Here is a 57671-nt window from a genome sequence, read left to right on the forward strand (position 1 = left end):
GTCGCCACCGAGTCCAACGGGACGGCAGCGGTGTCCGTGCTCACCCGCGCGCCGCCCAGCACGCGGGAGGAGACCGCCTCCTGGCTGCCCAGGGCGACGGTCGCCACGACGTCCTGCTGCGTCACCAGCGTCACCAGGTCGCCCGTCGTCGCGAACGTCCCGTCCGCGGGGACGGTCGAGACGAGGTCGGCGAACGAGGTCCCGTCCTCGGCCCGCAGGTTCCCGTGCGCGGCGACCAGTTGGGAGGTGGTCCGCCCCGCGGTGATGTCCGCGACGAGCTCGGGGTGGGTCGCGATCAGCCCGGCGAGCTGGGGTGCGCGGACCCCGTCGGGGTTGACCAGCGGATCGGGACCACCGGCGCCTGCGACCCAGGGCAGGGCGAGGACCCCCTGGTCGGTCTGCCACATCTGCACCTTCTGGCCGGCGATGACGGCCGAACCGCTGAACTTCGGGCCGAGGAGGTACTTGTCGATCCCCGACTGCTGGACCCCGCCGCCCGTGCGGGGCGAGAGGTCGGCGTCGATGCGGTTCAGCTCCAGTCGCACCTCCTCGAGCATCGTCACGACGGCCTGGCGCAGCGCGTTGAGGTTCGCGTACGTCGTCCTCGCCTGCTGGCCCAGGGCGTCGAGATCGGCCTCGATGCGGTGCAGTCGCGTGTTGAAACCGTCCTCCCCCACCGACTGACCGGCCTGCACGACGCTCTCGCCGTCGATCCAGTCGGCGTGCTGGAAGCTGCGCGCGAAGGTCGCCTGCCAGGTGGCGTCGGCGGCGGGCAGGGGGGCCGAGAACGCGAACGAACGACCCCCGGCCTGCACGCTGCCGAGCAGCCACTGGCCGACGAGGGAGACGGCGTCGCTCCGGCTCACCCCCGTGGCCGTGACCTTCGTGATGAGCGCGTCCGCCGACGTGGTGAACGGGTTCGAGTCGGTCATCGGAACCTCCGGTAGGAACGCGCGGCGTCAGGGGACAAGGGATCGGGGTGGAGGTCGCCGTCGAGGTCGAGGTGCCTGCGGCGCAACGCGTAGGTGTTCACTTCGATGCCGGCGGGCACGGCACGGGCGACGACGTTGAGGGCGAACTCGTACTGCTCGGGGGTGAGCACGGCGCCCGGCGGCATCCGCAGCAGCACCTCGTACGGATCGGCGTCGCCACCACGGCGGTAGGCGAGCACGACCAGTGCCGTGACCCCGTCGTCGGCCGCCGCCCAGGAGCTCGAGGCCCCCACCGGGGCGACGACGCCGGGGAGCCCCTGGACCGGCAACGCGTACCAGCGGAACCCCGCCGTCCGGCGGTCCGCCAGGTTCGGCGTGACCCCCGGCAGCCCGGTGACGGAGACGACGAGGAACGTTCCCGCCGTCGTCGTCAGCGTCACCGCGCACGCCAGCCCGTCGGCGGAGAGCACCTCCAGCAGGGCCGCGGCCTCGTCGTGGGCGGTCTGATCGCCGGCGGCCAGGACGGTGACCGTCGCCGGGTCCAGGTGCAGCGTCGCGAGGTACTGCAGGGGGAGCGCCCCGGCGGCCGCGGCGAACCCCGCGCCCGCGGGGACCGGCGGGATCCCCGCCGAGGTGAGTTCAGCGGCTGCGGGGCCGGCCTCGGTCACCGCCTCCCACACCGTCCGTTGGGCGTCGCGGTCGACGAGCACCGCCCACGCCGCACCGGCACGGGCGCCCCACGCGGTCGCGGCCGCGTCCAGCCCCTGGGCGAGCACGGCACTCGCGTCGGGCCCGAAGACGCCGTCGCCCCCGCGCAGCACAGCGGTCGTCACCGCGGTCGTGGCAGCGTGCCAGACCACACCGCCCGGGGTGGGCGGCGTCGCGTCGCGCCGGCGTCGGCCGGGGAACGGAGCGAGGCGTCCCTGCCGGCGTGGGGTCACGCACGAGACCCGTCCGCTCGCGCGGTCGTAGAGCAGCACCTGCCCGGCCACGGACGCCATCGCAGTCACGGTGCGGGGCGGGCAGGGGTCCGTCCCGGCCGGCACGGGGTTGCCCGTGGCGATCCCGGTCCAGCGCTGCAGGCCGCCGCGTTCGCGGTCGTGGGTCACGAGGACCGCCTCGTCGGCGGTCGTCGTCAGGTGCGTGTACCCGGGCCGCCACCCCGCGATCCGCCACGCCACGACGAAACCGTCCTCGACGGGCTCCAGGAGTTGCAGGTCCCCGGACCGGCGGTCGTAGCAGAGCAGCTGGCGCACCTCGGGTCCCGTCTCACGCGCGGGGTGGAAACGCCCGGGGAGCAGGTGGGTCCACCGTCCGCCGCCTCCCCCGCCGGGATCGCCGTCACCGGCGGGCCCGCCACGCCAGATCCCCTGCAGGTACTCGCTGCGGTACAGCGTCAAGGTTCCGGTCCGGTGGTTGCAGACGACCACGTCGGCCGGTGACCCCGGACCACGGAACCGCGCGGCGACCACGACCTCCGCGCCGGGTTCCCACCCGTTCGTCCGGATCTGCAGCTTCTGGGTCGCGCCCTCCGCGGCGGCGGCGCCGACGTACCAGCCGTAGGCCGCCAGGTTCCCGCTCACGGCGTCGTGGCCCACGACGAGCCACTCGCTCGCCGGGTCCGCACTCGGCAGGACCGCGAGGCTCGTCCACCCCGGTGTGGAGTCCGACGCGACGACGACGGTGGCCGTACCGTCGGCGGCGAGGGTGACCAGTTCGAGTCGACCGGTCGTGGCGGCGTAGCGGATCAACGCGGGGTCGCGCCACTGCCGCTGCGGCAGCGGCAGGAGGTGCGTCCAGCCGGGCAGGTCGGGGGTGTCGGCCACGGTGACGTCGAGGCCGAACACCGGCAGGTGGCTGACGTGGACGGCACCCGCCAGGGGTTGCACCGTCCGCAACCCGCACCCCTCGAGGAACCAGCGCAAGCCGGGGTCCTCTCCCGCGCCGGCCGCCACGCGGGCGGCCTGCAGCACCCCGCGGACGGGGGCCGTGACCGTGGCCGGGTCGACGGTGAGCGCTCTCTGCCGCAAGGTCTCCGCCGCGGCGGCGTCGGGCAGCACGAGGTCCGCGCCCGCACCGAGCTGGTACCGGTTCCCGCCGGTGGGGTCCTGGGCGCGCTGCACCTCCCAGTGGCTGCCGTCGCCCAGGGCCTCCCGCAACCGGAAGGCGAGGCCCAGGCAGCGCGCCAACCCCGGAGCGAAAGCGGGGTCGACGGAGGCCTGACCGGTGAACCGGTACCCCTGCAGCAGCGTGGCCCGCAGTTCGAGCAGGTCCTCCCACGACGGTGCGGACAGCAACCTGGCGGCGGTGTCGGCGTCCCCGCTGCCGGCGGGGCGCACCAGACGGTCCCGTCGCAGGTCGCTGAGGACCCCCTCGAGCGCGGCCGCTCCCCCGGGCCCCGCGGCCACGAACTGGACGGCGACGGCGAACTCGTCGGTCCGTTCGACGACCTCCACCGCGGAGGTCACGCCCAGCTCGGCCAGCGGGGCGCCGAGCGCCTCGCGCACCCCGGCGGGGGTCGGGATCCGGAACCGGCGCACGGCCTGGAGCCGACGCCGGTAGTCCTCGTCGGGTTCCCGTCCGTCGGGTTCGGTGCGCACCGCGGTGCTCACCTGCCCGGTCACGGCGTTGCCGACGAGGCGGTCGGTGAACCGGGCGACCCCGAGGTCGGCGCCGTGGCGGTCCAGGCTCGCGCGGCGTGCCGTCCCGGGGTTCCGCACCGCGGCCACCTCGCGGGCGGCCCGGCGAACCGCGGCCTTCTCGGCGGTCAGCACGTGGGCGAGGCGACCGGCCACCCCCTGCACGAGCACGAGGGTGACGACCTCGGCCGCGCTGCGTCCCGGAACCCGCACCTCCACGGCGACCTCCCCGGAACCACCGCCCGACTGCAGCGACGGCAGCGCCAGGCAGGAACCCCGTTCGGTGAACGACGCGAAACGCAGGTCGACGGTCGTCGGGGTTCCCGCGCCCCCCGCGGTCGAGGGGGTGAGGACCACCGTGGCGAGGAGTTCGGCGAGGTCGAGGTCCACGTCGATCCGCAGCAGCAGCAACGGTTCCCGTGCCCAGCCGACGAGGGCCCGGCCGTCCGCGGACAGCGGGTTCTCCTCCAGCACGGCGCCGGCGCGCAACGGTCCCGTGAGGTGGTCGGCGAGGGCCGCGACGGAACTGCCGCCGACGTCCTCCGGATCTCCCGCCGGGTGGCTCACCGGGTCACCAGCCGCAGCAGGTCGAGGCGTTGCACGTACCCGGGGATGCTCGACGCCCCGACGTCGTAGTTCTCCCCCACGCCCAGGCGGACGGCACGCACGAGGTCGTCCCCGGGCCCGACGAGTTCGGCGGGGACGTCGTCGTCGACGAGGACGGGAGCCCGCACCAGGGTCAGGTTGCGCACGTCCACGACACCCGGTTCGTCCATCAGCCCGTGCACGACCTCGGCCGCCCGGACGGGTTCACCGAAGGAGAGGCCGCCCACGTAGCGCCGGACCCGGTCCGAGAGGCGCTGCTTCAGGGTCGCCGCGGCGTCGGAGGCGTTCACCACGCGGTCTCCCCCACCGGGCAGCGGGACCCCCGCCACGAGCACGTCGGCCGCGAACGACACCGCGGCCGTCTCGCCCTGCACCACGGAGGGGAAGATGCCCAGCGGCCGCAGGTCCTCCACCGCCGCGCGCACCTGCGCCTGCAACCCCTCGGGACCGTCCCAGATCGCGGCCGGGGTGGGGGCGACGAGGATCGTGACGTAGTACGGGCTGGCCAGGTCGCGTTCGGCCGAGAACACGCGTTCCAGGAACGAGAAGTTCCCGAAGATCGACTGGTCGAGGTCCAGACCGCCCCAGGCGTCGCGGACGAGCACCTGCCGGACCCCCGGCACCAGCGACACCGCCACCTGCAGGGCGTCGGCGGTCCACAACGAGCGCGGGGCCCGCAGGAGCAGCGTCCGGTAGCGGTCGTCGGGCCACCTCGACGTCCCGCCCGTCAGCGGCCGGGTGTGCTGCACCTGCACCTGCACACCGCTGCCGGCGGCGAGGGCGGAGTAGTCGGCGAGACCGTCGTCCAGCATGTTCCACCGGTCGATGCGCTGCGGGTGGGCGCCGCCGGCGTCGACGACCGCGGGGTCGAGATCACCTTCGGGTCCGGGGAGGAACGCGACGACGGCCACGTCCCGGACGGGTTGGACCGGGTCGAGGACGACGTCCTCCGCGGTGGCCACGTCGTGACCGCCGGACGTGAGCAGCCGGGAACCCCAGGGGATCGAGACGTTCGCCGTCCCGGTCGGCAGGGTTCCGCTCAGCTGCAGCCGGACGCTCCCGGCGGCCTCCGAGAACGGGCGCGGCAGGCCCAGTTCGGCGCCGAGGCGGCTCAGCGCCTCACCCGTGGCCGAGGTGACGAACGCGTCGTCCCAGGCCGCCCCGACGGCCGCCCACGTGCGGGCGTCCTCGAGCGCACTGATCTCCAGGAGCTTGCGCACCACCGAGCCGGCCGTGAGGTCCACGTCGCTGCCGAACACCCCCTGCGCCAGCGCCAGCTTCTCGGCCAGCAACCGGGCGAACGACTTGGGCACGAAACCCGACGTGGTGACCCCGACGTCGTCGGTCCCGGTCGCGCGCAGCACCGCCGAGTCGACGGCGCCGACGTCACCCCAGGTGCGGGCGATCTGCGGTTCAGGCACGGTTCACCACCCCGTCCAGGGAGATCGACACGGGTTCCCCGCTCGTGGTCTCGACGGCGCAGACGACCTCGGCGGTTCCCGCCCGGGCCAGCCGGTGGTCGAGCACCTGCAGGTCGACGATGCGCCGCACCCGGGGGTCGCGGCGCACGGTGTCCAGGACCGCGACGCGCACCTGTTCCCGGGCCAGCCCCGGCGCGGTCGGTTCGGCCAGCACCCGGACGCCGTCGAACCCGAAACCCGAGTTGAAGACGTCGTCGCCCAGGCGTGTCGTGAGGGCCAGTTGCAGGCACTGGGCGAGGTTCTCGACGTCCGCCACCAGCGACAGGTCCCGTCCGCCCGGACCGTCGACGAGTTCGAGGTCGCGACCCAGGTCCGCGCCCGGCAGGATCTCGGTGCTGCGCAGGCCCCAGCCGAGGGCGCGCCGTCGCAGGGACCCGTCTCCGGTCACGTCACACCGCCTGGAGGGCGGAGGCGGAGGTGGCCTTGACGGAGACGGTGTGCCCGACGGTGACGTCGGATCCCGTCGAGAGCGCCGAGAGGTCCTCCAGCACGACGGGATCGCCGTCGACGAAGAGCCTGGTGGACCGTCCGGCGCTCACGCTGCCGACCCCGGTGCAGGGGGACGGTTTCGGCTCGGGCGTCTTCGCCTGACAGCTGGCGGGAACGGGTTCCCAGTCGCCGACGTTCCCGGCCGTCGGGACGGTTGTGCCGTTCACCTGCAACGCCGAGCGGGGTGGGGTCAGCACCACCTTCCCCTGGAACGTGCACGCGACGGTGGCGGCGGTGGTCAGGACGACGGTCACGAGGGGCCCTCCACGTTCATCCGGTTCTTCACTGTCACGTCGACGTCGTCGCCTTCGAGGGCGATCGAGGTTCCCTTGAGGGTGAGCTTCCCCTTGGCCACCAGCGTGACGTCCCCGTTCTTCGCGAACGTCAGCAGCGTCGTGCCGTCGGAGTGCTCGATCGCCAGCACGGGGTCCCCCGTGAGGGGTTCCGGACGTTTCCCGGCCGTGCCGGGGGCGTCGGGGCCGATGCGGATGCGCAGGTCGCCGACCTCGATGACCCGGTGACCGTCGGCGTCCACGAGGTCGTTGGTCACCGTGCCCCGGTGGGGTTCGGGAACCGCCGTGGGCGCCAGGCTCGTCCGTCGCTCGGCCGGGACGCCGACGGGCAGGGTGAGCCACCAGTCACCGGGTCTCGCGTCGGGACCCTCACCGTCCGGCCAGACCGCGCCGACGTCGACAGGTTCGGAGGGCAGACCGTGGCGGTGGACGGCGACGACACGGGTTCCCGGGTAGCGCGGCAGGACCAGACCGCACGGGCCCCAGGCGAAGGGGGTGAGGTAGGGGAGGTCGCCGACCTCGAGCGGGGCCGCGCGGTCGATGGGCAACCGGGCGGTCCCGTTGCCGTGGGCGTCCGCGGCGGGGTCCGTCCCGAGCCACACCGTCGTGCGTCGGCCCGTGACGCCGCGGACCTCACCGACCTCGGCCACCTCGGTCTGGGCCAGCCTGCCCGCGACGGTCCGTTCGAGTTCGGCGCGCAGGGCCACGACCGGGTCGGGGTGGTCGGCGGGCGCGCCCGTCGCCCCCCGCACGGCCTGGGCGCTCGGGGCGACGCTGCGGTGGTCCCAGCCGTCCTCCCCGCCCGTCAGCGCCACGACGGTGAGTTCGGTGAGCAACCCCGAGGTCCGGCTCAGCGTGTGGGTCAGGCCCGAGACGTACCCCCGGGTTCCGCCCTGCGTCGCCAGCAGCCCGGAGAAGGGTGCCGCGAACGCGCCGGCGAGGGCCGCCAGGACACCCGTCGGGGACGTCTCCTCCCCGACGGGCGGATCGAAGCTCACGACGTCGCCCGGGTGCAGGTCGGGGCGACCCCGCAGGGTGAGTTTCCACTGCCCGCGCGACACCGCGCCCGTTCCGCCGTCCTCGGCTTCCACGTCGGCGACGAGTGGGGGCAGCGCTTCCGCCCCCAGCAGTCCGCTCGCCCAGTCGAGCCTGACCGTGCTGCCCTGCAACGGGATCGGGCGTGGTCCGAGGTGCAGTCGATCACCACGGACCAGCAGCATGCCGCGGCCGTAGCGGCCCGAGGCGAGTTCGTAGAGGGCGCTCAGCCGCTGCAGGGCGTCGGCCACCCTCTCCCCGCGGGCGGCGCGGAACGGGGCGTCCACGGCGTCGACCGGGTAGGTGGTGACGGCGACGCCGGCGGCCCGGGCGAGGTCCTCCGCGGCGGTGTCGAGGCCCGTGACGGCGAGCGGTCGGGGAAGTCGGGTCGCGGTGCGCGCCGCGACCCGCAACCCACCGGTGACCACGGTCTCGTAGCGGCGGGCGCCACGCCGGCGGGTCACACCGGTCACCGCGATCTCGGCCACCCGGACGGCTTCCAGCGGGTCCCCCGCCGCCCCGGCCAGCCCCGCGAGCTTCCCGGTGAGCGCACCCAGTCCCAGGAGGTTGCCGAGGTACCCCGCGACGGAGGAGTTCGTGTCCCGCCAGAACAGGTGGACGCGCAGGGCGTCCAGGCGGTACCCGCCGGTGGGGAGCTTCGCGGCAAGGGTGGCGTGGTGGTCGTCGCTGAGCCCCACGAGCGTCACCGAGACGTTGCCACCGCGCAGGTCCGCGGTGACGGGCACGCTCACCTCGACCTCGTGGGCGTCGGTGTGGTGGACGACGGCGGGCGGGGTGTCGAGGGTCCCGTCGGCGCGGGTGGTGTGGAACGTCAGGACGGCACCGGGGTGGTTCCCGGTGAGGGTTCCGGCGCTCAGCGCGCCGGTGAGGACGCTCACCGCCAGTCCTGGGAGCTCGCGGGAGTGGTCCAGGCCAGCCGGAACCGGTTGCCCGTCGACGTCGCGCCGGCGACGCACCCGGCGGTCAGGTGCCAGTCCAGGGGACGCACGGTGATCCGTGCCGGGCGCGCGGGGTCGGCCGGCAGGGTCCGGGTCAGTCCCCGGGTCAACGGGACGGCGGCCACGAGTTCGTTCGCCTGCAGCAGGAGCAGTCTCGGCCCGGGGAGTTCCAGACCCGGGACGTTCGTGGAGGTGACGACGGTGCCCGGGTCCAGACGTTGCCAGGCACGGGCGACCCCCGTCGGCAGGATCAGGACGAGGGTGAGGTCCGGGGTCAGCGGGAACCGGGCCGGAACCCCGGCCGAGAGGTCGGCGTCGAGCAGGGTCCAGCCGTCGGGGACCGCGCCCGGGCCGGGAGCGGGGACGAGGGAGCGGAGCACGACGGCTGCGGTGAGGGGTGGCACGGGGGCTCCAGGTCAACGGTGCCCGGCCCAGTCGGAGAGTCCCCCGACGCCGAGGCTGGCGACGTCGAGGAGCTTGCCGAGCAGGGAGGGCAGTGGGAGGTGGGCGAGGGTGAGGGACACGTCCAGGACGTCACGGCGCGCGGCCGTGGCGGTGAAGGTCAGGCTCTGCACCTGGATGTCGGTGCGGATGGTCATGGCCGTGACGAGGATGAGCCCGCCGACGGTGCCGCGGGTGGCCGCGGCCAGGGCGGTCCCGCGTTTGCCCGCCTCGGCGAGCTGCTCCAGCCCGAGCTTCCAGGTGAAGCGTTCCGGGCCGACCAGCGTCCCGGACAACGACAGGGTGTCGTCGTGGACCTGCGCCACCGCGCGGTGACCGGTCGACCCGATGGCCGGCAACTGGTACGTCTCGGACAGCGAGAGGGAACTCACCGCCCACAAGGGGATGGTGAGGATCCCGTCGGAGAGCAACGCCGACGGCAGACCGTGGTCGTAGGCGATGAAACTCGTCTCGGAGGCCATCAGTCCACCCCCAGCTTGCGGGCCCAGCCGGTGTTCCCCAGCGCCGCGCGGGTCTGGACCTCGCGCACGAACTCGGGCGAGGCGGCCTCAGGAGGAGCACCTGCCGTCCGCCCCTCGCCGCGCAGGGTCTTGAACGCCCAGTCGTAGACCTCGCGCATCTCGGGCAGGGCGGTGCGGTAGCGCCAGCCCTCGCACCCGGGGAGGCTCTCCGCGAGGCGGGCCCGCACCTCCATGTCGGCCACCTCCGCCCGGGCACTGCGCGCGAAGAACCCCTTCCCCGGGACCCGCTCGTGCGACTTGAACTCCAGCAGGTCGAACGCCCGGGCGTCGCGGAACCGCAAGGCGTCGGGTTTGACCTGCACGCGATCGGTCGACCCGGGGACCTCCGACGTCACGTTGAAGAACATCTCGAACCCGAGTTCGCGGACGGGGTCGAAGACCCCGAGGTCGGTCCAGGCGGCCAGGTGGGGCCCGGTCATCGGCTGGTCCCCGACGGTCACCGACTTCCGGTCCAGACCGAGGTGGTCGGCCAGGATCTCCGCGGCCCGTTCGGCCACCGCGCGCCGGGGTGCGGCCGGCCGGCCTCCCCGCTCGCCCTTCGGCCGGTCGTCGAAGTCGTCGGAGAGCCGCCGCAGTTCACGCATGTAGGCGTTCTCGGCCTGCGCGTCCCCGCTGCGCCGGAAGCGACCCGCCGGGGGTTCGGCGGGTCCGGTGCCGTTCTCGCGGCCGGTGGACTCCTGGAGAGGAACCATCCGCTGGTTGAGCGCGTCCCCGGGGGCGGCGAGGTCGTCCATGTGCTGCGTCATCTCGGCGAACAGGGCGTGGAAGGCCTCGGGTTGCAGCTCGTGCGGGAGTTCGGCGATCCCGGGATTCTCACGCATCACCCTCAGCACCCGCCCGTAGCGGGTGCGCAGCTCGGTCCGCAGCCGCTCGACCGTCTGCAGGTGCCGGCCCATCTCCTTGCCGAGCCAGGCGGCGGAATCGACCAGCAGCACCCCGACGAGCACCTCGACCTGACGACCCGCGTTCTCCTCGCTCATGCCGGTCCGGACGAGGTACTTCCGGAAGTTCGTGACGCCGGCCTCCTCCAGCAGCGCCGGGGGGAGCTCGACCACGCGCCCGAACAGCGGGAGCTTCACGGTCGGCCTCCCTTCGCCGCGGCGATCTGGCGGGCCAGCACCGTCTGCATCGCGGCGTCGATGCCACCCACCGCGGCGGTCACCTCGAGTTCCCGCTGCAGGTGCTCCATGACCGGCGTCATGACGACCTCGACCAGCTTGTTGAGCAGTTCTCCCTTGACGAGCTCGGTGATGAACTGCTCGACGAGGTCGACCTCGACCTCGCGCAACCAGGCCGAGACCGCGGCGTCGGCGGCCTCGGCCGACACCGCCCGGGACGCGGCACCGGCCTCCTCGGCGGCTGCGGCCAACGGGCGCAACGCCTTGCCGAGTGCTCCGAGGGCCTTCCCGGCCGCCGGCAGCAGCGACACGATGAACCCGAACCAGGCACCGAACAGCTCCAGTTCGACCTCGGCGCGGCTCAGGACCTGCGTTGGTTCCCAGAGCGCGTCGTAGACGGACTGCTTCTCGTAGGCCTCGGCGAGGTGGTAGGCGGCGACCTCGATGCCCAGGACGATCCCGGCCGGCGGGCAGAGGACGGACAGGGCCACGATGCCGATGAACTCGATGGCCTGGGTCAGCCCCTTGCGACCCAGTTCGGTGTCCATGACGTCGTCGATCCCGATCGCGTAGTAGCGGCTGCCGCGGAAGAACTCGGCGAGCTGGGCGTGGGCGAGCTGGTGGATGCCGCCGAGGGCGTACTTCGACCCTGGCACCGTCGCCTGCGGGATGTTCTCCGAGATCCCGCTGGCGCGGAACCCGTACCAGACGTCGGCGGCCGCCTGGGCCATGATGTCGTCGCTGCTCTCCTGCATGCGGGCCAGGACGGCGATGAGTTCGCGCTTCACGTGGTCCGTGCCCCCCTGCATGCGCCCGACCGTGGCGGGCAGGTCGTCGAGGTGCGACACCAGGGGATCGGTGCTCTCGACCCCGCCGCGGCGCAGCGTGATGCTCTGCTCGAGCTCGTCGAGGGACAGCAGGCGTCCGGAGTGGTCGCGGACGCGGTAGGAACCGCCGGCGTGCACGACCTCGCCCGCGCGGCCCGTCCCGGCGGCGTCCGATCGCGCCGGGGCCGGGGCCGGGGCGAGACCGGTCGTGAAGGCACCGGCCGCGGCGGCCCACGCGTCGCGCTGGCTGGACCCGCCCTTCCTGGCCGCCGGCATCGGCACCTCGGGGGCGATCACGACCTCCTCGGGTTGGAACCCCTCGCCGGAGTTCGCGAACGAGGCGTTCAGCCGGGTGGACTTCAGGTCGTCGCGCCAGCGCAGCAGTTCGGCGATGTCGACGAGCTGCGGCAGGATGCGCTGCTCGAAGACCTTCGCCGTCCGGTCGACGTTGAACCGGGCGTCGTCCATGACGCGCCGTGAACCACGCAGCAGTTGCCCGAAGAGCACTCCGCAGGTCATCGCGAACAGTTCCCCGACGCCGCGGCTCAGGCTGTTCACGTACTCCGACCCGAACCGCAACTGCCAGCTGACGTACCGGTCGTGCCAGGTCCCCTCGATGAGGCCGGGCCGCTCCCGCAGGACGTCCTGGTAGGCCTGCGCGAGCTGGTCGATCAGGGGCACGGTCGCGGCCAGGTGGCGTTGCAGCTGCACGTGGACCGACGCGGCAGCGGTGAAGTGGACAGACCCGAGGTTGCCCTGGACGCCCGGCGGCGGCGCCTCGTTGCGCCCCGCCGTCTGCTCGGGGTCGCCGGCGACCTGCTGCGCGCGCACCCCCACGAAGCGCCCCGCCTCCACGACGAAGCTCCCGACGTACGCGCACGGCTGGATCTCGAGTGCCGTGCAGATCCGGTCCATGAGTTCCTTCAACGGCGCCGCGGCGGGCCCGAGGGCCTCGAGCTTCGGTTCCCCCTCGACGGCCGCGCAGACCTGGACCGTCCGTGAGGACCACGGGGAACCCAGGGGGAAGTTGCGCTTCCCCGCCGGCGCCGTCTGTTCGCCCGGGTCGGTGACGAAACCACCCGGCTCGGTGGACGTTCCGCCCGAGCCGCCCGCGGCCTCCTTCTTGGCAGCGGCCTGGCCGAGCCCCCGTCCAGGGGCGTGACCGGCGCCGTCGCCCGCACGGTCGCCCAACCGGGTGCTGCCGCTGGGACGCTCGCCCGGTTTCGTCAACGGCAGGACGACGAGGTCGAGACCCGCCACGACCCAGTCCGGGTAGGGCGGCGAGAGGTGCAGGAGCTGACCGAGGCCGTCGACGTCCAGGCGCAGGAAGCACCCCGCGGCGTCGGCCGCGCCCGCCATGCGGGTCAGTGCGGGTTCGACCCGGGCCTGCAGCGCGTCGGCGTACTCCGCGTCGCTCTGCAGCGGCAACTGCGCGATGACGGCCTTCGCGGCGGTCCGCAGCCGTGCCCCGTGGAAACGGCGGACGACCACCGGTCCGTCCGCGCCGCCCCCCTCCCAGCGCAACCGGTACGTGGCCTCGGGCGAGAGCGGGACGGGGCGCTGGGCGAACTCGCCGAGGTCGGTGACGTAGGTCTCGAGGATCGGGCCGAACGGGAAGGGGTCCCGCAGCGTTCCGTCGGGTTCCTGGGCCACGAGGTAGGTGCGGCCGTCCACGCCGAGGAAGACGAAACCCACCAGCCCGGTCGCCGGCAACCCTCCACCCGAGCGCGCCAGTGCGTCGTCGATGGCCGCGAGGATCGTGTCCCGTGCCAGCGGTGTCCAGAGCCGTTCGGCCGGGACCGACGTCACGGTGAAACCCGGACCGTCGTCCTCGAGGATCGGCACGCTGCGGTGCGGCGAGCCCCCGTAGGCGGGGACGACGTAGCGGCCCTGCCCCCGGCTGTAGCGGGAACGGTCGACCGGCTCCTCCACGTCGAGTCCCGTCGAGGACCCGCGGAACAGGACGCCGTCGCTCACCCCCGCGCGGCGCAGGGCGGTGGTGGAGGCGTCGGCGACGGCGGCGCTCACGAGGTCCTCGAGGCGGGAGCGGTCCTCGGCTCCCACCTGTCCCGCTGCGTCCCAGTCGAACCGCGGGGGAACCACGCGGATCCCGGTGCCGTCGGGCAGGGCGGTCAGGACGTGGTGACTGCTGCCCGCCAGGGCCCGGGTGAGGGCGGCGTCGAGCGCGGCGCGGAGGAGGTCGTCCTCGCCCAGGCGCGCCGCGTCGATCCTCAGGTGCAGCGGGTGCACCACGCGCACGCTCACGCCCGCAGACCTTCCACCACGCGCCGGACGGCCAGCGCGGCGACCGCGTCGACGTCGGGGGCGACCGACTCACGGACCTCGACGACGACCGGGAAGTGGTACTCCACGACGCTGGCGGGGTCGTCCGCGGCGGGCAGGAGCGTTGCCGCGCTGCCCGGAGCGGGTCGGATGCGCTCCCCGGCGTGGACGAGCGCGAGCCCGGTCTCGGAGACGACGGACTCCCCCGGCCGCCGCAGGTCCTGCTCCATCAGGGCGCCGTGACCGGCTGTGCCCCGCCCTTGGCCTCGACGCTGACGCCGAGGCTGAACCCGGAGAACGTGGCCGAGGGGGCGCCGGAGACGGTCGCGGCCGTCGGCGTCGCGGAGTTGATGATGCACTCGGACATCACGATCTTCGCGAACGACCAGTCGGTTCCGTCCCCGGACTCCTGCAGGACGATGTCGAACCGGCTCCCCGCCAGCGCGAGCGCGGTGAGTTGCGCGGCGGACTCGCCGATCGCCTTGACGCTCAACGAGAAGCTGAGTTGCTTCGGGGAGTAGACGACCCCGAGGTGGGTGTCGCCGATGCTGTCGAGCTGGGTGGCCCCGAGCGAGAAGCTCGGGGTGAAGGAGTCGACGGGGACGATCGCGTGGGTTCCTGTCCCGTCCTGCCAGGAGACGGCGAGACGTGACCTCCAGTCGGGCATGACGTTCCTCTCGGGTGGTGGGTCAGGCGGTGGGGATGACGGTGAGCTGGATCTGCTGGACGGCGGGGCCGAGCCGCACGGTGAGGAAGGCCTCGATCTGCCGGTTCAACCGCGCCGTCGTGACGATCGACTCGTCGGTGGGGCTCCACGACGTCCGAGGGACGGACAGGACGTCCAGCACGGGGATGCTGACCGAGAAGTCGTCGACGACCCCGTTGCGGACCAGTGGGCCCAGGATCCCCTCCACGCGGGCCTTGAGCAGGGTCAGGCCGCCCCGGGTGATCCGGGAGTCGCCGACCGAGCCGATGAGGCCGTAGCGCAGCATGGCGTCGAGCTGGTCCAGGAGGCGGACGGTGTCCACGAACAGCAACGAGTCGTCCGTCGTGAAGGTGCGGCCCTCGGCGAACCGCAACGCGCTGCCGCTCATCAGGTTCGACGTGATGAGGGGGATCACCCCGCCCTCGGACAACCGCCGGATCTCCGAGGGGGTGAACTGGGCCGCGACCGGGACGCTGAGCCCGCCGATCTGCTTCAGGACCAGCGAGACCTCCGGCGCGAGCCCCGCGATCGTGGCCGCCGCGGCCACCGCGACGTCGCCCGTGGCGCCGCGCGCGGCAACGACGATCATCCGGCTCACGCTGCTGCGCAACGGTTCCACCGCAGCCAGGACGTCGTCGACGTAGCTGGGGCCCTTCTCCCGGGTCGGGTCGACGGCGGCCACCCCGATCCGCTTCTGGCCCGCCGCGGTCATCGCCTCGACGTGGGCCTTGAGGGCGACCAGACCGGTCGCGGGGTCGTTGTCGTGGGCGGCGGCGCCCACGGTGCTCACCCCGGCGAGGGCGACGAGCGTGACGTCGTCGAGGGCCTCGAGTCCCGCCAGCGCGGAGGCGACCGCGTCCCCGGCGACCCGGACCCCGTACAGGGTGCTGGGCGGGATCGCCTGGTTCAGGGCCAGGACGAGGGCGTCGTGCAGGGGGTTGCCGGCGGGGACCCCGTTCGTCACCTTCGAGAACGACTGCGCCGCGTCGTCCGCCGTCGCGACGAGCACCGGGACCCCGACGGCGGCCGAACCGCCGTCCGCGCCGTCCGGTGTCGTGCCGACGACCGCGAGGACCCCCGGGGCGCGTTGCTTGACCGGTTGCAGCTGGGACGTGTCGATGCGGACCCGGACGAAGGGGAAGGCGGCGGCGACGGTCATGGGTTCCTCCGGGTCTTCGGCGGGTCAGCTGAGAGTGGCGGTGGTCAGGGCGACGCCCTGGAGAGCGAGCCAGTCGGCGGCAGCGCTGCGGCGGCCGGCCCGATCGGCCCCGGGCCAGCCGGGGTCGTCGAACGTTTCCGGAGGCAGCACCCAGGCGACGACGATGCCGACCCTGCGCCGGAAGCCCTGCGCCGCAGCAGGTTCGACGCCGACAGAGGTGAGCCGCTCACGGAGCACGGCCGTGTCGGCGAGGAGTGCTCCAGGGCTGGAACCTGCACTTCTCCGGGCCAGGACGGCGACCGTGACGGGCAACGGCCGGGCCGTGCTCGGCGTGGCGGCGGGGTCGGCGTACTGCAGCCGCAGGGTGTCGGTGGCCGTCGCGGCGGGGCCGCCCGGGCCCCACACCTGCGTGAGCGTGGTCACGCGGTCCTGCGCGGGGCGGGTACGGGCCACCACCGCACCGCGCCACAACCCGGTCAGTCGCGGGACGGCGGGGTCGGCCAGACCGGCGATCGAGGCGGTGACCTGGTGCCGGACGGCGTCGCCGAGCCGTTGCACCGCGCCGTCGAGGGTCACCGCCGGCGCCAGGTCGACACCGACGCGGACCTCGTCGAACACCGCCGAGTAGGGACCTTCGAGTTCCGGGTGGTCGTAGCCGACGGCGAGCACCCGGGCCAGCGCGTCCTGGTCGAACAGGTTCGCGCGGGCCGCCGGGTCGGCCAGCCGCACGAGGACCGCGTCGTCGAACTCCACCCGCTGAGAGCACCAGGGTCGCGTCACCGACGCGTCACGGCCACGGACGTCCGTGACGCCGAGGTGACGCCCGTGGCCGTGACTGGGCGGGTGATCGAGCGGATGGGTTTCGGAACACCCCAGGTCGTCCCGGAGACCACCCGCGTCCGGGTGCGCCCGGGGGGAGCGCTGACCCTGGGTCTGGGTGTCTCGGCGACCTGTCCCGCTGAACTCGACGGGGCGAGCGCGAGCGTGTGGTCCAACGTCGGGACCGCCGGCCCCGAGCAGTTCGCCGCGACACCCATGTCACCCGTGCAGGCCGACGACGGTTTCCAGCGCGCCTTCCAGGTGACGCTGTCCGCGGTGGGGGCCGGGACGCACGTGGTGACGGCGTTCGTCGACGTCCCCGGAGCCGGGCGGGCGTGGGCCGCGGAGCACTGCCCGCCCGCGCCGCACGGGCTCACGGGCCGGGTCGTGTTCCGCGCCGTCGACCCGGCCCTGGACCGGGTGGTCGTGCGTGAGGTGCCGCTGGACAAGGCGAACGCCCGGGACTCCAGCACCGACATCTCCACCATCGACGACCTGCTCGCGGGCGGTGCGCGCTGGTACCACCTCGCCGGCCTGGCGGCCGCCGGGGTGACCTGCGTGTGGGTCCAGGTGCCCTACCGCCAGGACCCGTGGGACGGGCGACCGGCCGTCGACGACGCCGGGAGCGACTACGCCAGCACCGACTGGTTCGCGATCGACCCCGAACTCTCGCTGCAGGCCCGCGCGGTCCCCAGCTGGGACCGGGACCGGCAGCGGGACCTCGCCAACGACGTCATGCGTCGCTTCGTCACCGAGGCGCACGGCCGGGGTCTGAAGGTCCTCTTCGAGATCGCCCCGAACCACGTCGGTCACGACTTCGAGTTCCGGGACGATCTCGGTGCGGACGGTGTGCGGCGCAGCGACTACGCGCGGGTCGCGACGTCGCCGCAGCAGCTCGACGAGATCACCGCGCGCAGGGTGGCGCTGCCCGTCGAGGTCGCGGACTTCATGGAGTACGCCGACCCGCGGATGTACGCCGCGCGTCACCCCGACGGGAGTTACGACGCCGACGGGGCGGCCGACGTCGGTGACACCTACTCCCCCGACTGGTACGGCACGTGGGCGGACGTGAAGCACCTGAACCACGGCGGGCACCCGCCCACGGGGATCTGGGTGGCGCGCACCGCGCAGAACTACGCGGTGATGGACTGGATCGGGCGGGCGATGCGGTGGGCGTGCCTGGACCTGGGCGCCGACGGTTTCCGCATCGACCACACCCTGGCCATGCCCTACCACTTCTTCGAACAGGTCCTGCCCCGCGTGGAGCAGCAGGTCGGGCGTTCGCTGGTGTGGGTCCTGGAGGACCACGACCGCAAGGACTACAGCGCCACGGTCGGCGACGTCGTCCAGTCCACGGGGTACCAGGGGCTGCTCGCGGCCCTGGCCCGTGGGGACGTCGACGGCGTCTGGGGCTGGTTCGGCGACCCGCGGCTGGCGGTGGAGTTCACGGGCACGGGAAACCACGACGAACGGCGGGGCAGCACGTTCTTCGACGCCGGCTCCGGAACCGACCTCGACGCCTACGGCTGCGCGGTGGTGGTGGTGCACCTGGCCGGCGGGGCCCTGCTGATGCTCGCCGGCGACGAGTTCGCGGAGTCCCAGCAGTTGCGGTTCAAGGCGATCGGCGGGATCCCGACGCTGTGGCAGCTCGGGCAGGGGACGCTGGGTTCGGCGAACCTCGCGCTGGCGGAGCGGATCTCGGTGGCGGCGAGGTTGCGCCGGGACGACGCTGCGTTCGCCGGGGCGGAGCGGGAGCGGCTCGACGGGGCACCGCCAGGGGTGCTGGCGATGGTGCGCGGCTCGGCGCAACGACCGTTGGTCGTGGTGGCGAACCTCGCCGCGTCGGGCTGGGTCAGCGGGGCCCTCGCCGTGGGTGACCTCCTCGGCCGCTGGCTGGACGTGCGCCCCGGGGCGGACCTGCAGGTGCGGGACCTGCTGGCCCCCGATCCGGGTCGGCTGCTGTGGAGCCGCTCCGGCACCGGGCGGGCCCTGCTCGAGGGTGGGCTGGGGTTCGGGCTGCAACCGCACCAGGTCCAGGTGCTGGAACTGGTCGTCCTCTGATGGCGCTGGGACAGGACGGCGTCGACGACGCGACGCCGATGGGCGCGACCGTCCACAGCGGTGGCGTCGTCTTCCGCACGTGGGCTCCACGGGCGAGCGCGGTGCACGTGTGCTGGGACGAGAACTGGGCCCCCGGTCCGGCGAACGCCCTCCAGCGTGGCCCGGCGGGCCACTGGACGGGTTTCGTACCCGGGGTCGGTGACGGCACCACCTACAAGTTCTGGGTCGTCGGCGCCGGCGGCGCCGGGTTCAAGCGCGACCCGTGGGCCCGCGAGCTCACCCCGGGATTCCCGCTGTCCTGCGTCGTGCGGGACCCCTCGGGATACCCCTGGCACGACGGCGGGTTCCGGGCCCCGGAGTTCAGCGACCTCACGCTGCTGCAGCTGCACGTCGGCACCTGGTCGATCACCGGCACGGAGGGGATCGGAACCTTCCTCGACGTGACGGCCCGGGTGGACCACCTGCTGGCGCTGGGGGTCGACGCCGTGCAACTGCTGCCCGTCGCGGAGTTCCAGACCCCGACCAGCCAGGGCTACAACGGGACCGACCTGCACTCCCCCGAACAGCGTTACGCCGTCCACGACCCGGTCGAACTCGAACGCTTCGGGGATGTCGTGGACGGCCTCCTGGCCCGCACGGGGCACCCCGCGCTGGAGCGCCGGTGGCTGCAGGGTTCCGTGAACCAGCTGAAGGTCCTCGTCGACGTGCTGCACCTGCACGGCATCGCCGTCCTGGTGGACCTCGTCCTGAACCACGCCGGGCCGGGTTTCGACGACGAGAGCCTCTACTTCTACGACCGCGCCGTCGCGGGGAACCCCGCCGACAGCCTGTTCTTCACCGGCCAGGGCTGGGCCGGCGGACTGGTCTTCGCCTACTGGAACGCCGACGTGCGGCAGTACCTCGTCGACGTCGCCGTCCGGCACCTCACCGAGCACCACGTCGACGGGTTCCGCTACGACGCGCTCAGCCTGGTCGTCCAGCAGAGCGGCGACGGCTGGCGGTTCTGCCAGGACCTCTCGGCCACGGTGCGCTTCGTGCGGCCGCGGGCGGTGCAGATCGCGGAGTACTGGCCGATGGACGGCTGGGTGGTGCGCCCGGCGGACGTGGGCGGCGCGGGCCTGGACGCCTCCTGGGACTCCACACTGCGCGACGCCGTCCGCGAGGTGGTGGCCGAGACCTCCTCCGGGGGGTCGGGACCCGTGGACCTGGGTCGGGTCGCGGGTGCGCTGGCGACACCCGCGGGGTACGACGCGGCCTGGAAAGCGGTGCGCTACGTCGAGAGCCACGACGAGGTGCTCGTGGGCCGGCACCCGCGGGTGCCGGTGTTGGCCGACGGGGCCGACGCCCGGTCCTGGTACGCCCGCAGCCGGTCCCGGGTGGCGAGCGGTCTGGTGCTGACCTCGGCGGGCATCCCCATGCTCTTCGCGGGTCAGGAACTGCTGGAGGCCGCGCCGTGGAGCGACGACGTCGGCCCGGACACCGGGCGGGCTCCGTGGCGCCGGCTGGACTCCGGGGACAGGGTGACGGGGGACCACCTGCGGTTCACCTCGGACCTGCTGAGGCTGCGACGGGACCTGGCCGTCCTGCGCCGGGGAGCGACCAACGTGCACCACGTCGACCTCGCCGGCCGGGTCCTGGCCGTGCACCGGTGGCTGGAGGGCGGGGGGCAGGACGTCGTCGTCGTCGCCTCGTTCAGCGACACGACGCACGAGGGCTACCGGGTCGGGATGCCGTGGGCCGGAACCTGGACGGAACGGTTCAACAGCGACGTCTACGACGACTGGGTGAACCCGTGGGTGACCGGGAACGGCGGCGGTGTCAGCGCCGGGAGCGAGGGCTACGACGGGATGCCCGCCTCGACCGTCCTCACCGTGCCGGCGAACTCGCTGCTCGTACTGGCCCCGGGTTGAACCCGGGGCGGGTCCGGTCCAGGAGCTCACGCATCGCGAGGGTGGGTTCGACGTCGAGCTCGGACAGGACCAGGTCTCGGAAGGTCTCGAACTCCCGCACCGCCTCGGCGACGTTGCCCTCGGCCAGGTGCGCGCGGACCAGCACGCGGTGGGCGCTCTCGCGCAACGGTTCCGCGCGGACGGCGGCGAACGCGGTCTCGATCGCCTCGCCGTAGCGGCCGGCCGTCAGGAGACGTTCCGCGAGCACCTCGACGGCGCGGGTCCGCAACAGCCGCAACCGTTCTCGTTCCAGCAGGACCCAGTCGTCGTACCAGCCGGGCAGGAGTTCCCCGTCGAGGGCCGGCAGCTGCGCCGCCATGCCGGCCGAGCCGGGGTCCAGGACCGAGGCGGTCCAGTCCAGGAACTCCTGCACGTCGACGGTCACGCCCGGGGCCAGGGCCAGGGAAGCGGTGCTCGCTTCCACGAGCCCGGGTTGCAGGCGCTGGAGGCGCCACAACGTCGACCGCAGGCGGGCGTGGGCGCGCTGCTCGTCGGTGTCGGGCCACAACCGACCCGCGAGGGCGTCGCGCGATCGGCGACCGTGCAGTCCGAGGTGGGCGACGAGACGCTGCACCCCGCGCGGGAACTCCTGCGCGTCCCCACCGGCCTGGATCGAGAAACCGTCCAGCAGCGACACGTGCACGGAACCGCGAGCATCCACGGACCCACCTCCCCGCCGGGGAATGTTCCTCGCCACCGAGCGTAGCTGTCAACCACGCTCCGCCGCGGTCAGGAACCGGTCCCGGAAACCTCCTCCACCCACCGTCCCAGCAGGCTCAGGAGTTCCTCCCGCGAGGCCGTCGCGGCTTCCCAGCGGGACGCGCTGGAGGTGTCCAGTGCACTGATCCGGGCCCGGAAGCAGCCACAGGGTTCCTCCCGCCAGACCCGGACGAGCGCGACGGAGGTGATCAGGCCGTCGGGCGGGGTGTCCGCGGTCACCGGAGCGTGACCCCGACCCGGGCCAGGCGGGTGAGGGTCGTGCGGGTACGGGCGGCCCCGAGTTCGTCCCCGCGGGCCAGGTACGCCTCGAGCAGGGTGCGGTGTGCGCTGCCGCGCAACGGGTCCGCGCGCAACGCCGCGGCGGCGGCCTGCACCGCGGCGGCGGTGCGCCCGGCGCTCAGGAGGGTGCGGGCCAGGGCGTCGAGTCCGTGCAGGTAGCGCTGGCGGAGCCGCCGACGTTCGAAGACGACCCACTCGTCGCTCCAGTCCGGCAGCAGGTCCACGGTGATCGTGCGCCAGATCCCCTCGGCGAGGTCCTCCTCCAGCGCGTGCCCGCCGATGAGGCGCACCGCCCACGCCGACTGCCTGGTCGTGTCCAGCAGGGTTCCCGGTTGCAACCTCAACCAGCCGGGCGTCGCCTCGACGAGGTCCAGTTCCGCCGCCCGCAACCGCCACAACGTCGAGCGCAGGTTCCCACCGGCCCGCAGGTCGTCGCCGTCGGGCCACAACGTCGCGGAGAGTTCGCGGCGGTCGACCCGGCCGCCGCGCAGCGCCAGCAGGACGACCAGGCGACGACCGGCCTCGGGCAGCGGGGCGCACCGCCCGTCGTCGACGACGTCGGGCCCGCCGAACAAGCGGAGTTCCACCCCGCGACGGTAGGCGCGCTCACGTCACCGCAGCGTCACCGTCCCACCCTTCCTGGGGCGTGCGGCAGTCCTCGCGGAAGACGAACTGCGACACCCGCCGCCGTTCGTGGCTGGACCAGTCGATCACCGGCCGGCGGGCCTGCTCGGGGAGGTAGCCGATCCGGTAGACGGCCATCAGCTCGAGGTCGTCGGGGACCTTCAGCAGGTCCACGAGCGTCTCCCAGGCCCCGGGGACCTCCATCGGGAAGCTCACGAACTGGATCCCGAGTCCGAGCTCCGTCGTCGAGAGCCAGACGTTCTCCATCGCCGCGCCCATCGAGAACAGCGAGTAGAAGCCGGACAACTCCCCCGGCCGGTACTCCGCGCGGTCCAGCATCACCCCCAGCAGCAGCGGGGACCCGGCGACCAGGTCCCGGTTCTGGCGGCCGAGCTTGCGCGGGATCCGCAGCAGGTTCACCACGAACTGCCCGCGTCGGGTGAAGACGCTGCGGGTGAAGGGGCGCAACGGCGCGGGGAGCTTGTCGAAGAGCATCCCGGAGCGACTGCTCTCCATCTCCTCGGCGCTGAAGCGGAAGTAGCGCTTGTAGCGCTCGAAGAACGTCCCGTTGCCCATGGCCGTCGTCATCGACGCGCCGCTGACCCGCGCGACCGCTTCGACGGTGGCGCGGGACTCCACCAGGACGAACCGCCAGGGCTGGCTGTTCAGCTGCGAGGGGGCCCGGGCGGCGACCTCCATGAGGATCCGCTGGTGCTCCGGGCTCACCGGGTCGGGCAGGAACGCCCCGTTGGTGGTCCGTCGGGCGGCGATCGCCGCGCGCAGTTCCACGGCCGGTCAGCTCGCCAGGGCGGCGGCGTAGGCGGGGGCGGCGCTGCCGGCGATGACGGGGTGCCAGCGCGTGCGGGCCGGGACCGCCGGGATCGCCAGCAGCGGGAGCGCCGCGGGGAGGAGGCGGAAGAAGGCCCGGTCGCGGCGCAGGGCGAGCTCGGCTCCGGCGGCGGCGGTGAGGACGGCGGTGGCGACGTAGACGGCGTGGTGCACCCAGCGGAACCCCGAGGTGTCCAGGACCCGGGTGGCGACGGCCGCGCCGAGGGCGCAGTTGGCGAGGTAGCTCGCGGCGGCGGCGGTCAGCAGCGGGGTGCGCACGGGCGCAAGTGCACCACGCAGCGCGGTGGCGGGCTCAGCGGACCTCGCGGATGGCGAGCAGCACCTGCCCGACGAGTTCGGCCGGGACGTCGCGCAGCCCGTGGTCGTGGCGGGCGTGGCCGGAGACCTCGTTGAGGATGGAGTCGCTGTCGTGGGCGGTGAAGGTGCGTGAGCACCCGGCGACGACGTCGCCGCAGGAGAACTGCTTCACGGTGGGAGGGCTCCATTCCTGACGCCGCTGGGCTCGACGGTCAGTCACTGTTGTCGGCGTACACCGACTCCGACCTGAGCCCGGCGTGAGGAACCCCGCCCGGACGGCCGAACGCCCGCCGACCCGGGAGGGGTGGACGGGCGTTCGGGGCGTTGCGGTTCAGTGCTTGTCGACCGGCTCCCCCGCGGGTTCGTCGGTGGACTCCGGGGTGGAGCCCTCGCCCACCGCGGCCGGTGCCGGGTGGCGCAGGCTGAGCACGATCGCCAACGTCAGCGAGACCACGATGACGCCGAGGCTGACCCAGGTGGGGATGTGCGGGATCGAGGGGCTGATGACCTCGTGCCCGGCCTGGAAGAACAGCTTCACGCCGATGAAGGCGAGGATGAAGGCCAGCGCCTTGCTGAGCAGGTGGAAGCGCTCGAGCAGACCGGAGAGCAGGAAGAACAGCGCCCGCAGCCCCAGGATGGCGAAGGCGTTGGAGGAGAAGACGATGAACGGTTCGCTGGAGACCGCGAGCACGGCCGGGACGCTGTCGACGGCGAAGATCAGGTCGGCGGCCTCGATGGCCGCGACGACGGCGAGCAGCGGGGTGCCGTAGCGCTTGCCGGCTTCCTTGATGAAGAACTTCGTGCCGTGGTACTCGTCCTTCAGCGGGATGACCCGCTTGAGCATCCGGACACCGATGTTGTTGCTCTGGTCGCTCTCCTCGCCGTCGTCGCCCTTGAGCATCTTCCAGGCCGACCACAGCAGGATGGCGCCGAAGGCGAAGAGGATGACGGTGAAGCGCTCGACGACCGCGACGCCGACGCCGAGGAAGATGGCGCGGAAGATCAGGGCGCCGAAGACCCCGAAGAAGAGGACCCGGTGCTGGTACTCACGGGGGACCTTGAAGTACCCGAAGATCAGCGCGAACACGAAGAGGTTGTCGACGGAGAGGCTCTTCTCCAGCAACCAGGCCGTCGTGTACTGGGTACCGGCGTCGACGCCGTAGGCCCAGAAGATGATGCCGCCGAAGGCCAGTGCGATCGCGACCCAGACGGTGCTCCAGATGGCCGCCTCGCGGAAGCCGATGACGTGGGCTCCACGGTGGGACAGCAGGTCGATCGCCAGCATGACGACGATGACCGCGCCGAGCGCCAGCCAGGCCCACAAGGGGACGTTCAACCCCAGGTCCACTGTGATCTCCCGGTGTGTGAGGGTTCGTGACGACGTTTGTCGCTTTCACCCATCATGACTGCCGGGAGGTGGCAAAGCGGAGTCGAGGATTGGACGAGTTGGCGGCTCTTCCTTGCCGATGTCCGGCAAGGTCGTCAGTCACCTTCCCCCGGCCAGCCCAGTGCCCGGGCGGCGAGCACCGCCGCCTGCAGCCCGAAGCGGTGCTCGGAGCGGGTCGCGTCGATCCCGGTGAGGTCGCGCACCCGGGCCAGGCGGTAGGTGACGGCCCGCACCGACAGGTGCAGGCGCCGCGCGGTCTCGGTCGCGTTGCCGCCGGAGTCCAGGTACGCCTCGAGGGTCGCCAGGACGGGTTCCGCTCCCCCACGCACCTGGCGCAGCGGGGCCAGCGTCGACTCGACGAGGTCCCGGGCGACGCCCGGGTCGCGCAGCAGGACCTCGTGGACGAGGAGGTCGGCCGCGTCGGCCACCGGGTCCCCCGTGCCGAGGCGGCGGCCGAGCTCCAGGGCGCGGCGGGCCTGCTCGAAGGAGCCGACGACACCCGCGGCCCCCGCGGCGGGGCGTCCGACGCCGGCGCGCCAGGCGGTGCGGTCGGGGGGACCGAGGACGTCGCGCAACCGCAGGACGACCTCGTCGACCGCGGCCCGGTCGGGGGCAGCGAAGACGACGACGAGGGCGCCGTCCTTGGTCGCCACGAGCGGGTCGGCGTCGGCGACGCTGCCCTGCAGGCGGCGTTCGACGACAGCCAGCTGGGGGCTGCCGTCGCGGAAGGGGGTCTGCGCGCGGACGACGGCGACGGCGTGCGGGCCGGTCAGTTCGAGGCCGAAGCGCGGGGCGCGGCGCAGCAGGCCGCTGACGTCGGCGGTGCCGGCCAGCAGGTCGTCGACGAACTCCCGGCGGTCGGACTCCTCTCGGCGCACGAGCTGGCGACGGGCGAGCTGGTAGCCCTCGGTGAGCGAGGCGACGGCGTCGTCGGTGGCCCGCAGGACGACCTCCCCGGCGGTCACGACCCCGTCCGGGTCCGCGTGCGCGGCGGCGACCGGCGGGAGGTGCCGCCACAGCCGCCACGCGGCGGAGAGGTAGAGGTCGAGCAGGGCGCGCAACGCCACGCCCGAGGTCGCGGCCCCTTCCCCGACGCTGCGGTAGCGGGCGGTGCGAGCGGTGGAGAGCCGGCGTCCTTCGACGACGGCACCCCAGACGGCGTCGAGGAAGTCGCCGAGCAAGGCGGGGTCGATGCCGCCCGCGTCGTCGGCCGCGGCGTGCGCCACGTCGTTCAGGACCACGGTGTCGGGGTGGGATTCGGGGCGGGGCGCTGGCACCGCCGGATGATGGCACCACGGGGTCTGGGACGATGCGGAACGTGACGAATGATCAGCCCTCCGGGTTGTGATGCTCGTCACGCCCGTTGTCCACACCTACGTGCCGGTCCTCGTGGTGCCGAGGTTGCGAGAGGTAGTCTCGCCCGCGGTCCTCACCGGACCTCCCCACCGACGCACAGACCGACGCTCCGGACCGACGCTCCGGACGAGCAGACGCAGCCACACCGGGCCAGCGCCCCCGACCACACTGGACGTGCACGACGTGCTCTCACCGCAGGCCCGCCCCGCCCGCCGCTCGCAGCGACTGCGCGCGACCCTGCTCCTGGCCGGAGCGGTGGTCGGCAGCAGCTGCCTGAGCCTGGGCGTCGTCGCGCCCGCGACGGCGGTCACCGTCACGCCCGTCACCATCACCCCCGTCTCCGTCGGGACCGGCACGCCCTCCCCGCAGCAGCTCGCCGAGGCGCAGCGCCAGGCCGCGGCGTCCGCGGCGCAGGCCGCGCAGGTCCAGTCCCAGCTCGACGCGGCGCAGTCGCAGTTGGACGCGCTCGCGAAGCAGGCCAGCACGGCACTGGAGAACTTCCAGCGGGCCGACGAGGCACGGCAGGCCGCCGTGACCAAGGAGGCGGTCCAGCAGGAGCGGCTGCGCCAGGCCGAGATCACCCTGGCCGAGGGCAAGAAGGACCTGGGGCAGTGGGCGGCGTCGTCCTACCGCGGTGGTGCGGGTGGGTTGCGGGAGTACTCGGGTCTGGTCGACGTCCTGCGGGGCGGAGCGACCGACGACACCGCCAGCGCCCTCGCCTCGGTGAAGCGCATCGGCGACGGCCGCAGCAACGCCGTCGAGGCCTACGAACAGGCCCAGCGCGACCAGGTCGACGCCACCGCGCAGGCGGCCGCGGCCCGTCTGGAGGCGCAGACCCAGGCCGACATCGCCACCTCCGCCAAGCAGCAGGCCGACGCCCTGCTCGCCCAGCAGCGCACGCAGGTCGCCGCCCTCGCCGTCCTGCAGAGCACGGCCGCCGGCACGGCGAGCTCCGACGCCGAACGGGCGGCCAACCTGGCCACCGCCAAGGCCCAGGCCGACGCGGCCCTCGCGGCGGCCGCCTCGAGCGGGTACGGCGCCGTCGGTGACTGCAACACGAGCATCAGCCTCGCCGGCTACGCGAACGGGCTCATCCCCCGCAGTGCCCTGTGCCCGTTGGCCAGTGCCCCGAACCACGTCCTGCGCTCCGACGCGGCGAACGCGTTCGCGGCGCTGAACACCGCCTACGCCGAGGCCTTCGGCACCAACATCCCGGTCACCGACTCCTACCGGACGCTGGCCGAGCAGATCGACGTCAAGCAGCGCAAACCCGGACTCGCCGCGACGCCGGGCACGAGCCGTCACGGGCTGGGCATCGCCGTCGACCTCGGCGGTGGGATCCAGAACGCCGGCTCGCCGCAGCACCTGTGGATGGACCGCAACGCCGCCCTCTACGGCTGGATCAACCCCGCGTGGGCGCAGAACCGCGGCGGGCAGTTCGAACCGTGGCACTGGGAGTTCACCGACTGATGGTTCCCCGGCCGCCGGCCCGGCACGCGTTCTGCGCGTGGGAGGGACCGATCGCGATGGCCCACCGCGGCTTCTCCGCCACCCGTGAGCTCGCCGGGCTGGAGAACTCGCTGCCGGCCTTCGCGGCGGCGGTGGAACTGGGGTACCGCTACCTGGAGACCGACGTGCGGGCCACGGCCGACGGGGAGCTGCTCGCCTTCCACGACGAGCGCCTGGACCGGGTCACCGACCTGCGGGGTGAACTGGCGAGGACGCCCTGGGCGCAGGTCCGCCGCGCCCGCATCGCCGGGCGGGAACCGGTCCCCCGCCTGGAGGACGTCCTGGGCTCGTTCCCGCAGGCCCGGTTCAACCTCGACGTGAAGACGACCTCGGCGATCCCGGGACTGGACGCGGTGCTGCGTCGGACGAGGGCGCACGGCCGGGTCCTGGTGACGGCGTTCGCGGAGGACCGTCGCCGGGCCGCGCTGACCGCCGTCGGCGGGGCCGAGGCGACGTCGGCGTCCTCGCGCTCCACCGCCCTGGCCCTCGTGGGGGCCGGTCTGCGCACCCCACCGCTGGTGCGGCGGGCCCTGGCCGGGGTCGACGCCGTGCAGGTGCCGGTGCGCCAGAACGGGGTCGAGGTGGTGTCCGGGCGCTTCGTCGACGCCGTGCACGGTGCGGGCGCGCAGGTGCACGTCTGGACCGTCGACGACGCCGTGCAGATCGGTGCCCTCCTCGACCTCGGGGTCGACGGCATCATCACCGACCGCGCCGACGTCCTGCGCGAGGTCCTGCTCGCCCGCGGTGAGTGGTCCTCGTGAGCACGACGCTCGACCCGGCCCTGGGGCGGGCGCGTCGTTCCTGGTACGTCTACGACTGGGCCAACTCCGCGTTCGTCACCACGACCCAGACGGTCCTGTTCGCGCCCTACCTCACGGTGCTGGCCCGCCGGGCGGCGTGCCCGGAGGCGCCGGACGGCTGCACCCGCACCCTCTCCGTGCTGGGGTTGCCGATCGCCCCGGGTTCGCTGGCGCTCTACACGATCACCCTGGCGACGATCCTCGCGGCGCTGGTGCTGCCCTTCGTGGGGGCGCTGGCCGACCGCAGCCGTCACCGGCACCGCCTGCTGGCCGGTTTCGCCTGGGTCGGCGCGGCGGCCGGGACGGCGATGGTCGCGATGGGTGGGGACCGGTGGTGGCTGGGGGTCCTGCTGGCCCTCGTCGCCGTCGTCAGCCTGGTCTGCTCCCTGGTGGTCAACGACGCGCTGCTCTGCGACGTCGCGGCCCCGGAGGACCGCGACAAGGTCTCCTCGCGCGGGTGGGCCGCGGGCTACCTCGGGGGTTTCCTGCTGCTGGCGATCAACCTGGTGCTGGTGTCCACGCCGTCGACCTTCGGTCTCGACGACGAGTGGGCGGTGCGGGTCTCGCTGGCCTCGGCCGGGCTGTGGTGGGGGCTGTTCACGTTCGTGCCGTTCTTCGGTCTGCGGCGGTTGCCGGCCCGCCCGGTGCTCGACCTCGCGCCGGGTGCGCGGGGGTCCCTGACCGCGCCGGTGCGCCAGCTGGTCGCCACCCTGCGCGGGTTGCCGGCCCACCCCCAGGTGCTGCGGTTCCTGGTGGCCTACCTGATCTTCAACGACGGCATCCAGACCGTCATCGCGGCGGCGAGCGTCTACGGCCAGGAGGAGCTCGGCTTCAGCCAGGCGCAGCTGCTGACCACGATCCTGCTGGTGCAGGGCGTCGCGTTCCTCGGGGCGCTGCTCTTCGGCCGCCTCGCCGGCCGGTTCGGGGCGAAGCGGACCGTCATGGGTGGGCTGGGCCTGTGGACGGTGGTCGTGGTGATCGCCTTCGGGGTCCCGCGGGGTGCGTTCCCGACGTGGCTGGGTCTGGCCGTGCTCATCGGACTGGTGCTCGGGGGGACGCAGGCCCTGTCGCGCTCGCTCTACAGCCGGCTGGTGCCGGTCGGGGCGGAGGCGGAGTACTTCAGCCTCTACCAGGCCGGCGAGCGGGGGACGAGCTGGCTGGGCACACTGGTCTTCGGGCTGGTCGCGCAACTGACCGGTTCCTACCGCCCGGCGCTGATGGCGTTGCTGGTCTTCTTCGTGGTGGGGGCGTTGCTCTTGTCGAGGGTAGATGTGGATGCCGGGGTTCAGCAGGCACGCCGAGGTACCGATCCAGTACGCTGAGTAACCAATCAACCTCGCTGCGCACATGACCTCCACACTCCGAGTGCGGAAGTCGCGGAACAGCGGGGGTCGTCACGGCGTTCAACCATCAAGTCCCCTTCACTCTCCCCGGACCGCGGGAGTAGCCGTGACGAGGGGGACGATGGGGAGGTCACTATGAGCGAGCGCAACCTGCGAGGGTCCCGCCTCGGAGCCGCGAGCCTCGAGAGCGAGTCCGGTGTCGAACCGGCCGAGCGCCAGATGGTCACGTACAACTGCCCCGAGGGGCACACGGTCGTGGTGCCGATGTCGCTGGAGGCCGACGTGCCTCCGTTGTGGGAGTGCCGTTGCGGGGCGGAAGCCCTGCGTGCGGACACCGACGCACCGGAGCGCAAGGCCGGCAAGCCGGCGCGTACGCACTGGGACATGCTCCTGGAGCGTCGCACCATCGCCGAACTGGAAGTCCTGCTCGACGAGAGGCTCGCGCTGCTCCGCAGCCGCGAACTGATCAAGCGCAGCGCCTGATCCAGCGCGCACCACGAAGGCCGGTCCACCACCTGGTGGGCCGGCCTTCGTGGTGTCCGGAGCGCTCGGTCGGGGTCAGCGACCGAGTTCGCGCGGGTCCTCGACGACCTCACCGTCGACGATCTCACCGTCGACGACGTCCCCGTGCTCGACGACGTCACCCACGACGACCGTGCCCCCGGCCTCGCGCACGGCGCGTTCCACCCGGGTCCGCACCAGGCGGACGAAGAGGGCGCGCAGCAGCCGCCGCGTCGGCGGCAGGATGCACAGCAGGCCCACGACGTCGCTGATCAAGCCGGGCAGGATGAGCAGCACGCCACCGGCCCCCGCGAGGACGGCGTTGCCGACGAGGCCGGGCTGCTGGCCGGGGACGGGCGCCCCGAAGGGCACCGACGCCGTCTGGCGGAACGCCGCCACCGCCCGGCGCCCGGCGCGGCGCAGCACGAGAGCCCCGCCGAACGTCTCGGCGACGACCAGCACGAACACCCAGCCACCGCCGACGAGGTGCCCGAGCTGGACGAGCAGCCAGACCTCCAGCGCCAGCAGCAGCACCAGGCCCACCGGGATCCACGACGTCCAGCGGCGCCGGCGCACCGGTGGGGCGGAGGAGGCGCTCACGCCGGCACCGGATCACCCGTGGGTGCGTCGGGGACCCGCCGCCGGGTGCCCCGGCCGCGGCGGTCGGGCCGGGTGCCGCGGCGGGCGGTCAGCAGCAGGAGCAGCGCGAGGCCGCTCAGCACGTACTCGGGTCCGGCCCCGACCTTCGTCGCGATCGTCTCGGTGGAACGCAGCACAACATCTCCCTGGAGGACGTCCTGGGTGAACAACGTGCTCTCGTCGTGGGCCGTTCCGTCGGGACTGATGATCGAGCTGACCCCGACCGTGGAGATCTGCACGACGGCCCGCCCGCTCTCCACGGCCCGCAGCCGCGACATCGCGAGCTGCTGGACGGCCTCGTCGGAGTAGCCGAACGTCGCGTTGTTGGTCTGGACGACGAGGAACTGCGCGCCGGCCCGCACGGAGTCGCGGACGGTGTCGTCGAAGGCGACCTCGAAGCAGATGACGTCGCCGACCCGGACACCGTTCATCTCCAGCAGCCCGACGTGGTCACCGTGGACGAAGTCGCGGGAGATCAGGTCGACCTTGTCGCTGAAGATCCGGAAGAAGGACCGGTAGGGCATGTACTCCCCGAACGGGGCCGGCCGCTGCTTCACGTAGTGCCGGGTGTCGTCCTCGAGCGCGCCGTCCAGGCCGTCCTGGGGGGTCACCACGATCCCCGTGTTGGACACGAAGCGGCCCGGACCGTCCAGGACGGCACCGACGAGGACGGGGACGCCGATCGCCCTCGTCGCCGACTCGATGACGGCCGCCGCGTCGGCGTTCTCGAAGGGGTCGATGTCGCTGGAGTTCTCCGGCCACAGCACCAGGTCGGGTCGCTGCGCGGTCCCCGCCTGCACCGCGGCCGCCAGGGCCTGCGTCGCGCCGGCGTGGTTGTCCAGCACCGCACGCCGTTCGGCGTTGAACTCCAGCCCGGCCTCGGGGACGTCGCCCTGCACCGCAGCGATGCGCTTCGTGCCCTCCTCCGCGCCCGTGGGACGTGGGACGAGCGCCCCCGCCCAGGTGACGAGCACGGCGAGGAGCAGGGACACGACCGCGGGCCGCAGCCGGGGTGTGCCCCGCACAGCCCCCAGCGGAGCAGGCAGCCGTCGCAGCGCGAGCACGGCGAGGGCGAGGAACGCGCCCGCCAGGGCCACGCCGAAGGTGACGGCGGGAGAACCGCCCAGCGCGGCGAGCCCCAGGGTCGGCGCGTCGGCCTGGGAGAACGCGACGCGTCCCCACGGGAACCCCTCGAAGGGGAACCGCGCCCGCGCGGCCTCCAGGGCCACCCACCCGGTCGCGACGGCCAACGGGGCCAGCCCCCAGCGCGCGCGCTGCAGCCGGGGCAGGAAGGCCCCCAGGACGGCGTAGAAGAGCGCGCACACGACGGAGAGCGCGGACCAGGGCAGCAGACCGACGTAGGTCCCGCTCCACGCCAGGTGCGGGAACATGAAGGCCAGGCCGAAGAGGAGGCCGGCCAGGAACCCGCGCCGGGCGCGCACCCCGTGGGTGGCCAGGCTCAGCAGGGCGATGCCCACGACGGCCGTGGGCCACCACCCCGACGGCGACACCGACCCGGGGAACGCCGCCCACGTGGCGACACCGCCCGCGAGGGCCAGCAGCAGCGCCACCGGCAGCTTCGCAGGAGCAGGATCAGCCGGTCGCACGCGCATCCCGCGAGGGTAAGCGAGGAACGCGGGAACGGGGCCACCGCGGGTCGCGCCGGTCGGGGCCGAACAACAGGTCGAGTCCGCGCGCCCTTCGTGCCGTCGCGCGCCCCGTCGGCCACGAGGTGCGTGCCGTTGTCTAGGGGTGCACGGACTCGACCCCGCCCACTCCGGTCGGTCAGCGCTCCACACGTCGTCGCAGGTGGTGCGGCTGAAACGGCGGTGGCGCGGCGCACCGATCGGTACTCCTCGTCGTGGACTGCACCTCAGAAGCTACTCAGCCGCCGCCTGCTGTCAACCTGCCCGTGACCTGCGACGACGTGCATCGCGGCAGGTCACACCCGACCCACGAGCAGCCACCAGCAGCCCTCGCCCGGCGTGTCGCCCGGCGTGTCGGACACCGGCAGGTGTCCTAGGACCGGTCGTGCACGACGACCCCGTCGACGACGGTCCGGCGACACACCGGCTCCGGCGCACCGGGGCCCAGGTCGGGCAGTCCCGGAGTCCCCGAACGGGCGTCCGTGCTCCACCCCGACAACCGACGGTCGGGAGCCTGCACCACGAGGTCCTGCACGTCCCAGACCGCGTACGTCGCCGGCGCCCCCGGGCGCAGGACACCCGGGTGGCCCCGCCCCGCCAGCCGGTGACCGCCCCGCGTGTGGGCCAGGAACGCCGCCCGCACCGACACCGCCCGCACCTCGTCGTGCCCGAACCCCGCCGCCCGCACCGCAGCCCACGGAGCGAACGGGGTCACGGGCGTGTCCGAGCCGAACGCCAACGGCACCCCGGCCGCCGCGAACGCCGCGAACGGGTGGCTCGCCCGCACCCGCTCCACCCCGAGACGGGTCTCGTACAACCCACCCGGGCCGCCCCACCGCGCGTCGAACGCGGGCTGGACGCTGACCGAGGTCCCGAACCGCGCCAACGCCGCCACCACCTCCGGCCCCGCCATCACCGCGTGCTCGACGCGGTGGCCCGCCGAGGCCAGCGCCGGGACACCCAGATCGCCCGCCACGGCCTCCAGCGCCTCCGCGACCACCGCCAGCGCGGCGTCGCCGATCGCGTGGAACGCGGCCTGGACCCCGGCCCGCGTGCAGGCGTGCAGGTGGTCCCGCACGGCGCTCGCGTCCAGGTGCAGCGAGCCGCGGTGCCCGGGGGCGTCGGCGTAGTCGGCGCGCAACGCGGCCGTGCGGGAACCGATGGCCCCGTCGATCGTGAGGTCGCCCCCCAACCCGGCGACCCGTGCGCTCGTCCCCGCCAGGACCGCGGCGACCTCCTCGGGCGAAGCGACCCGGTGCGCGAGGTAGCCCACGACGTCCGGCAGGGCCTCGGCGTCCGAGAGCGCCTGCAGCGCCTCCAGGTCACCGGGCGGGGCGAGCCAGGGCCCGGACATCTCGTGGACCGTGCCGATCCCCGCGGCCGCCGCGGCCTGCAGGGCGGCCCGGCGGGCGAACTGCGCCGCCTGCGGGCTCAGCGCGTCCCAGCGAGCCTCCAGCGCCGCGTGGTGGGCCTCCCGGCGCACCACGCCGTCCTCGTCCCACCCCTCCAGACCGCGCAACCCCGCCGCCTGGGCCAACGACGTCGACACGAGGGCGCTGTGACCGTCCACCCGCGACAGCAGGACCGGCGCCCCACCTGCGGCCCGGTCCAGCTCGGTGCGCGTCGGGACCCGCCCGTCCTCGAAGCGGGACTCGTCCCACCCGAAACCGGCCAGCAACTCCCCCGGCCGCGCCCGGACCGCCACCGCGTCCAGCAGGTCCCCCGCGCTGCGGACCCCCGCGAGGTCCAGCCCGGTCTCGCGCAGACCCGTCTCCGTCAGGTGCACGTGCGCGTCCACGAACGCCGGTGTGATCAACCGGCCGTCCAGCTCGACGACCTCGTCACCCTCCCGCGTCCACGCCGACGCGGCCTCCTCCGGCCCCACCCACGCGACCGAGGAGCCCTCCACGAGCATCGCCGTCGCGAACGGGTCGGCGGGTGAGTACACCGCCCCACCGCGGTAGAGCCGTCGGGTCGCACCAGCGCTGGGTTCCACGCGAGGCAGCGTAGGAGCCGCCCCGCGCGGGACCCACCGCAGGGTTCAGGCGCCCGCAGCCGCCGGCTCGCCCGCCAGGGCCCCCATGTCCGGGGCCTGCGTCACGCTGGCCGGGTCCGGAGCGGCCACGTCGACCGAGCTGCCCCAGTCGTAGTAGTCCATCGAGACGTTCAGCGTCGACCCCTCGACGGTGACCTGCTCGGTCATGCGCACCGGCCGGTTCTGGTCGTCGACGTAGAGCGTGAACGGGATCGAACCCAGCTGTGCCGCAGCCGCCTTCGCCTCGTCGGTCTGCTGCTCGGCCGGAGCCAGCTCCAGGGCCTTCGCCGCGTCGATCGTCCCCGCGTACCCCTTCGCCTGCACCCCGCGCACGGAGATCGGGGCGACCTCCTTGACGCCGTCGGCGACACCCTCCAACTGCTCCAGCGACTTCGCCGGGTCCATCGAGGAGGTGTCCAGACCCGTCGCGCCGAGCTGGTCCAGCGGCATCTTCATCCACTGCCCCTCGGCCGTCAGCGGCGCACCCGAGAGGTACGCCACACCGTCGACCATCCGGAAGGTCAGCTTCGACCCCCCGGCCTCGGCGGGCAGCGACATCGTCATCTCGAAAGCGTTCTTGGCGATGTCGAACGCGCCGTCACCCGAGAAGTTCAGGGCCTGCCCGGAGGCGGTGCCGTCCATCGTGAAGGAGAACTTGCCGCTCCCGGCCTCCTTCGACTGCACCGAGGAGGCCTTGACGACCTGCATCGCGGTCAGTTCGGTCGCGGGCGAGGACGTGGCGGTCGTCGGCTTGCTCGCGGAGTCGTCACCGCCACCACACGCCCCCAGACCGAGAGCGAGCACGGCCGCGCCGCTCACGGCCAACGTGCTGATCCGACGACGGCGACGGGTGCTGGTGTTCATGGAAGGTCCCCCCTGGTCGGGCTGTGACTTCGGTGTGGATTCGATTCCCACCCTCACAGCTTGACCCGTCCGGCGCCCGTCGGCGTCACCCATCCGGACCGAACCTCCACGACATCCGACGGACCCCACCCACCCCCTACGGTGAAGCCCATGACGTCGTCGACCGGGGCCCCCGCGCAGAAGCTGATGCTGATCGACTCCGCCTCGCTGTACTTCCGCGCCTTCCACGGCGTCCCCGAGTCGATCACCGCCCCCGACGGGACCCCCGTCAACGCCGTCCGCGGATTCCTCGACTCCCTCGCCCACCTGCTCACCACCTACCGCCCCACTCGGCTCGTCGCCTGCTGGGACGACGACTGGCGCCCCGCCTTCCGCGTCGAGGCCCTGCCCTCCTACAAGGCCCACCGCGTCGCCCCCGACGGTGGCGAGGAAGCCCCCGACCAGCTGCTCCCCCAGGTCGACGTCATCGTCGACGTCCTCGCCGCCCTCGGTCTCACCCGCGTCGGCGCCCCCGGCTACGAAGCCGACGACGTCATGGCCACCCTCACCGTCCGCTCGAAGGACCCCGTCGACGTCGTCACCGGCGACCGCGACCTCTTCCAGCTCGTCGACGACGACCTCGGCGTCCGCGTCGTCTACTGCGGCAAGGGCGTCCGCAAGGCCGACCTCGTCGACCAACCCTGGCTGCACACCAAGTACGGCGTCAGCACCGGCCAGGCCTACGCCGACATGGCCGTCCTGCGCGGCGACCCCTCCGACGGCCTCCCCGGCGTCCCCGGCATCGGCGAGAAGACTGCCGCCGCCCTGATCAACCGCTACGGCGACCTCGCCGCCCTCGTCGCCGCCGCCGACGACCCCACCACCGGCCTCTCCCCCGGCCAGCGCCGCAAGCTCCTCGACGCCCGCGACTACCTCACCGCCGCGACCGTCGTCGTCAACACCGCCCGCGACGTCCCCCTCCCCGACCTCGACGACACCCTCCCCCGCGAACCCGCCGACCTCGACGCCCTCGGCGCACTCGTCCACCGCTGGGGCATCCAGTCCAGCGTCGAGCGCGTCCTCACCACCCTCGTTCAGCCCCGCGACTGACCGAGGCGCTCCCGCAGGAAACCCACGACCTGTCCCCGCGCCTCGAACGCCGGATGACCCGGGCGCTCGCGGACCTCGTGGGTGAGGACGGAGTGGGCGCCCTTCGAGAACTCGCCGGGGTTGCCCGGCCCGGAGTCGAGTTCGATGACCCGGAACGCGTCCCCGAGGCGGGCCGAGATCGTCGCGAAGCGCGCCGCGGGGACGGCGGCGTCGCGGGTGAAGCGCAGACCCAGGGCGCACACCGAACCCGTCGCGGCGCGTTCGGCGATCCGGTCCAACTCCGCCGGGCTCGTCGCCGGGTCGGCCCGGTGCCTCCTCGACACGGGGAAGGGCAGGGCCGGCTGGCTCAGGACAGCGGCGCCCACGGAGTCGTCGACGGCCGCGGCCAACGCGAAACCTCCCGTGAAGCACATCCCGATGACCCCCACGCCCCGGCCCGGCGTGCGGCCGGCGAGGTCGGAGGCCAGGGCGCGGAGGAAGTCGGTGAAGGGCCGGTGCGCCCCGAGCGCGAAGGCGCGGAACTCGCTCGCGACGCACAGCCTCGCCACCGTCGCCGCGACGTAGCCGGTGCTGGCCGCCCGCCCGGGCGTGCCGAACGGCGAGGGGACGACGACGGTGAACCCCTCCGCCACCAGGTGGTCGGCCAACCCGACGACCTCGGGTGTGAACCCGGGGACCTCCGGGACGAGCACGACCCCGGGTCCCCGACCCCGTTCGTAGCAGTCGTAGGTCTGGCCCCCACCGGTGAACGGGCTCCGGGTCCAGTCCTGCACCCTCCCGACCGGGGCGGTGTCAGTCACGGTGCAGCGCGTCCAGGACCGTGAGGTCGGCGGCGGAGATCTCGAAGTCGAGGTCGGCGTTCTCCGCGATGCGCGAGGGGGTCGTGCTCTTGGGCAGCGGCAGGACGTCCTTCTGCAGCAGGTACTTCAGGCAGACCTGCGCGACGGTGCGGCCGTAGTTCGCCGCGACCGCCGCGATCGCCTCGTCGTCGACGAGACCACCGGTGGCCAGCGGGGAGTACCCCTCGACGAGGATCCCCTTCTCCTTGCACCACGTCGTCGTCTCGTCCTGGGTGTTGCCGATGAACCAGCGGATCTGGTTCACGTGCGGCAGCACGCTCGTCGCGGCGGTCAGCGACTCCAGGTCGGCCACGGAGAAGTTCGAGACGCCGATGGAACGGGCCCGTCCGGAGGCGTGGATCTCCTCCAGCGCCGTCCAGACCGCGATGTTGCCCTCGCGGCAGTCCTTGCCCATCTCGCTCCAGGGCCACGGCGCGTGGACGAGGTAGAGGTCGACGTGGTCGAGCTGCAGGTCGGCCAGGGAGGCCTCGAAGCTGGCGAGGGCCTCGTCGTGGTCCTTGATCTCGGCGGGCAGCTTCGTGGTCACGAAGACGTCCTCGCGGGCCAGGCCGCTGTCGCGCACGGCGCGGGCGACGCTGGCCTCGTTGCCGTAGGCGCGGGCGGAGTCGACGTGGCGGTAGCCCGTCGTCAGCGCCGTGGTGGTGGCGTCGTAGGCGGCGTCCCCGTCGGGGATCTGCCAGGTGCCGAACCCGACCTTGGGGATCTCGACGCCGTTGGAGAGGGTGAAGGTGTCGGTCAGTGTGCTCACGCGCTCAGGCAACCACACGCTCCCCGCAGGTGCGCGGGCGTACCGTCCAGCATGGCCTTCGACGTCGCCGCGGACTACGACCGGTTCATGGGCCGCTTCGCCGTCCCCCTCGCCCGGCGGACGGTGGCCGCCCTCGGACCCCGGCCCGGTCAGCGTGCCCTGGACGTCGGGTGCGGTTCCGGCGCGCTCACCGCGGAACTCGTCGGAGTGCTCGGTGCGCCGGCCGTCGCCGCCGTCGACCCCGCCCCGGAGCCCGTCGCTGCGGTCGCGCGACGTCTCCCCGGCGTGGACGCGCGCGTCGCCGCGGCGGAGTTCCTCCCCCACGACGACGAGACCTTCGACCTCAGCGTCGCGCAACTCGTCGTGCACTTCATGGCCGACCCGGTGGGCGGGCTGCGGGAGATGCGCCGGGTGACCCGTCCCGGCGGACGCGTCGCGGCCAGCGTCTGGGACTTCGGCGGGCAACGCAGCCCGCTGACCACGTTCTGGACGGCGGTGCGCAGCCTCGACCCCGCAGCTCGGGGCGAACCCGGTCGGTCGGGGAGGGTGCAGGGCGAACTCGCCGACCTCTTCCGGGGTGCGGACCTGCCGCCCGACCTCGACGACGAGCTCACGGTCGAGGTCGGCTACGACTCCTTCGACGCGTGGTGGGAGTCCTACACCCTCGGCGTCGGGCCGGCCGGGGACCACGTGGCCCGGTTGGGGCCCAGCGCCCGGGAGACCCTGCGCCGGCGGTGCGCGGAACTCCTCCCCCACGGGGCGTTCACCGTGGAGGCCACCGCCTGGTTCGTCGCCGCACCCCGGTGAGGGCCCCGGGACGGCTCAGGTCAGGGAGGTGTGGGCGACGACCCCGCGGCGCACCGCGTCGACGGCGTCCCGCGCCGCCTTGCGCACCCCGGGCTCCGTGGAGGCGATGCCGATCTGGTCCAGCAGGTCGACGAGCTGCTTGCACCGGCGGACGAAGTCACCCGCGGCCAGGTCCGCCTCGCGGAGGACCTCGTCGAGGCGGTGCCCGCTGGCCCAGCGGTGCACGGCCCAGGCGAGCCCGGCGTCGGGTTCGCGGGTCGCGGGCACCTTGTGGTGGTCCTCGCGGTCGGTGAGGTCGCTCCACAACCGGTGGGTCGTGGCGATGGCCGCCTCGACCTTGCGCGGGATGCGGTCGGGGCGTCCGCCCTCGTCGCGGCGCGACTCGTGGACCAGCGTCGAGACCGCGGCCGCGAGGTCGGGGGCGCTCAGCCCGGTCCACGCGCCGTGGCGCAGGCACTGGGCGACGAGCAGGTCGGTCTCGGCGTTGATCCGGCGCAGCGTGCGCCCCTCGTCCGTGACGGACAACCCGTCCGCCCCGAGGTAGTCCAGTTCCGCCAGCAGGTCGCAGACCCGGTCGAAGGTCCGGGCGATGGTGCCCGTGCGGCCCTCGATCTTGCGCTGCAGACCCTGGGTGTCGTGGCGCAGCTTCTCCTCGCGCACCGCCCACCGGGCGTGCTCCTCACGTTCGGAGCAACCGTGGCAGGGGTGGGCCTTCAACCGGTCGCGCAAGGTGACCAGTTCCCGGTCCTCACCCGCCGTCGACGTCCGGCGGCGGCGCGGGACGTCGCCGCCCCCGACCTCGGCCAGGGCGTTGCGCAACGACGACGCCAGGTCGCGACGTTCCTGTGGGGAGCGCCAGTTGAAGTTCTTCGGGATCCGCACCCGCGTCACGGGTTCCACGGCACCGGAGAACTCACCGGAGTCGATGGTCCGGACCTGGCGGTCCTGGCTGAGGATGCGCGGGGACGGCCCGTCGAACCCCTTCCCGGGCAACAGGTCCAGGACGACACCGAACGTCGCGCGCCGCCCACCGGGGAGCTTCACCACGTCACCGCGGCCCAAGCCTTCGATGGACTCGCGGGCCTCGGTGCGCCGCGCCGCGACCCCGGACCGGGAGAGTTCCTTCTCCCGGTCGCTGATGGCCTGGCGGAGCGCGAAGTACTCACCGAAGTCGCCGAGGTGGCAGGTCATCGCCTCGGTGTAACCGCGCAGCGCCTCCTGCTGGGACCTGATCTTCTGCGCCTGCCCGACGACGGCCCGGTCGGCCTGGAACTGCGCGAAGGAGGTCTCCAGGATCTCGCGGGCCCGTTCGCGGCCGACCTGCTCCACGAGGTTCACGGCCATGTTGTAGGTCGGCCGGAAGCTGGAACGCAGCGGGAACGTGCGTCGCGAGGCGAGACCGGCGACGGCCTCCGGATCGGTCTGGTTCGACCACAGGACGACGGCGTGGCCTTCGACGTCGATCCCGCGCCGACCGGCGCGACCGGTCAGCTGGGTGTACTCCCCCGGCGTGATGTCGACGTGGGTCTGCCCGTTCCACTTCACCAGGCGTTCCAGGACGACGGAACGGGCCGGCATGTTCACGCCGAGCGCGAGGGTCTCGGTCGCGAAGACGGCCTTGACGTAGCCGGCTGCGAAGAGGTGCTCGACGGTCTCCTTGAACACCGGCAGCAGGCCGGCGTGGTGGGCGGCGAGTCCGCGCTCCAGCCCGTCCAGCCACTCCCAGTACCCGAGGACGGCGAGGTCGGAACTGGGGATCTCCGAGCAGCGCTCCTCGGCGATCGCACGGATCGCCCGCCCCTCCTCGGGCGTGGTGAGCCGCAACCCCCACGCGACGCACTGCTGGACGGCCGCGTCGCAGCCCGCGCGGCTGAAGATGAACGTGATCGCCGGCAGCAACCCGGCCTGGTCGAGGGTGTCCAGGATCTGCGCCCGCGAGGCAGGACGGCCGACCCCGGAGGGGCGGTGACCGCCCGGGCCGGGCCGCTGCTGACTGCGGCGCCGCCCGCGACCACCCGGTCCGGCGAGCCGGTCGGAACGGACCTGCTGGCGCGACATCGCGACGAGCTCGGGATTGACGATGGCGCCCGGCACGAGCGATCCCTCGTCGCCCTCCAGGGCCTCGCCGTCGGGGTCGGTGAAGAGGTCGTAGAGGCGGGTCCCGACGGCGAGGTGCTGCCAGAGCGGGACCGGCCGGTGCTCGGAGACGACGATCTCGGTGTCCCCGCGCACGGTGTCCAGCCACGCGCCGAACTCCTCGGCGTTGCTGACCGTCGCCGACAGCGAGACGACCAGCACCTCCGAGGGCAGGTGGATGATCACCTCTTCCCAGACGGCGCCGCGGGAACGGTCGGCGAGGTAGTGGACCTCGTCCATGACGACGTAGCCGAGGCCGTCGAGCAGCGGGCTGTCCGCGTAGAGCATGTTGCGCAGGACCTCCGTCGTCATGACGACGACGGGAGCCTCACCGTTGACGGAGTTGTCGCCGGTGAGCAGGCCGACGGCGGCGGAGCCGTGGCGTTCGACGAGCTCGGTGTACTTCTGGTTGGACAGGGCCTTGATGGGCGTCGTGTAGAACGCCTTGCGACCGGTCTGCAACGCCAGGTGCGCCGCGAACTCCCCGACGACGGTCTTGCCCGCGCCGGTGGGGGCGGCGACGAGGACGCCGCGACCTGCTTCCAGGGCCTGGCACGCCTGCAGCTGGAAGCCGTCGAGCTCGAAGCCCACCGTGCTCGCGAACTGTGCCAGCTCGGTCCTGGAATCTTCGGTGCGACGGCGCGCTGCCGCGTAGCGTTCCGCGGGGCTCGCCATGGGCTGACAGTACGTCAGCCGAGCACCCGCAGCGCGCCCGGTACCACGGTGCAGGTGACGGGGAGGTGCCCGAACGGTTCGCCGTCGGCGTGGGGGTGCGGCTGCGCTGCGCCGGGGAGGACCTCGAGGGTGACGCTGCGGACCCGGTGGACGTGGACGGCGGGCAGCTTCAGGTGCGCACCCCGACGAGCCCGGGGGAAGAGCTGCAACGCGGCGATCGGTGGCAGGCGGTCCACGACGACGACGTCGAGGAGCCCGTCCGTCGGGTCGGCGTCGGGGGCCATGAGGATGCCGCCGCCGTAGCTGCGGGTGTTGGCGACGGCGACGAGCAGGCACTCCTGCTCGACGGTGGTGCTGTCGAGGGTGATCCGCATCGGCAGCCCCCGGACGACGGCGAGCTCCCGCACCGCGGCCAGGGTGTAGCGCGCGGGCCCGCGCGGCCAGCGCCAGGAGTTGGCGCGTTCGTTGATGAGGGCGTCGACACCGGAGGCGAGGATGCTGCCGAACCAGTTCGACCCCACCCGCACGGCGTCGACCGTCCGCGACCGCCCCTCGTGCAGGGCCGTGGAGACGAGCTCCGCCGAACGCACCGGATCACCCAGCGGGAGGTCGAGCCCGCGGGCCAGGTCGTTGCCGGTGCCGGCGGGGACGATGCCCAGGGCGGTCGACGTGCCGGCGACGGCCTCGAGCCCGGCGTGCACCAGACCGTCGCCCCCGACCACGACGAGGGCCTCGAACTCGCCCGCCCGCTCGCGCGCGGCGCGAGCGGAGGAGGCGAAGTCGAGGCCCGAGAGGTCGGTCACCGAGTGACCGAGGCGGTGCAGGGTGGAGAGGACGTGGGCACCAGCGACACGACCAACCCCGCGACCCGCCGTCGGGTTCACGAGGAGGCCGACCCGCCCCCGAGAGGTCATCGGGTCAGATGGCGCTGGCTTCGTCGTCGCTGAGGTTCGTGTAGTCCGGCTCGTCAGAGTTCTTGGCACGGCGTCGGTCACTGAGGAGACAGATGACCGTGGCGACGGCGAAGAGGATGAGCAGTGGGCAGGCGAGCAGCAGCATCGTCGTGATGTCGGACGTCGGCGTCACGATCGCGGAGAAGAGGAAGCTCAGGAAGACGCTGATGCGCCACTGCTTCAGGATCGCCTTGCCGGACAGCAGGTGAGCGAAGTTGAGCCCGACCAGGACCACCGGCATGAGGAACCCGACGCCGAAGGCCAGGATGATGCGCATCGTGAAGCTGAGGTAGATCGACGAGTCGATGACGTTCGACCCGTTCTCGGGGGTGAAGTCGATGAGGAACCGGACTGCGTTCGGCAGAACGCTGTAGGCGATCCCCGCCCCGAGGAGGAACAGCGGCACCGCAGCGGAGATGAACCCCACCGCGTAGCGACGTTCCTTCCGGGTCAGCCCCGGCGTGATGAACGCCCAGAACTGCCACAGCCAGAACGGACTCGAGGCGATGACACCGACCCAGATCGCACCCTTGATGGCGAAGTCGAAGGCAGACCCGACCTGACCGAAGTTGATGCTGACGTTGCTCAGGTTCTTGGCCGCCGCAGCCTTGACCAGCGGGTCCTGGATGAGACCGAAGATCCCGCCGTGGAAGCTGGGCAGACCCCAGAACGGCTCGTTCCACCCGCGCCACAAGAACCAGCCCAGGATGCTGCCGATCAACAGGGCGATACCGGCCTTGACGGCGCGGTTGCGCAGCTCCTTCAGGTGGTCCATGAGGGGCATGCGCCCCTCGGGATCCTTGGAGGAGCGTCGTCGGACGGTGGTGACGGCCATGTCAGGGATGCGATCTCAGGCGGTGCGGCGGGTCAGGACGCGCGCGTCTGGTGCTCGGACGCCGCCTTGGCCTGCGCCTCTTCGGCGGCCAGCTTGGCTTCGAGGGCCGTGGGCTCGGAGTCGAGGCCGGCGGTGGTCGGAGACTTCGTGGTCTCCTCCTTGCCGTCGTTCTTCATCTCCTTGACCTCGGACTTGAAGATGCGCATCGAGCGGCCGAGGCCACGCGCGGCGTCGGGCAGACGCTTGCTGCCGAACAGCGCGATGATCAGCACGACGAGGATGACGAGCACCCAGGGGTGGTCGACGAGGTTGCGGAACATCAGTCCTCCAGGGTTGGACGAAGCGCGGCCATCGTACGTCGATCGAAGCCGTCTGTGGGACAAGCATGCGCGTCGAGTCGCCCGAACACCTCCCCTGAGGCGTCTCCTGGGCACACTCCCGGTGAACACCCAGGAAGCACGAGAGCCGCCCTGCGGACGCCGTGGCGTCCGCGGAGCGGCTCTCGGGGAGTGTGGGGGTGCGTCAGCGCACGGTGCGCAGGCCGCGGGCGGCCAGCGAGGCGAGGTCGTCGCAGGAGTCGAGCACGAGGGCGAAGTCCAGGACGTCGTCCCAGGCGATGGTCGAGCCGTTGTGCTCCTCCATGGCCTCGGCGGGGATGGTCCAACGCTCCACGGCGACCCCGCCGGAGACGAGCAGCGCGACGACGTCCTCGCCGGCGGGCTTGCGGACCTCGTCCTTGCACTTCGGGCAACCGAAGGCGTAGAACGACCGCTCCTTGGCGGAGCACACCACGAGGCGGACCTGCTTCGGGGTCAGTTCAACGTCGCCGCAGCAGGGGCAGGAAGCCTTGATCGTGGTCATCTCGAGCACCTTCCGTTTCGTGGTGTAGGTCCGGCGGACGCTTTCCGCCGTCCGACAACCACTGCTTCGGCACGTCCTCGCGATCCCTTGAACGCCCTTTCGGCCCAACCTTGACACATGCCGTGACCTTGTGCGTTCACTTCGTTACAGACAGTCGCCGAAACGGCTCAGCGGTACCGCTCCAGGGCGGCCAGGGCGCCGTTGCGCACGTCCACGGCCAGCTCCGGCGGGTCGACGACGCGGGCGCCGGCGCCGAGGCGCAGGAGCAGCCGGTGCACCCAGTGCGTGTCCGCCGTGCGGAGCCTCACGCGCAGGGCGGCGTCCTCCCAGCCGTCCTCCGGCGCGTCCTCGACGGAGTCGACGGGGTAGTAGTCGACGACCCACGCGGCCTGCTGGGCCAGGTCGATGGTGACGACGAGGTCGTCCGGGCTGGGCTCGAACAGGTCGGAGCCCACGTCGCGCGAGACCGCCTGCGTCGGTGGGGTCCCGTCGACGTCGAGGACCTCGGCGGACTCGATCCGGTCGACCCGGAACAACCGGACACCCTCGGCGCGGTGGCACCACGCCTCCAGGTACCAGCGTCCCTCCACGCTCACCAGCCGCATCGGGTCCACGTCGCGTTCCGTGCGCTCGTCCCGGCTCGGCACGAGGTAGCTCAGGTGCAGGCGCCGGTGCTCGCGCAGGGCGGCACGGCAGGTCTCCAGGACAGCGGCGCTCTCCTCCCCCGAGCTGACGTCCACGGTCACCGATCCCGCGGCCCGGCCCGCCTCCCCCGTCGCCTCCGACAGCTTCGCCATCGCGCCCTCGAGGGCCTCGCGGTCGTGCAGACCGGGGACCTGGGCCAGCGTGCGCAGACCCACGAGCAGGGCGACGGCCTCGTCGACGCCGAGGCGGGCCGGGCGCGCGATCGGGTCGGCGTTGGAGAGGTAGACCCGCCCGGAGTCCCAGCGGGCGTCGATGAGGTCGTCGGGCATGTGCCCGGGCGTCCCGCAGACGAAGAGCAGCTCCAGGTCGTGCACGAGGTCGTCGTCGCTGATGCCGAAGTGCTCCGAGGCCTCCTCCAGCGGGATGCCCTGGTGGGTGAGCAGGTAGGGGACCATCGCCAGCAACCGCGACAGCCGCTCCGTCGACGCGCTGCCGCTCATGCGCCCGCCGCCCCACGGAGTCGGCGCACCACGGCGTCGCGCAGGTCCTGCGGTTCGAGGACCAGGACGTCCGCGCCGTAGCCGGCGATCTCGTCCGCGCTCACCTCCACGTCGCTGACCTCCACCACGACCACGTCCTCCCCGGATCCTGCCTCGACGCTGCGGGCCCGGCGCCGCAACGCCAGGCCGCTGCCCTCCGTGACCAGCAGCCGTGCTTCCCGGGGCGGCCGGACGGGTCCGATGCTGCCCGCGACGATCTCGCGCGGGTCGATGCCCTCGGGCACGTCGTAGCTGCCGGCCCGTCCGATCCGCTTGACCGCGGAGGCGACCCGGGACAGGCGGAAGACCCGCGAGTCCGCACGGTCCCGGTCGTGCCCAACGAGGTACCAGCGCCCGTGCCAGCTGACGATGGCCCACGGTTCGACGTGGCGGGTCGCGGGTTCGCCGCCGGCGCGGCGGTAGGTGAAGGACACCGGGGTCTTGTCGCGGGTCGCGGCGTAGAGGGGGTCGAAGGCGGGTTCCGCCGTGCGCACCCGCGGTTCCACGCCGATGAGGGAGCTCTCGTCGGGTTCGACGCCGAGGCTGCGCAGCTTCACCAGCGCGCGGGTCGCGGGGCCGGCGAGGCTCGCCTGCTGCCAGACCCGGCTGGCCAGCGAGAGGACGGCGAGCTCGCCCGGGGTGAACCGGATCTCGGGCAGCGCGTAGGCCTCGCGGTCGATCCGGTAGCCGGCCTCGTCCTCGAACAGCGGGTCCTCGCCGCCGGTGTCGAGGGGGACGCCGAGTTCGCGCAGGTCCTCCTTGTCGCGCTCGAACATCCGCTCGAAGGCGACGGTGGTGGCGCAGTCGGCGTACTGCGGGACGGCCGTGCGGATCTGCTCCTTGGTGAGCCAGCGGCGCGTCGCGGACAGCGCGATCACGAGGTTCAGCAGCCGTTCGGTGCGACGGGCTCCGCGGGCAGCCGCGGCCGCCCCACCCGGTGGGCTCGAGGACGTCGCAGGGGTCGTCGTCATGGTGAGCCGGACGCTACCGGAACCGCGCTCGGAAGCACCCTGCGTACGCTCGAAGCGTGACGATCCGGTGGCGTTCTGCAACTGTCCAGCGACTCGGGGCGTCGTGGCCCGGTTCCCAGGAGCTGTTCGTGACCCTCACGTCGGGGCCCGAGGCGGGCACCGAGGTGAAGGCCCTGGCCCACCCCGACCTCGTCGGCTCCCCGCAGCCGGGCGAGCGGGTGCTGCTCAACACCTCCGCGCTGGCCCGGGGCCTGGGAACGGGTGGCTACGCCCTCGTCGTCGCGCTGCCCGACGCGTTGCCCGCCGACCCGCCCGCCGGGCCCGGCCACCTCGTGAAGGCCCGCTACACCCCGCTGCAGACGATGGTCCTGGGCGTGGACGACCAGGAGTCGGAGCACCACGCCCTGCTCTCCGACGCCGACGACCTCGACGCCACCCCCGTCGTCGTCGCCGACCTGCACTCCGCGCTGCCCGCGATCCTGGCCGGGGTCCGTGCCGAGGCCCCCGGCGCGAGGGTCGTCTACGTGATGACCGACGGCGGGGCGCTGCCGGCCGCGTTCTCCCGCGCCGTCGCCGGGCTGCGGGAGGCGGGGTGGCTCACGAGCTGCGTGAGCACGGGCCAGGCCTTCGGGGGCGACCTGGAGGCCTCGACCGTCCACACCGGTCTGCTCGCGGCGAAGCTCGTCGCGGGCGCCGACGTCGTCGTCGTCGCGCAGGGCCCCGGCAACCTGGGGACGGGATCGCGCTGGGGCTTCTCCGGCGTCGCCGTGGGTGAGGCCCTCAACGCCGCCGCCGTGCTGGGCGGACGTCCCGTCGCGGCCCTGCGGGTGTCCGAGGCCGACGCCCGCGACCGCCACCGCGGTGTCTCGCACCACACGCTCACCGCAGTCGGGCGTGTCGCCCTCGCCCCCGTCGACGTCGTCGTCCCCGACTCCCCCGGCGCGTTCTTCGACGGCGTCCGCGACCAGGCCCGGTCCCTCTGCGGGCGCCACACCTACGTCGAGGTCCCCGGAGCCGGCCTCGACGAAGCCCTGGCCACGAGCCCCGTGCGCCTCTCGACCATGGGCCGCGGCCTCGACACCGATCGCGCCGCCTTCCTCACCGCCGCCGCCGCCGGCCGCCACGCCGCCCGCCTCCTCACCTCGTGAAGGGGAACGTGGTGCCCGGGCCCCGGAAACCCGCCTGATCGAGCCTCGCTGGCCCCGTGGCCGTTCAGGAGTCCCACGAAGGGCAACGCAAAAGGGCGGCGGCTGACCCTCGTCCTCGGATGTCCGGAGTGAGCGCCGACGCCAGGACGTGAGTCCCACCGCGAACCAGCGCGAACGGAGCATCCGAGGACGAGGGCCAGCCACCGCCCGGAAGCAGACCTGACCCGAGGGGACTAGCTGACGTCCACGAGGTCGACGACGAAGATCAGGGTTTCCCCACCCTTGATGGCGCCGCCGGCGCCGCGGTCCCCGTAGCCGAGGTGCGGCGGGATGACGAGCTTGCGTCGGCCGCCGACCTTCATGCCCAGCAGGCCCTGGTCCCAGCCCTTGATGACCATGCCCGCGCCGACGGGGAAGTCGAGCGGCTGGCCGCGGTTCCAGGAGGAGTCGAACTCCTCGCCGGTGCTGAAGGCGACACCGACGTAGTGCGCGCTGACGGTCTTGCCGGGGGTGGCCTCGGTGCCGTCGCCGACGATCTCGTCGGTGATCACGAGGTCGGCCGGCGGCTCGCCCTCGGGGAAGTCGATCTCGGGCTTGGTGCGTTCAGTCATGGTGGGAACCCTAACGTCAGCGTCGTCGGTGGGGACTCAGTAGCCGTCGAGGATGTCGACGACGAAGATCAGCGCACCGGCGGGCTGGCCGCCGGTGGGCTCGTCGCCGTAGGCCTTGGCGGCGGGGATGACGAGCAGCACGCGACTGCCGACGGTCTGGCCGATGAGGCCCTCGTCCCAGCCGGTGATGAGCTTGCCGACGCCGATCTGGGTCTCGAAGGCCTGGGAGGTCCACGAGGTCTGGAAGACCTTGCCGTCGGCCAGCGTCGCGCCGACGTACTGCATCTTGACGTTCATGCCCGGGGTCAACGGTGCGCCGGTGCCCTGGATGAGCGGCTGCACGATCGTGTCGGCGGGCGGGCTCGGGTTCGAGACGGTGAAGCCGGTGGGGACCTTCTTGTCGTCGTAGGTCACGACGGGCAGGTCCGCGGGCGGCGTCACCGGGGTGCCCTCGGCCATCGAGGGGATGACGCGGACGACGTCGGCGACCATGACGATGGTCGTGGAGGCGTCGACGTTCTCCTTGCCGAACTGGCTGACGGAGTCGCCGAAGCCGTCGGCGGGGGCGATGGCGATGACGAGGCGGTCCCCGACCTTGGTCCCCACGAACCCGCGGGCGAGTCCCTTGGTGATCTCGGCGAGGGTGAAGCGGGCGTTGGTCTTGCCGTAGCTGGAGTCCAGCTTGTCGTGGGTGGAACCGGCGTAGAGGACGTAGGCGAACTCGACCTCGTCGGTGGCCGTGACCTCGGCCCCGGTGCCGGGGGCGACGACCTTGCGCGAGGTCTGCGTGACGGTCAGCGGCGGGGTGAAGTCGACGGTCGGCTCGATCGTCGGGTTCACCTCACCGGTGACGGTCACGGCGAGCTTCTCGTCGTCGACGGCGGGTTCGATCGTGTTGGCGGACGCGGTCGCCGACGCGCTCAGCGCTGCCTCGTCGGGCGCGTCCCCCTCGGAGGCGCAGGCGCCGAGCAGGGTCATCGCCAGGGCGGCGGAGGCGGACAGGACGGCGGTACGGCGGCGCACGGAGGTCCTCACAGTCGTGACGGTCGAGGTGGAACTGCCTCACCCTAACCGTGGAGCCTGTGCCCGCGCCGCGAGACCGATCACATGCTGTCGATGAGCCGTTCCACACGGTCGTCGACGGCCTTGAACGGGTCCTTGCACAGGACCGTGCGCTGCGCCTGGTCGTTGAGCTTCAGGTGCACCCAGTCGACGGTGAAGTCGCGGCGCTTCTCCTGCGCCGCGCGCACGAAGTCGCCCCGCAGCTTGGCGCGGGTCGTCTGCGGCGGGACGCTCATCGCCTCGAACACCTCGATGTCGGAGCAGACCCGGTCGGCCATCCCGCGGTCGGCGAGCATGTAGTGCAGGCCGCGCTTGCGGTGGATGTCGTGGTAGGCGAGGTCGAGGCGCGCGATGCGCGGCGAGGTCAGCGGCAGGTCGTGCTTGGCCATGTAGCGGTCGAGCAGCTTCTTCTTGATGACCCAGTCGACCTCGTGGTCCACCAGGGAGAAGTCCTGCGTCGCGACGGCCCGCAGCGCCCGCTCCCACAGGTCCAGGACCCGCTTGACGTTGGGCGTCTGCAGCCCGCGGTGCTCGACGAACTCCTTCGCCTTCTCCAGGTACTCCTCCTGGATCTCCAGCGCGGAGGCCTCACGGCCGTTGGCGAGACGAACGGGTTTGCGCCCCGTCATGTCGTGACTGATCTCCCGGATGGCCCGGATGGGGTTCTCCATGGTCATCTCCCGCAGCACGACGCCTTCCTCGATCATCCGCAGCACGAGGTCGGTGGCGCCGACCTTCAGCATCGTCGTGGTCTCGGACATGTTGGAGTCGCCGACGATGACGTGCAGGCGCCGGTAGCGCTCGGCGTCGGCGTGCGGTTCGTCGCGGGTGTTGATGATGGGGCGGCTGCGGGTGGTGGCGGAGGAGACGCCCTCCCAGATGTGGTCGGCGCGCTGGGAGAGGGAGTAGACCGCGCCGCGGGGGGTCTGCACGACTTTGCCGGCCCCGACGATCAGCTGGCGCGAGACGAGGAAGGGGATGAGGACGTCGGAGAGGCGACCGAACTCCCCGTGCCGCGACACCAGGTAGTTCTCGTGGCAGCCGTAGGAGTTGCCCGCGGAGTCGGTGTTGTTCTTGAAGAGGAACACCTCACCGGCGATCCCCTCCTCCTCGAGACGTCGTTCGGCGTCGACGAGCAGGCCTTCGAGGGTCCGCTCCCCCGCCCGGTCGTGGACGACGAGCTGGCGGATGTCGTCGCACTCCGGGGAGGCGTACTCGGGGTGCGAGCCCACGTCGAGGTAGAGGCGTGCGCCGTTCTTCAGGAACACGTTGCTCGAACGTCCCCACGACACGACCTTGCGGAACAGGTAGCGGGCCACCTCGTCCGGGGACAGCTTGCGCTGTCCCTCGAACGCGCAGGTGACTCCGAACTCGGTCTCGATCCCGAAGATCCGGCGATCCATTTCCCCACCTTAGGCACTCGGGCGCCGTGCGGCGCAGCGAAACGCGTCGAGCCGACCGGAGCGGTCAGTCCGCCGGGGCGAGCAGTCCTGCGAGGACGGGGCCGGTGAGGCGGCGGAACGTCCGCCGGTCGCGGGTGCGGTCGAGGACGGCGACCTCGAGGTGGTCGGGGGCGATCCGGCGCGGTCCGGAGCCGGCGGCCTCGGCCGCGGCGTCGGAGCCGAGGGCCTCGACGGCGAGCTGGACGGCCTCGGCCAGGGTGAGCCCGGCGTGCCAGCGTTCGCCGAGCTTGGTGGCGATCTGGTCGGCGGAACCGCCCATGGCGACGTAGCCGTGCTCGTCGGCGACGGACCCGTCGTAGGTGAGGCGGTAGATCTGGTCGGTCTCGGGGGTGCGTCCGACCTCGGCGACGACGAGTTCCACCTCGTAGGGCTTCGACTCGGTCGTGAAGATCGCCCCGAGGGTCTGCGCGTAGGCGTTGGCCAGGCCGCGGGCGGTGACGTCGGAACGGTCGTAGGAGTAGCCGCGGACGTCGGCGTAGCGGACGCCGGCGACGCGCAGGTTCTCGAACTCGTTGTACTTGCCGACGGCGGCGAAGGCGACGCGGTCGTAGATCTCGGAGATCTTGTGCAGCGCCCGGGAGGCGTTCTCGGAGACGAAGGCGATGCCGTCGGCGTGGGCGAGGACGACGACCGCGCGTCCGCGGGCGATGCCCTTGCGCGCGTAGTCGGCCTTGTCCTTCATCAACTGCTCGGGCGAGACGTAGAACGGCGTGCTCATCGTCAGTTCCCTCCGCCACCGTTGCCGGCGCTGATGCCGGGGTTGCCCCCGGGGTTGCCGCGCCGTCCGGCCACGACGGCCTCGACGACGGGTTCGAGTTCCTCGTCGGGGACGCGCCGGTAGCCCTGGAGGGTCGCGACGCCCACGACGGGCCAGATCTTGCGCAGCAGGTCCGGGCCGCCGGTGGCGGAGTCGTCGTCGGCTGCGTCCCAGAGGGATTCGATGGCGACGCGGATCGTCTCGGCCTCGGTCATGCCCGGGCGGTACAGCTTCTTCAGCGCACCGCGCGCGAAGATCGACCCCGACCCCACGGTGTGGTGGTCGCGTTCCTCCGACCGCCCGCCGGTCACGTCGTAGCCGATGATGCGGCCCCGGCCGGCGTCGAGGTCGTAGCCGGCGAAGAGCGGGACGACGGCGAGACCCTGCATGGCCATGCCGAGGTTGGCGCGGATCATCGTCGAGAGCCGGTTCGCCTTGCCCTCGAAGGACATCAGGGCGCCTTCGAGCTTCTCGAAGTGCTCGAGTTCCACCTGGAAGAGCCGGATCATCTCCACGGCCAGCCCGGCGACGCCGGCGATCCCGGCGCAGGAGTGCTCGTCGGTCTGGAAGACCTTCTGGATGTCGCGCTGGGCGATCGTGGGCCCGGCGGTGGCGCGCCGGTCACCGGCCATGACCACCCCGTCGGCGAAGACGAGGGCCACGATCGTCGTCGCGTGCGGCGCCTCGCCCGCGCCGGGTCCCCCACCGGGCAGCGGTCCGGTGGTGGGCAGCGTGCGGGCGGAGGGCAGCATCTCCGGCGAGTACTCGCGGACGAAGTCGGTGAAGGACGAGGAACCGGGCCGCAGGAACGCGGCGGGCAACCGTCCTGACTGATCGCTGGAGTGGTTCACCCTTCGGACCCTACCCGGCGCCTCCGCAACGTGCCGGGAGAGCCGGGTGGGACACGAGGGGCTCGCGCCGGGGGTGGCAGGGGCTACTGCCCGCCCTTCTGGACGAAGCCGCGCACGAACTCCTCGGAGTTGGACTCCAGGACCTCGTCGATCTCGTCGAGCAGCGCGTCGACGTCGGCGTCGGTCTCCTTGGTCTGGGCGCTGGCGCTGCCCTGCGCGGGGACGGCAGGGGTCTCCTCGACCTCCTCCTCGCGGCGGCTCGGGCGCTGCTGCTCCTGTCCAGGCATCGGCTGGCTCCCTCTGACGGCTCGGCCTCCCGGGTCCTGCGACCCGGGTCGTGTTCCGACACTAACCCCGCCACGCCTGCCCGGCGCGGAAGTGCGGCCTGCGTCACCCGTTGGTGAGGGCGGCCACGAGTTGTTCCGCGGTCTCGCAGCGGTCCAGCAGCGCCCCGACGTGCTCCTTGGTGCCCCGCAACGGCTCGAGGGTGGGGACGCGCTGCAGGGCGCCCCGCCCGGCGATGTCGAAGATCACCGAGTCCCAGCTGGCCGCCGCGACGCGCGGGCCGTAGCGGGCCAGGCACTCCCCGCGGAAGTAGGCGCGGGTGTCGGTCGGGGGGTGCTCCACGGCGCGGGCGACGTCGGCGGGGTCCAGGAGGCGCTCGACCTGGCCACGTTCGGCGAGCTTGAGGTAGAGGCCCTTCTCGGGGCGGATGTCGGACCACTGCAGGTCCACCGCGGCCAGGCGGGCATGGTCCCAGTCCAGGCCGTCGCGGGAGCGGTAGCCCTCGAGCAGGCGCAGCTTCGCGATCCAGTCGACCTCGCGGGCCGCGGAGAACACGTCGGTCTCCAGCTTGGTGAGGATCTGCTCCCACCGGGTGAGGACCTCGACGGTGTCGGCGTCCGCGTCCTCGCCGTAGCGGTCGGCGACGAAGGCCTGCGCGGCCTCCAGGTAGGCCCGCTGCAGCTGCACCGCGGTCATCCGGCGCCCGTCGCGCAACCGGACGAGCTGGGTGAGGCCGGGGTCGTGGGAGACCTCGTGCAGGGCGCGGACGGGTTCGGCGAGCTGCAGGTCCCCGGCGGGGCCACCCTCGAGCGCTCCCGCCTCGAGCATGGCCAGGACCAGGGAGGTCGTACCGATCTTGAGCAGCGTCGCGACCTCGCACATCGTCGCGTCGCCGATGATCACGTGCAGCCGGCGGTACTTCTCCACGGTGGCGTGCGGTTCGTCGCGGGTGTTGATGATCGGGCGCTTCATGGTGGTCTCCAGCCCCACCTCGACCTCGAAGAAGTCCGCGCGCTGGCTGATCTGGAACCCGGGCCGGGCGGAGTCCTGCCCGATCCCCACCCGACCGGCCCCGGTGAACACCTGCCGGGAGACGAAGAAGGGGGTGAGGTGGCGCACGACGTCGGTGAAGGACGTCGAGCGGTTCATCAGGTAGTTCTCGTGGGTGCCGTAGGAGGCGCCCTTGCCGTCGGTGTTGTTCTTGTAGATCGTCACCGGGGTCAGGCCGGGCGTCGCCGCGACCCGGCGCAGCGCGTCGAGGAGGATCAGCTCCCCCGCCCGGTCCCACAGCACCGCGTCGCGCGGGGTGAGGATCTCGGGTGAGGAGTACTCGGGGTGGGCGTGGTCGACGTAGAAGCGGGCCCCGTTGGTGAGGATGACGTTGGCCATCGTCGGGTCCTCGGTCTCCGCGGTGACGACGTCGGAGGCGTTGGGCGCGGCCCGCCTCGTCCCCGGCGAACGGCCCGGCGCGTCGGTCAGCTGCGAGGGGTGGGCCTTGCCGCGGACGATCTCGTAGCCGCGCGCGTCGCGCAGCGGCGCCTCGTCCTCGTAGTCCCAGCGGGCCCGCGAACCGCCCGTGAGGGAGCTGCGCATCGAGCCCGTCGCGGGCGAGGCGTAGGCGTTGACGACCTGGGCCGAGAGCAGCATCGGGTTGGCGCCCGGGTCCCCCGGCACCGAGATGCCGTACTCGGTCTCGATCCCGGTCACACGCCTGACTGTCATGCCGAGGACCCTATGCGGCGCCCTGCGTACGGGGCGCGACGGCTACTGCGCGCGCAGCGCGACGGCTACTCCGTGCGCAGCGCGACGGCTACTCCGTGCGCAGCGCGACGACCGGGTCCAGGCGTCCCGCCCGACGCGCCGGGAACACCCCGAAGAAGATGCCGACGGCCGCGGAGACGACGAACGCCACCACCGGGCTCCACCACTCGATCGACGCCGGCAGCGGGGAGAGCTGGTTCACCGCGATCGACCCGGCCACCCCGATGAGGATGCCGATGATCCCGCCGACGCTGGTCAGCAGGACGGCCTCGACGAGGAACTGCACGAGGACGTCGCGCTGGCGGGCGCCGAGGGCCTTGCGCAGCCCGATCTCCCGGGTCCGTTCGCGCACCGAGACGAGCATGATGTTGGAGACCCCGACCCCGCCCACGAGCAGCGAGATCCCCGCGATCGCGGCCAGCACCGCCGTCAGCAGACCGAGGATCTGGCCGATGACGCCGAGGATCTGGGTCTGGGTGACCGCGCTGAACGTCTGGTCCGGGTACTGCGCCTTCATCGCCCGCCACAGCTTGTCCGACAGCGCCGGGACGACGTCGGAGGACGGCGCCTTCACCGCGAACGCGTCGACGCGGTCGAGGGAGAACAACCGCTGGGCCGTGGTGATCGGGATGTGGATCTCGTTGTCCTGGGAGACCCCGAAGCTCTCCCCCTTCTCCCGCAGCACCCCGATCACCTGGAAGCGGGTGCCCGCCACCGTGATCTGACGGCCCAGCGGGTCCGCGCCGGGGAAGAGGTTCTGCGCCGCCTGCGAGCCCAGCACCGCGACCCGGCGGCGGGCGTCGACGTCGACGGAGGTGAAGTACTGGCCCTCGGCGACCGGGCGGGTCAGGACCCGGGGCAGGTTCTGGTCCGCGCCCTGGATGGTGACGAACCGCTCGACCGTCCCGGCCCGCACCTGCGCGCCCGTGGACACCCGCGCCGTGACGGCGCTCTCGTCGCCGACCACGTCGGCGAGGACCTTGCCGTCCTGGACCTGCATCGTCGACGTCGAGGGAGCGTTGGAACCGAGGTTGTTGGTGTCGAACTGCCCGGGCACCACGAGGATCAGGTTGGAGCCGAGACCCTCGACCTGGGACTCGATCTGGTTGCGCGCCCCGGACCCGATGGAGACCACGACGATGACGGCGGCGATGCCGATGATGATGCCGAGCATCGTGAGCAGGCTGCGCATCCGGTTGCCGCGCAACGCGTCCAGTGCGACGCGGAACGCTTCGAAGCCCTTCACGCGCCGGCTCCGTCCGCCGTGTCGCGCTCCACCAGGCCGTCACGCACCCGGACCTGACGGCGCGCCCGGCCGGCGACCTCGTCGTCGTGGGTGACGAGGACCACCGCGACGCCCCGGGCGGAGTTCAGCTCCTCCAGGATGCGCATCACCTCGGCCCCGTTCTTGGAGTCGAGGTTGCCGGTGGGTTCGTCGGCGAGCAGGATCCGCGGTTCGCCGACCAGCGCCCGCGCGATCGCCACCCGCTGCTGCTCACCACCGGACATCTGGGTGGGCCGGTGGGTCAGGCGGTGCCCCAGGTTCACCGCCTTCAGCGCCTCGGCCGCCATGTCGCGCCGCTCGCTGCCCTTGACGCCGCGGTACAGCAGCGGCAACGCCACGTTGTCGATCGCGCTGGAGCGCGGCAGCAACTGGAAGGCCTGGAACACGAACCCGATCTCCTTGTTGCGCAGCTCCGCGAGCTCCGCGTCGCCCAGGTCGGCGATGTTGCGCCCACCGACGCGCAGGACCCCCGACGTCGGACGGTCCAGGCAGCCCAGCAGGTGCATCAGCGTCGACTTGCCCGATCCGCTGGGGCCCACGATCGCGGCGTACTCCCCCTCCGCGACGGTGAAGGTCACCCCCCGCAGCGCGTCGACCGTCGTGTCCCCGAAGCGGTAGGACCGGGTGACCTCGACCGCCTCGATCGCGGCCGCGCGCAGCGTCGGGTGGTGCTCGGGGGACGGGATCAGCGCGTGCTCCTGGTCGTGGTTCTCGTGGTTCTCGTGGGTCTCGTGGGTGTCCTGCGGGTGGCCCGTGTCGGGACGGGTCACGAGACCTGCTGTCCCTGCTTCACGCCGGCCGCGCCCTCGGTGACGACCTCCTCGCCGCCGTCGAGACCCTTGGTGATCTCCACGTCGGTCTCCCCCCGGACCCCCACGGTCACCGCGCGCCGCTCCGCCTTGCCGCCGGAGACGATCCAGACGGTGTCGGAGTCCTTCGCGCCGTTGTCGGACCCGGCCCGCACCACGGCCGCGGCCGGGACCTCCACGACGTCGTCCACCTCCTGCACGACCAGCGACACCGTCGCCGACATGCCCGGCAACGGCGTCGCCGCCGGGGTGCCGTCGCCGCCCGTCCCGCCGTCGTAGCTCAGGCGGACCGTGTACGTCACCGAGCTCCCCCCGCCGCCCTTGGGCGTGGGGTCGATGCTCGTGACCGTCCCGTGGTACTTCGCCCCGGGCACCGCGTCGATGTTCACGTCGGCCCCGATCCCCGGCTTCACCGTCAGCACGTCCGTCTCGTCGACGTCCGCCGTCAGGCTCAGCGTCGACGCGTCGATGACGTTGAGGACCGTCGCCCCCGACGCCACGGCCGCGCCCTGCGCCAGCACCGGGGCACCCGCCGCGCCGGAGTCCGACCCGGCGGCCGCGGCCGGCAACGACACGCCGCTGCCCGCCAGCAGCGCCTCGGCCCCCGCGGGCAGGTTCGCCGACCCCGAACCCCCCGTCGCGGACAGCGACACCTTTCCCGAGATCGGCGCCTTCACCACCAGGGCGTCCACCGTGGCCTGCGCCGCCGAGACCGCCGCCCGCGTCTGCACGCGCTGGGCCTGACCCAACGACGACACCGCCGTGTCCAGGTTCCCCAGCCCCGCGTTCACCTGGTCCACCAGGGCCTGCGTCTGCGAGGCCAGCAGCTGGTACTGCGTCCGCGAGGACTGCACGGCCGCCAGCGCCGCCGCCCGCGCCGCGGGGTCCGCGATGGCCTGCGCCTGGGTCTCCGCCTCGGAGAAGCGCGCCGCCGCGTCCGCCGCCGCCTTGCGCTGCTGCGCCGCCACCTGCGAGGCGCTCTTCGCCGAGCCGGACCCCGAGGACCCCGACGCCGCGGCGTCCTCGTCGGCCTGCTTCGCCTGCGCCAGGTTCGACACCGCCGACGGGGAGTCGATCGTCATCAGCACGTCACCGGCCGCGACCTGCTGGCCGTCGCTCACGTTCAACGTCGCCACCGTCCCCGCCGCCGGGGACTTCACCACCGCCGAGGCCCGCGGCTGCACCGTCCCCGGCGCGTCGACGACCTCCGCGACGTCACCCCGGGCGACGGTCGCCGTGGACAACGCCGGAGCCTCGTCCTTGCTGCACGCCGAGGCGACCAGCACGAAGGAGGCTCCGACGGCGACGGCGGACAGGGCACGGAGGGGACGC

Annotated in this window: 54 protein-coding genes (2 of these 54 running past the window's edge); 9 read left to right on the plus strand and 45 right to left on the minus strand. The window is 72.9% G+C overall.

Annotation, left to right across the window (positions count from 1 at the left end):
- The 14 genes in view from AC0I8G_RS12470 to AC0I8G_RS12535 are tightly spaced (at most 24 nt apart) and all read right to left on the minus strand, a layout consistent with a single transcriptional unit that may run on beyond the window.
- Positions 1-932: the 5' portion of a hypothetical protein gene (locus AC0I8G_RS12470; RefSeq protein ID WP_471730201.1), read on the minus strand. It extends 199 nt beyond the left edge of the window; the window shows 932 of its 1131 coding nt (coding positions 1-932); it begins with the start codon at positions 930-932; the stop codon falls past the left edge of the window.
- Positions 929-4138: a hypothetical protein gene (locus AC0I8G_RS12475; protein WP_471730202.1), complete on the minus strand. Its 3210-nt coding sequence runs from the start codon at positions 4136-4138 to the stop codon at positions 929-931. Before AC0I8G_RS12475 ends, AC0I8G_RS12470 begins: the two co-directional genes overlap by 4 nt.
- A complete protein-coding gene (locus tag AC0I8G_RS12480) occupies positions 4135-5598 on the minus strand; it encodes a baseplate J/gp47 family protein (protein ID WP_471730203.1) in 1464 nt (487 codons plus the stop codon). Before AC0I8G_RS12480 ends, AC0I8G_RS12475 begins: the two co-directional genes overlap by 4 nt.
- Positions 5591-6046 (minus strand): GPW/gp25 family protein, encoded by a 456-nt coding sequence (locus AC0I8G_RS12485; protein ID WP_471730204.1) that lies wholly within the window; start codon positions 6044-6046, stop codon positions 5591-5593. Before AC0I8G_RS12485 ends, AC0I8G_RS12480 begins: the two co-directional genes overlap by 8 nt.
- Position 6047: 1 nt before the next feature.
- Positions 6048-6401 carry a hypothetical protein gene (locus AC0I8G_RS12490; protein ID WP_471730205.1) on the minus strand — a complete coding sequence of 118 codons (354 nt, stop codon included), beginning with the start codon at positions 6399-6401 and terminating at the stop codon, positions 6048-6050.
- Positions 6398-8374 (minus strand): hypothetical protein, encoded by a 1977-nt coding sequence (locus tag AC0I8G_RS12495; protein WP_471730206.1) that lies wholly within the window; start codon positions 8372-8374, stop codon positions 6398-6400. The genes AC0I8G_RS12490 and AC0I8G_RS12495 overlap by 4 nt, the downstream gene beginning before the upstream one ends.
- Entirely contained in the window at positions 8371-8838 is a 468-nt protein-coding gene (locus AC0I8G_RS12500; protein WP_471730207.1) for a hypothetical protein, read from the minus strand. Before AC0I8G_RS12500 ends, AC0I8G_RS12495 begins: the two co-directional genes overlap by 4 nt.
- A gap of 12 nt (positions 8839-8850) precedes the next feature.
- Positions 8851-9357 (minus strand): hypothetical protein, encoded by a 507-nt coding sequence (locus tag AC0I8G_RS12505; protein ID WP_471730208.1) that lies wholly within the window; start codon positions 9355-9357, stop codon positions 8851-8853.
- Positions 9357-10496: a hypothetical protein gene (locus tag AC0I8G_RS12510; RefSeq protein WP_471730209.1), complete on the minus strand. Its 1140-nt coding sequence runs from the start codon at positions 10494-10496 to the stop codon at positions 9357-9359. The genes AC0I8G_RS12505 and AC0I8G_RS12510 overlap by 1 nt, the downstream gene beginning before the upstream one ends.
- Positions 10493-13627 carry a hypothetical protein gene (locus AC0I8G_RS12515; protein ID WP_471730210.1) on the minus strand — a complete coding sequence of 1045 codons (3135 nt, stop codon included), beginning with the start codon at positions 13625-13627 and terminating at the stop codon, positions 10493-10495. Before AC0I8G_RS12515 ends, AC0I8G_RS12510 begins: the two co-directional genes overlap by 4 nt.
- A complete protein-coding gene (locus AC0I8G_RS12520; RefSeq protein WP_471730211.1) occupies positions 13624-13875 on the minus strand; it encodes a hypothetical protein in 252 nt (83 codons plus the stop codon). The genes AC0I8G_RS12515 and AC0I8G_RS12520 overlap by 4 nt, the downstream gene beginning before the upstream one ends.
- The gene (locus AC0I8G_RS12525; protein ID WP_471730212.1) at positions 13875-14312 is read right to left on the minus strand and encodes a hypothetical protein; all 438 of its coding nucleotides are present in this window, start codon (positions 14310-14312) and stop codon (positions 13875-13877) included. The genes AC0I8G_RS12520 and AC0I8G_RS12525 overlap by 1 nt, the downstream gene beginning before the upstream one ends.
- A 22-nt stretch (positions 14313-14334) precedes the next feature.
- Positions 14335-15510 carry a hypothetical protein gene (locus AC0I8G_RS12530; protein WP_471730213.1) on the minus strand — a complete coding sequence of 392 codons (1176 nt, stop codon included), beginning with the start codon at positions 15508-15510 and terminating at the stop codon, positions 14335-14337.
- 24 nt (positions 15511-15534) lie between these two features.
- Positions 15535-16263 carry a hypothetical protein gene (locus AC0I8G_RS12535; protein WP_471730214.1) on the minus strand — a complete coding sequence of 243 codons (729 nt, stop codon included), beginning with the start codon at positions 16261-16263 and terminating at the stop codon, positions 15535-15537.
- A 72-nt stretch (positions 16264-16335) separates the two neighbouring features.
- On the opposite strand from AC0I8G_RS12535, the gene AC0I8G_RS12540 reads away from it, so the two are divergent.
- Both AC0I8G_RS12540 and AC0I8G_RS12545 read left to right on the plus strand, forming a co-directional pair.
- The gene (locus tag AC0I8G_RS12540) at positions 16336-18390 is read left to right on the plus strand and encodes an alpha-amylase family protein (protein WP_471730215.1); all 2055 of its coding nucleotides are present in this window, start codon (positions 16336-16338) and stop codon (positions 18388-18390) included.
- Positions 18390-20300 (plus strand): alpha amylase C-terminal domain-containing protein, encoded by a 1911-nt coding sequence (locus tag AC0I8G_RS12545; RefSeq protein WP_471730216.1) that lies wholly within the window; start codon positions 18390-18392, stop codon positions 20298-20300. The genes AC0I8G_RS12540 and AC0I8G_RS12545 overlap by 1 nt, the downstream gene beginning before the upstream one ends.
- Here AC0I8G_RS12545 and AC0I8G_RS12550 read toward each other — a convergent pair.
- The 8 genes from AC0I8G_RS12550 to AC0I8G_RS12585 form a co-directional block, all read right to left on the minus strand.
- A complete protein-coding gene (locus AC0I8G_RS12550) occupies positions 20257-21000 on the minus strand; it encodes an AfsR/SARP family transcriptional regulator (protein ID WP_471730217.1) in 744 nt (247 codons plus the stop codon). The two genes, AC0I8G_RS12545 and AC0I8G_RS12550, sit on opposite strands and share 44 nt — an antisense overlap.
- 68 nt (positions 21001-21068) lie before the next feature.
- The gene (locus AC0I8G_RS12555; RefSeq protein ID WP_471730218.1) at positions 21069-21278 is read right to left on the minus strand and encodes a hypothetical protein; all 210 of its coding nucleotides are present in this window, start codon (positions 21276-21278) and stop codon (positions 21069-21071) included.
- Positions 21275-21925: an AfsR/SARP family transcriptional regulator gene (locus AC0I8G_RS12560; RefSeq protein ID WP_471730219.1), complete on the minus strand. Its 651-nt coding sequence runs from the start codon at positions 21923-21925 to the stop codon at positions 21275-21277. The genes AC0I8G_RS12555 and AC0I8G_RS12560 overlap by 4 nt, the downstream gene beginning before the upstream one ends.
- Positions 21926-21944: 19 nt before the next feature.
- On the minus strand, positions 21945-22751 hold the full coding sequence (locus tag AC0I8G_RS12565) for a nitroreductase family protein (RefSeq protein ID WP_471730220.1): 807 nt from the start codon (positions 22749-22751) through the stop codon (positions 21945-21947).
- 6 nt (positions 22752-22757) lie between these two features.
- Positions 22758-23069 carry a hypothetical protein gene (locus AC0I8G_RS12570; RefSeq protein WP_471730221.1) on the minus strand — a complete coding sequence of 104 codons (312 nt, stop codon included), beginning with the start codon at positions 23067-23069 and terminating at the stop codon, positions 22758-22760.
- Positions 23070-23103: 34 nt separating this feature from the next.
- Positions 23104-23280: a DUF1059 domain-containing protein gene (locus AC0I8G_RS12575; protein ID WP_380256660.1), complete on the minus strand. Its 177-nt coding sequence runs from the start codon at positions 23278-23280 to the stop codon at positions 23104-23106.
- A 159-nt stretch (positions 23281-23439) separates the two neighbouring features.
- A complete protein-coding gene (locus tag AC0I8G_RS12580) occupies positions 23440-24444 on the minus strand; it encodes a TerC family protein (RefSeq protein WP_471730222.1) in 1005 nt (334 codons plus the stop codon).
- Between the two features lie 146 nt (positions 24445-24590).
- On the minus strand, positions 24591-25772 hold the full coding sequence (locus tag AC0I8G_RS12585; RefSeq protein ID WP_471730223.1) for a PucR family transcriptional regulator: 1182 nt from the start codon (positions 25770-25772) through the stop codon (positions 24591-24593).
- Positions 25773-26025: 253 nt separating this feature from the next.
- Here AC0I8G_RS12585 and AC0I8G_RS12590 point away from each other — a divergent pair, with 253 nt between their 5' ends.
- From AC0I8G_RS12590 to AC0I8G_RS12605, 4 genes are all read left to right on the plus strand, one after another.
- A complete protein-coding gene (locus AC0I8G_RS12590) occupies positions 26026-27321 on the plus strand; it encodes a D-alanyl-D-alanine carboxypeptidase family protein (RefSeq protein WP_471730224.1) in 1296 nt (431 codons plus the stop codon).
- Positions 27322-27377: 56 nt separating this feature from the next.
- Positions 27378-28121, plus strand: coding sequence for a glycerophosphodiester phosphodiesterase family protein (locus AC0I8G_RS12595; RefSeq protein WP_471730225.1), 744 nt, complete (start codon positions 27378-27380; stop codon positions 28119-28121).
- Positions 28118-29482 carry an MFS transporter gene (locus AC0I8G_RS12600; RefSeq protein ID WP_471730226.1) on the plus strand — a complete coding sequence of 455 codons (1365 nt, stop codon included), beginning with the start codon at positions 28118-28120 and terminating at the stop codon, positions 29480-29482. Before AC0I8G_RS12595 ends, AC0I8G_RS12600 begins: the two co-directional genes overlap by 4 nt.
- Before the next feature lie 156 nt (positions 29483-29638).
- Entirely contained in the window at positions 29639-29986 is a 348-nt protein-coding gene (locus AC0I8G_RS12605; protein ID WP_328296125.1) for an RNA polymerase-binding protein RbpA, read from the plus strand.
- Between the two features lie 75 nt (positions 29987-30061).
- Here the strand turns inward: AC0I8G_RS12605 and AC0I8G_RS12610 are convergent, their stop codons facing one another.
- The 4 genes from AC0I8G_RS12610 to AC0I8G_RS12625 all read right to left on the minus strand — a co-directional run bounded on the left by AC0I8G_RS12610 (position 30062) and on the right by AC0I8G_RS12625 (position 35188).
- Positions 30062-30604 carry an FxsA family protein gene (locus AC0I8G_RS12610; RefSeq protein ID WP_471730227.1) on the minus strand — a complete coding sequence of 181 codons (543 nt, stop codon included), beginning with the start codon at positions 30602-30604 and terminating at the stop codon, positions 30062-30064.
- Positions 30601-32256, minus strand: a complete 1656-nt coding sequence (gene lnt / locus AC0I8G_RS12615; RefSeq protein WP_471730228.1) for an apolipoprotein N-acyltransferase — start codon at positions 32254-32256, stop codon at positions 30601-30603. Before lnt ends, AC0I8G_RS12610 begins: the two co-directional genes overlap by 4 nt.
- Positions 32257-32662: 406 nt before the next feature.
- Entirely contained in the window at positions 32663-34204 is a 1542-nt protein-coding gene (locus AC0I8G_RS12620) for an amidohydrolase (RefSeq protein WP_471730270.1), read from the minus strand.
- Between the two features lie 126 nt (positions 34205-34330).
- Positions 34331-35188 (minus strand): SCO4651 family lipoprotein, encoded by an 858-nt coding sequence (locus AC0I8G_RS12625; protein WP_471730229.1) that lies wholly within the window; start codon positions 35186-35188, stop codon positions 34331-34333.
- A 150-nt stretch (positions 35189-35338) separates the two neighbouring features.
- Here AC0I8G_RS12625 and AC0I8G_RS12630 point away from each other — a divergent pair, with 150 nt between their 5' ends.
- Positions 35339-36277 (plus strand): 5'-3' exonuclease, encoded by a 939-nt coding sequence (locus AC0I8G_RS12630; protein ID WP_471730230.1) that lies wholly within the window; start codon positions 35339-35341, stop codon positions 36275-36277.
- Here AC0I8G_RS12630 and AC0I8G_RS12635 read toward each other — a convergent pair.
- Entirely contained in the window at positions 36262-37077 is an 816-nt protein-coding gene (locus AC0I8G_RS12635) for a dienelactone hydrolase family protein (protein ID WP_471730231.1), read from the minus strand. The two genes, AC0I8G_RS12630 and AC0I8G_RS12635, sit on opposite strands and share 16 nt — an antisense overlap.
- Positions 37070-37885 (minus strand): aldo/keto reductase, encoded by an 816-nt coding sequence (locus AC0I8G_RS12640; RefSeq protein WP_471730232.1) that lies wholly within the window; start codon positions 37883-37885, stop codon positions 37070-37072. Before AC0I8G_RS12640 ends, AC0I8G_RS12635 begins: the two co-directional genes overlap by 8 nt.
- Before the next feature lie 51 nt (positions 37886-37936).
- On the opposite strand from AC0I8G_RS12640, the gene AC0I8G_RS12645 reads away from it, so the two are divergent.
- Complete coding sequence (locus tag AC0I8G_RS12645; protein ID WP_471730233.1) at positions 37937-38692, plus strand: class I SAM-dependent methyltransferase; 756 nt, start codon at positions 37937-37939, stop codon at positions 38690-38692.
- A 15-nt stretch (positions 38693-38707) separates the two neighbouring features.
- Here AC0I8G_RS12645 and AC0I8G_RS12650 read toward each other — a convergent pair whose 3' ends face one another.
- The 7 genes from AC0I8G_RS12650 to AC0I8G_RS12680 all read right to left on the minus strand — a co-directional run bounded on the left by AC0I8G_RS12650 (position 38708) and on the right by AC0I8G_RS12680 (position 46307).
- Positions 38708-41503, minus strand: a complete 2796-nt coding sequence (locus AC0I8G_RS12650) for a DEAD/DEAH box helicase (protein WP_471730234.1) — start codon at positions 41501-41503, stop codon at positions 38708-38710.
- A gap of 14 nt (positions 41504-41517) precedes the next feature.
- A complete protein-coding gene (locus AC0I8G_RS12655; protein ID WP_471730235.1) occupies positions 41518-42417 on the minus strand; it encodes a diacylglycerol/lipid kinase family protein in 900 nt (299 codons plus the stop codon).
- Between the two features lie 4 nt (positions 42418-42421).
- Positions 42422-43291 carry a twin-arginine translocase subunit TatC gene (gene tatC / locus AC0I8G_RS12660; RefSeq protein ID WP_471730236.1) on the minus strand — a complete coding sequence of 290 codons (870 nt, stop codon included), beginning with the start codon at positions 43289-43291 and terminating at the stop codon, positions 42422-42424.
- Positions 43292-43323: 32 nt separating this feature from the next.
- The gene (tatA, locus tag AC0I8G_RS12665; RefSeq protein WP_380256628.1) at positions 43324-43611 is read right to left on the minus strand and encodes a Sec-independent protein translocase subunit TatA; all 288 of its coding nucleotides are present in this window, start codon (positions 43609-43611) and stop codon (positions 43324-43326) included.
- Positions 43612-43813: 202 nt separating this feature from the next.
- Positions 43814-44152 (minus strand): hypothetical protein, encoded by a 339-nt coding sequence (locus AC0I8G_RS12670; RefSeq protein WP_328296112.1) that lies wholly within the window; start codon positions 44150-44152, stop codon positions 43814-43816.
- Between the two features lie 167 nt (positions 44153-44319).
- Entirely contained in the window at positions 44320-45297 is a 978-nt protein-coding gene (locus tag AC0I8G_RS12675; protein WP_380256626.1) for a helix-turn-helix transcriptional regulator, read from the minus strand.
- Complete coding sequence (locus AC0I8G_RS12680; protein ID WP_380256624.1) at positions 45294-46307, minus strand: helix-turn-helix transcriptional regulator; 1014 nt, start codon at positions 46305-46307, stop codon at positions 45294-45296. The genes AC0I8G_RS12675 and AC0I8G_RS12680 overlap by 4 nt, the downstream gene beginning before the upstream one ends.
- Before the next feature lie 56 nt (positions 46308-46363).
- Here AC0I8G_RS12680 and AC0I8G_RS12685 point away from each other — a divergent pair, with 56 nt between their 5' ends.
- A complete protein-coding gene (locus AC0I8G_RS12685) occupies positions 46364-47455 on the plus strand; it encodes a DUF3866 family protein (protein WP_471730237.1) in 1092 nt (363 codons plus the stop codon).
- Between the two features lie 233 nt (positions 47456-47688).
- Here AC0I8G_RS12685 and AC0I8G_RS12690 read toward each other — a convergent pair whose 3' ends face one another.
- From AC0I8G_RS12690 to AC0I8G_RS12735, 10 genes are all read right to left on the minus strand, one after another.
- Positions 47689-48066: an FKBP-type peptidyl-prolyl cis-trans isomerase gene (locus AC0I8G_RS12690; protein ID WP_328296108.1), complete on the minus strand. Its 378-nt coding sequence runs from the start codon at positions 48064-48066 to the stop codon at positions 47689-47691.
- Positions 48067-48102: 36 nt separating this feature from the next.
- On the minus strand, positions 48103-49101 hold the full coding sequence (locus AC0I8G_RS12695) for an FKBP-type peptidyl-prolyl cis-trans isomerase (RefSeq protein WP_471730238.1): 999 nt from the start codon (positions 49099-49101) through the stop codon (positions 48103-48105).
- A gap of 68 nt (positions 49102-49169) precedes the next feature.
- On the minus strand, positions 49170-50531 hold the full coding sequence (gene pafA, locus AC0I8G_RS12700) for a Pup--protein ligase (protein ID WP_471730239.1): 1362 nt from the start codon (positions 50529-50531) through the stop codon (positions 49170-49172).
- Positions 50532-50595: 64 nt separating this feature from the next.
- Complete coding sequence (prcA, locus tag AC0I8G_RS12705) at positions 50596-51309, minus strand: proteasome subunit alpha (protein WP_380156389.1); 714 nt, start codon at positions 51307-51309, stop codon at positions 50596-50598.
- 2 nt (positions 51310-51311) lie between these two features.
- Entirely contained in the window at positions 51312-52199 is an 888-nt protein-coding gene (prcB, locus tag AC0I8G_RS12710; protein ID WP_471730240.1) for a proteasome subunit beta, read from the minus strand.
- Between the two features lie 83 nt (positions 52200-52282).
- Positions 52283-52486 (minus strand): ubiquitin-like protein Pup, encoded by a 204-nt coding sequence (locus tag AC0I8G_RS12715; RefSeq protein ID WP_328296103.1) that lies wholly within the window; start codon positions 52484-52486, stop codon positions 52283-52285.
- A gap of 103 nt (positions 52487-52589) precedes the next feature.
- A complete protein-coding gene (dop, locus tag AC0I8G_RS12720) occupies positions 52590-54206 on the minus strand; it encodes a depupylase/deamidase Dop (RefSeq protein ID WP_471730241.1) in 1617 nt (538 codons plus the stop codon).
- Positions 54207-54294: 88 nt separating this feature from the next.
- Entirely contained in the window at positions 54295-55491 is a 1197-nt protein-coding gene (locus AC0I8G_RS12725; RefSeq protein ID WP_380256610.1) for an ABC transporter permease, read from the minus strand.
- Positions 55488-56189, minus strand: coding sequence for an ABC transporter ATP-binding protein (locus AC0I8G_RS12730; RefSeq protein WP_471730271.1), 702 nt, complete (start codon positions 56187-56189; stop codon positions 55488-55490). Before AC0I8G_RS12730 ends, AC0I8G_RS12725 begins: the two co-directional genes overlap by 4 nt.
- Positions 56190-56296: 107 nt before the next feature.
- Positions 56297-57671, minus strand: partial view of an efflux RND transporter periplasmic adaptor subunit gene (locus tag AC0I8G_RS12735; protein ID WP_471730242.1) — the 3' portion only. The gene runs 35 nt beyond the window's last position; only the last 1375 of its 1410 coding nucleotides appear in the window; its start codon lies beyond the right edge, outside the window; the stop codon is at positions 56297-56299.

It is taken from the genome of Kineococcus sp. AC630 (assembly GCF_979255925.1).

Coding starts and splice junctions, on each gene's coding strand:
- AC0I8G_RS12505 (WP_471730208.1), bottom strand. CDS start 9,357: ATGGCCTCCGAGACGAGTTTCATCGCCTACGACCACGGTCTGCCGTCG.
- AC0I8G_RS12520 (WP_471730211.1), bottom strand. CDS start 13,875: ATGGAGCAGGACCTGCGGCGGCCGGGGGAGTCCGTCGTCTCCGAGACC.
- AC0I8G_RS12525 (WP_471730212.1), bottom strand. CDS start 14,312: ATGCCCGACTGGAGGTCACGTCTCGCCGTCTCCTGGCAGGACGGGACA.
- AC0I8G_RS12530 (WP_471730213.1), bottom strand. CDS start 15,510: ATGACCGTCGCCGCCGCCTTCCCCTTCGTCCGGGTCCGCATCGACACG.
- AC0I8G_RS12545 (WP_471730216.1), top strand. CDS start 18,390: ATGGCGCTGGGACAGGACGGCGTCGACGACGCGACGCCGATGGGCGCG.
- AC0I8G_RS12595 (WP_471730225.1), top strand. CDS start 27,378: ATGGCCCACCGCGGCTTCTCCGCCACCCGTGAGCTCGCCGGGCTGGAG.
- AC0I8G_RS12605 (WP_328296125.1), top strand. CDS start 29,639: ATGAGCGAGCGCAACCTGCGAGGGTCCCGCCTCGGAGCCGCGAGCCTC.
- lnt (WP_471730228.1), bottom strand. CDS start 32,256: ATGCGCGTGCGACCGGCTGATCCTGCTCCTGCGAAGCTGCCGGTGGCG.
- AC0I8G_RS12620 (WP_471730270.1), bottom strand. CDS start 34,204: ATGCTCGTGGAGGGCTCCTCGGTCGCGTGGGTGGGGCCGGAGGAGGCC.
- AC0I8G_RS12625 (WP_471730229.1), bottom strand. CDS start 35,188: ATGAACACCAGCACCCGTCGCCGTCGTCGGATCAGCACGTTGGCCGTG.
- AC0I8G_RS12630 (WP_471730230.1), top strand. CDS start 35,339: ATGACGTCGTCGACCGGGGCCCCCGCGCAGAAGCTGATGCTGATCGAC.
- AC0I8G_RS12645 (WP_471730233.1), top strand. CDS start 37,937: ATGGCCTTCGACGTCGCCGCGGACTACGACCGGTTCATGGGCCGCTTC.
- AC0I8G_RS12650 (WP_471730234.1), bottom strand. CDS start 41,503: ATGGCGAGCCCCGCGGAACGCTACGCGGCAGCGCGCCGTCGCACCGAA.
- AC0I8G_RS12655 (WP_471730235.1), bottom strand. CDS start 42,417: ATGACCTCTCGGGGGCGGGTCGGCCTCCTCGTGAACCCGACGGCGGGT.
- tatC (WP_471730236.1), bottom strand. CDS start 43,291: ATGGCCGTCACCACCGTCCGACGACGCTCCTCCAAGGATCCCGAGGGG.
- tatA (WP_380256628.1), bottom strand. CDS start 43,611: ATGTTCCGCAACCTCGTCGACCACCCCTGGGTGCTCGTCATCCTCGTC.
- AC0I8G_RS12670 (WP_328296112.1), bottom strand. CDS start 44,152: ATGACCACGATCAAGGCTTCCTGCCCCTGCTGCGGCGACGTTGAACTG.
- AC0I8G_RS12675 (WP_380256626.1), bottom strand. CDS start 45,297: ATGAGCGGCAGCGCGTCGACGGAGCGGCTGTCGCGGTTGCTGGCGATG.
- AC0I8G_RS12680 (WP_380256624.1), bottom strand. CDS start 46,307: ATGACGACGACCCCTGCGACGTCCTCGAGCCCACCGGGTGGGGCGGCC.
- AC0I8G_RS12690 (WP_328296108.1), bottom strand. CDS start 48,066: ATGACTGAACGCACCAAGCCCGAGATCGACTTCCCCGAGGGCGAGCCG.
- pafA (WP_471730239.1), bottom strand. CDS start 50,531: ATGGATCGCCGGATCTTCGGGATCGAGACCGAGTTCGGAGTCACCTGC.
- prcA (WP_380156389.1), bottom strand. CDS start 51,309: ATGAGCACGCCGTTCTACGTCTCGCCCGAGCAGTTGATGAAGGACAAG.
- AC0I8G_RS12715 (WP_328296103.1), bottom strand. CDS start 52,486: ATGCCTGGACAGGAGCAGCAGCGCCCGAGCCGCCGCGAGGAGGAGGTC.
- dop (WP_471730241.1), bottom strand. CDS start 54,206: ATGACAGTCAGGCGTGTGACCGGGATCGAGACCGAGTACGGCATCTCG.